This window comes from Ramlibacter sp. bp-362 (assembly GCF_054956735.1).
In genome coordinates this window covers 1-52,498 of record NZ_JBUDXE010000009.1, presented here as the reverse complement: position 1 = coordinate 52,498, position 52,498 = coordinate 1, and the positions used below count along the sequence as shown (strand labels likewise).

General features: G+C 69.2%; 64 protein-coding genes (1 of these 64 cut by a window edge). 11 read left to right on the top strand and 53 right to left on the bottom strand.

The window, feature by feature from the left end; translation table 11 throughout:
• A protein-coding gene (locus ACY0MJ_RS14345) for a class III extradiol dioxygenase family protein (protein ID WP_462639159.1) crosses the window boundary here: on the bottom strand, positions 1-465 show its 5' portion. The gene continues 372 nt to the left of window position 1, outside the view; only the first 465 of its 837 coding nucleotides appear in the window; the start codon lies at positions 463-465; its stop codon lies beyond the left edge, outside the window.
• Between the two features lie 11 nt (positions 466-476).
• Positions 477-842, bottom strand: coding sequence for a protocatechuate 4,5-dioxygenase subunit alpha (locus ACY0MJ_RS14340; RefSeq protein WP_462639158.1), 366 nt, complete (start codon positions 840-842; stop codon positions 477-479).
• Positions 843-933: 91 nt separating this feature from the next.
• Between ACY0MJ_RS14340 and ACY0MJ_RS14335 the strand changes: the two genes are divergently transcribed.
• Positions 934-1,848, top strand: a complete 915-nt coding sequence (locus ACY0MJ_RS14335) for a DMT family transporter (RefSeq protein WP_462639156.1) — start codon at positions 934-936, stop codon at positions 1,846-1,848.
• Between the two features lie 144 nt (positions 1,849-1,992).
• On the opposite strand, the gene ACY0MJ_RS14330 is transcribed toward ACY0MJ_RS14335, so the two are convergent.
• The 13 genes from ACY0MJ_RS14330 to ACY0MJ_RS14270 all read right to left on the bottom strand — a co-directional run bounded on the left by ACY0MJ_RS14330 (position 1,993) and on the right by ACY0MJ_RS14270 (position 15,088).
• Complete coding sequence (locus ACY0MJ_RS14330; RefSeq protein ID WP_462639155.1) at positions 1,993-2,787, bottom strand: enoyl-CoA hydratase; 795 nt, start codon at positions 2,785-2,787, stop codon at positions 1,993-1,995.
• Entirely contained in the window at positions 2,784-3,992 is a 1,209-nt protein-coding gene (locus tag ACY0MJ_RS14325; RefSeq protein WP_462639154.1) for a CaiB/BaiF CoA transferase family protein, read from the bottom strand. The genes ACY0MJ_RS14330 and ACY0MJ_RS14325 overlap by 4 nt, the downstream gene beginning before the upstream one ends.
• 15 nt (positions 3,993-4,007) lie before the next feature.
• Entirely contained in the window at positions 4,008-5,078 is a 1,071-nt protein-coding gene (locus tag ACY0MJ_RS14320; RefSeq protein ID WP_462639153.1) for an ABC transporter ATP-binding protein, read from the bottom strand.
• Positions 5,075-6,823: an ABC transporter permease gene (locus ACY0MJ_RS14315; protein WP_462639152.1), complete on the bottom strand. Its 1,749-nt coding sequence runs from the start codon at positions 6,821-6,823 to the stop codon at positions 5,075-5,077. The genes ACY0MJ_RS14320 and ACY0MJ_RS14315 overlap by 4 nt, the downstream gene beginning before the upstream one ends.
• A 15-nt stretch (positions 6,824-6,838) precedes the next feature.
• On the bottom strand, positions 6,839-7,885 hold the full coding sequence (locus ACY0MJ_RS14310) for an ABC transporter substrate-binding protein (protein ID WP_462639151.1): 1,047 nt from the start codon (positions 7,883-7,885) through the stop codon (positions 6,839-6,841).
• Between the two features lie 119 nt (positions 7,886-8,004).
• Positions 8,005-8,175 carry a hypothetical protein gene (locus ACY0MJ_RS14305; protein ID WP_462639150.1) on the bottom strand — a complete coding sequence of 57 codons (171 nt, stop codon included), beginning with the start codon at positions 8,173-8,175 and terminating at the stop codon, positions 8,005-8,007.
• Positions 8,176-8,185: 10 nt separating this feature from the next.
• Positions 8,186-9,259 carry a YeeE/YedE thiosulfate transporter family protein gene (locus ACY0MJ_RS14300; RefSeq protein WP_462639149.1) on the bottom strand — a complete coding sequence of 358 codons (1,074 nt, stop codon included), beginning with the start codon at positions 9,257-9,259 and terminating at the stop codon, positions 8,186-8,188.
• A 3-nt stretch (positions 9,260-9,262) separates the two neighbouring features.
• Entirely contained in the window at positions 9,263-10,198 is a 936-nt protein-coding gene (locus tag ACY0MJ_RS14295) for a sulfurtransferase (RefSeq protein ID WP_462639148.1), read from the bottom strand.
• Positions 10,199-10,304: 106 nt separating this feature from the next.
• Positions 10,305-11,309, bottom strand: coding sequence for an aldo/keto reductase (locus ACY0MJ_RS14290; RefSeq protein ID WP_462639147.1), 1,005 nt, complete (start codon positions 11,307-11,309; stop codon positions 10,305-10,307).
• 14 nt (positions 11,310-11,323) lie between these two features.
• Positions 11,324-12,739 (bottom strand): NADP-dependent phosphogluconate dehydrogenase, encoded by a 1,416-nt coding sequence (gene gndA, locus ACY0MJ_RS14285; protein WP_462639146.1) that lies wholly within the window; start codon positions 12,737-12,739, stop codon positions 11,324-11,326.
• A 35-nt stretch (positions 12,740-12,774) separates the two neighbouring features.
• Complete coding sequence (locus ACY0MJ_RS14280; protein WP_462639145.1) at positions 12,775-13,692, bottom strand: hypothetical protein; 918 nt, start codon at positions 13,690-13,692, stop codon at positions 12,775-12,777.
• Between the two features lie 131 nt (positions 13,693-13,823).
• The gene (locus tag ACY0MJ_RS14275; RefSeq protein ID WP_462639144.1) at positions 13,824-14,552 is read right to left on the bottom strand and encodes a glutathione S-transferase; all 729 of its coding nucleotides are present in this window, start codon (positions 14,550-14,552) and stop codon (positions 13,824-13,826) included.
• 56 nt (positions 14,553-14,608) lie between these two features.
• Positions 14,609-15,088 (bottom strand): VOC family protein, encoded by a 480-nt coding sequence (locus ACY0MJ_RS14270; protein ID WP_462639143.1) that lies wholly within the window; start codon positions 15,086-15,088, stop codon positions 14,609-14,611.
• 95 nt (positions 15,089-15,183) lie between these two features.
• Between ACY0MJ_RS14270 and ACY0MJ_RS14265 the strand changes: the two genes are divergently transcribed.
• Together ACY0MJ_RS14265 and ACY0MJ_RS14260 are read left to right on the top strand one after the other, a co-directional pair.
• Complete coding sequence (locus ACY0MJ_RS14265) at positions 15,184-15,948, top strand: YecA/YgfB family protein (RefSeq protein WP_462639142.1); 765 nt, start codon at positions 15,184-15,186, stop codon at positions 15,946-15,948.
• Positions 15,949-16,217: 269 nt separating this feature from the next.
• Positions 16,218-17,594 (top strand): IS110 family RNA-guided transposase, encoded by a 1,377-nt coding sequence (locus tag ACY0MJ_RS14260; RefSeq protein ID WP_462639141.1) that lies wholly within the window; start codon positions 16,218-16,220, stop codon positions 17,592-17,594.
• A gap of 7 nt (positions 17,595-17,601) precedes the next feature.
• Here ACY0MJ_RS14260 and ACY0MJ_RS14255 read toward each other — a convergent pair whose 3' ends face one another.
• From ACY0MJ_RS14255 to ACY0MJ_RS14215, 9 genes are all read right to left on the bottom strand, one after another.
• Positions 17,602-17,931: an AzlD domain-containing protein gene (locus ACY0MJ_RS14255; RefSeq protein WP_462639140.1), complete on the bottom strand. Its 330-nt coding sequence runs from the start codon at positions 17,929-17,931 to the stop codon at positions 17,602-17,604.
• Positions 17,928-18,602, bottom strand: a complete 675-nt coding sequence (locus ACY0MJ_RS14250; RefSeq protein WP_462639139.1) for an AzlC family ABC transporter permease — start codon at positions 18,600-18,602, stop codon at positions 17,928-17,930. The genes ACY0MJ_RS14255 and ACY0MJ_RS14250 overlap by 4 nt, the downstream gene beginning before the upstream one ends.
• 87 nt (positions 18,603-18,689) lie before the next feature.
• The gene (locus ACY0MJ_RS14245; protein ID WP_462639138.1) at positions 18,690-19,643 is read right to left on the bottom strand and encodes a Gfo/Idh/MocA family oxidoreductase; all 954 of its coding nucleotides are present in this window, start codon (positions 19,641-19,643) and stop codon (positions 18,690-18,692) included.
• Positions 19,644-20,495, bottom strand: coding sequence for a class III extradiol dioxygenase subunit beta (locus ACY0MJ_RS14240; RefSeq protein WP_462639137.1), 852 nt, complete (start codon positions 20,493-20,495; stop codon positions 19,644-19,646).
• Positions 20,495-20,881 (bottom strand): protocatechuate 4,5-dioxygenase subunit alpha, encoded by a 387-nt coding sequence (gene ligA / locus ACY0MJ_RS14235; RefSeq protein ID WP_462639136.1) that lies wholly within the window; start codon positions 20,879-20,881, stop codon positions 20,495-20,497. The genes ACY0MJ_RS14240 and ligA overlap by 1 nt, the downstream gene beginning before the upstream one ends.
• A gap of 1 nt (position 20,882) precedes the next feature.
• Positions 20,883-21,809: an amidohydrolase family protein gene (locus ACY0MJ_RS14230; protein WP_462639135.1), complete on the bottom strand. Its 927-nt coding sequence runs from the start codon at positions 21,807-21,809 to the stop codon at positions 20,883-20,885.
• A gap of 4 nt (positions 21,810-21,813) precedes the next feature.
• Positions 21,814-22,497, bottom strand: coding sequence for a 4-carboxy-4-hydroxy-2-oxoadipate aldolase/oxaloacetate decarboxylase (gene ligK / locus ACY0MJ_RS14225; protein ID WP_462639134.1), 684 nt, complete (start codon positions 22,495-22,497; stop codon positions 21,814-21,816).
• 2 nt (positions 22,498-22,499) lie between these two features.
• Positions 22,500-23,534, bottom strand: coding sequence for an amidohydrolase family protein (locus ACY0MJ_RS14220; RefSeq protein WP_462639133.1), 1,035 nt, complete (start codon positions 23,532-23,534; stop codon positions 22,500-22,502).
• Positions 23,535-23,553: 19 nt separating this feature from the next.
• Positions 23,554-24,246, bottom strand: a complete 693-nt coding sequence (locus ACY0MJ_RS14215) for a substrate-binding domain-containing protein (RefSeq protein WP_462639132.1) — start codon at positions 24,244-24,246, stop codon at positions 23,554-23,556.
• A gap of 98 nt (positions 24,247-24,344) precedes the next feature.
• On the opposite strand from ACY0MJ_RS14215, the gene ACY0MJ_RS14210 reads away from it, so the two are divergent.
• On the top strand, positions 24,345-25,259 hold the full coding sequence (locus tag ACY0MJ_RS14210) for a LysR substrate-binding domain-containing protein (RefSeq protein ID WP_462639131.1): 915 nt from the start codon (positions 24,345-24,347) through the stop codon (positions 25,257-25,259).
• 34 nt (positions 25,260-25,293) lie between these two features.
• Here the strand turns inward: ACY0MJ_RS14210 and ACY0MJ_RS14205 are convergent, their stop codons facing one another.
• From ACY0MJ_RS14205 to ACY0MJ_RS14170, 8 genes are all read right to left on the bottom strand, one after another.
• Positions 25,294-26,259 carry an AEC family transporter gene (locus tag ACY0MJ_RS14205; protein WP_462639130.1) on the bottom strand — a complete coding sequence of 322 codons (966 nt, stop codon included), beginning with the start codon at positions 26,257-26,259 and terminating at the stop codon, positions 25,294-25,296.
• A 7-nt stretch (positions 26,260-26,266) separates the two neighbouring features.
• The gene (locus ACY0MJ_RS14200) at positions 26,267-27,244 is read right to left on the bottom strand and encodes a Bug family tripartite tricarboxylate transporter substrate binding protein (protein WP_462639129.1); all 978 of its coding nucleotides are present in this window, start codon (positions 27,242-27,244) and stop codon (positions 26,267-26,269) included.
• 4 nt (positions 27,245-27,248) lie between these two features.
• Complete coding sequence (locus tag ACY0MJ_RS14195) at positions 27,249-27,953, bottom strand: ABC transporter ATP-binding protein (protein ID WP_462639128.1); 705 nt, start codon at positions 27,951-27,953, stop codon at positions 27,249-27,251.
• Positions 27,946-28,740, bottom strand: a complete 795-nt coding sequence (locus ACY0MJ_RS14190; RefSeq protein WP_462639127.1) for an ABC transporter ATP-binding protein — start codon at positions 28,738-28,740, stop codon at positions 27,946-27,948. Before ACY0MJ_RS14190 ends, ACY0MJ_RS14195 begins: the two co-directional genes overlap by 8 nt.
• Positions 28,737-29,699 carry a branched-chain amino acid ABC transporter permease gene (locus ACY0MJ_RS14185; RefSeq protein ID WP_462639126.1) on the bottom strand — a complete coding sequence of 321 codons (963 nt, stop codon included), beginning with the start codon at positions 29,697-29,699 and terminating at the stop codon, positions 28,737-28,739. The genes ACY0MJ_RS14190 and ACY0MJ_RS14185 overlap by 4 nt, the downstream gene beginning before the upstream one ends.
• Positions 29,696-30,559: a branched-chain amino acid ABC transporter permease gene (locus ACY0MJ_RS14180; RefSeq protein ID WP_462639125.1), complete on the bottom strand. Its 864-nt coding sequence runs from the start codon at positions 30,557-30,559 to the stop codon at positions 29,696-29,698. Before ACY0MJ_RS14180 ends, ACY0MJ_RS14185 begins: the two co-directional genes overlap by 4 nt.
• 34 nt (positions 30,560-30,593) lie before the next feature.
• Positions 30,594-31,769, bottom strand: a complete 1,176-nt coding sequence (locus tag ACY0MJ_RS14175; RefSeq protein ID WP_462639124.1) for an ABC transporter substrate-binding protein — start codon at positions 31,767-31,769, stop codon at positions 30,594-30,596.
• Between the two features lie 178 nt (positions 31,770-31,947).
• A complete protein-coding gene (locus tag ACY0MJ_RS14170) occupies positions 31,948-32,706 on the bottom strand; it encodes a GntR family transcriptional regulator (RefSeq protein ID WP_462639123.1) in 759 nt (252 codons plus the stop codon).
• A gap of 165 nt (positions 32,707-32,871) precedes the next feature.
• Here ACY0MJ_RS14170 and ACY0MJ_RS14165 point away from each other — a divergent pair, with 165 nt between their 5' ends.
• The 4 genes from ACY0MJ_RS14165 (at position 32,872) to gdhA (ending at position 37,573) form a co-directional block, all read left to right on the top strand.
• Positions 32,872-33,915: an aromatic ring-hydroxylating dioxygenase subunit alpha gene (locus ACY0MJ_RS14165; RefSeq protein WP_462639122.1), complete on the top strand. Its 1,044-nt coding sequence runs from the start codon at positions 32,872-32,874 to the stop codon at positions 33,913-33,915.
• Between the two features lie 4 nt (positions 33,916-33,919).
• Positions 33,920-34,876, top strand: coding sequence for a PDR/VanB family oxidoreductase (locus ACY0MJ_RS14160; protein WP_462639121.1), 957 nt, complete (start codon positions 33,920-33,922; stop codon positions 34,874-34,876).
• Positions 34,877-34,957: 81 nt separating this feature from the next.
• Entirely contained in the window at positions 34,958-36,070 is a 1,113-nt protein-coding gene (locus ACY0MJ_RS14155) for a 5-methyltetrahydropteroyltriglutamate--homocysteine S-methyltransferase (protein WP_462639120.1), read from the top strand.
• A 159-nt stretch (positions 36,071-36,229) separates the two neighbouring features.
• Positions 36,230-37,573 (top strand): NADP-specific glutamate dehydrogenase, encoded by a 1,344-nt coding sequence (gene gdhA / locus ACY0MJ_RS14150; RefSeq protein ID WP_462639119.1) that lies wholly within the window; start codon positions 36,230-36,232, stop codon positions 37,571-37,573.
• Positions 37,574-37,603: 30 nt separating this feature from the next.
• Here the strand turns inward: gdhA and ACY0MJ_RS14145 are convergent, their stop codons facing one another.
• Together ACY0MJ_RS14145 and ACY0MJ_RS14140 are read right to left on the bottom strand one after the other, a co-directional pair.
• Entirely contained in the window at positions 37,604-38,188 is a 585-nt protein-coding gene (locus ACY0MJ_RS14145; RefSeq protein WP_462639118.1) for a hemerythrin domain-containing protein, read from the bottom strand.
• Positions 38,185-38,664, bottom strand: coding sequence for a MarR family winged helix-turn-helix transcriptional regulator (locus ACY0MJ_RS14140; RefSeq protein WP_462639117.1), 480 nt, complete (start codon positions 38,662-38,664; stop codon positions 38,185-38,187). Before ACY0MJ_RS14140 ends, ACY0MJ_RS14145 begins: the two co-directional genes overlap by 4 nt.
• Positions 38,665-38,757: 93 nt before the next feature.
• Here ACY0MJ_RS14140 and ACY0MJ_RS14135 point away from each other — a divergent pair, with 93 nt between their 5' ends.
• A complete protein-coding gene (locus ACY0MJ_RS14135; RefSeq protein WP_462639116.1) occupies positions 38,758-39,741 on the top strand; it encodes a Vgb family protein in 984 nt (327 codons plus the stop codon).
• Positions 39,742-39,751: 10 nt separating this feature from the next.
• On the opposite strand, the gene ACY0MJ_RS14130 is transcribed toward ACY0MJ_RS14135, so the two are convergent.
• The 7 genes from ACY0MJ_RS14130 to ACY0MJ_RS14100 all read right to left on the bottom strand — a co-directional run bounded on the left by ACY0MJ_RS14130 (position 39,752) and on the right by ACY0MJ_RS14100 (position 44,628).
• On the bottom strand, positions 39,752-40,015 hold the full coding sequence (locus ACY0MJ_RS14130) for a hypothetical protein (RefSeq protein ID WP_462639115.1): 264 nt from the start codon (positions 40,013-40,015) through the stop codon (positions 39,752-39,754).
• Positions 40,016-40,046: 31 nt separating this feature from the next.
• On the bottom strand, positions 40,047-40,448 hold the full coding sequence (locus ACY0MJ_RS14125) for a DUF4345 family protein (RefSeq protein ID WP_462639114.1): 402 nt from the start codon (positions 40,446-40,448) through the stop codon (positions 40,047-40,049).
• Between the two features lie 40 nt (positions 40,449-40,488).
• Positions 40,489-40,896 (bottom strand): cupin domain-containing protein, encoded by a 408-nt coding sequence (locus ACY0MJ_RS14120; protein WP_462639113.1) that lies wholly within the window; start codon positions 40,894-40,896, stop codon positions 40,489-40,491.
• A 49-nt stretch (positions 40,897-40,945) separates the two neighbouring features.
• Positions 40,946-41,821 (bottom strand): amidohydrolase family protein, encoded by an 876-nt coding sequence (locus ACY0MJ_RS14115; protein ID WP_462639112.1) that lies wholly within the window; start codon positions 41,819-41,821, stop codon positions 40,946-40,948.
• On the bottom strand, positions 41,818-42,648 hold the full coding sequence (locus tag ACY0MJ_RS14110) for an amidohydrolase family protein (RefSeq protein WP_462639111.1): 831 nt from the start codon (positions 42,646-42,648) through the stop codon (positions 41,818-41,820). Before ACY0MJ_RS14110 ends, ACY0MJ_RS14115 begins: the two co-directional genes overlap by 4 nt.
• Positions 42,649-42,650: 2 nt before the next feature.
• Entirely contained in the window at positions 42,651-43,640 is a 990-nt protein-coding gene (locus ACY0MJ_RS14105) for a Bug family tripartite tricarboxylate transporter substrate binding protein (protein ID WP_462639110.1), read from the bottom strand.
• A gap of 85 nt (positions 43,641-43,725) precedes the next feature.
• Positions 43,726-44,628: a LysR family transcriptional regulator gene (locus ACY0MJ_RS14100; protein ID WP_462639109.1), complete on the bottom strand. Its 903-nt coding sequence runs from the start codon at positions 44,626-44,628 to the stop codon at positions 43,726-43,728.
• Between the two features lie 125 nt (positions 44,629-44,753).
• Between ACY0MJ_RS14100 and ACY0MJ_RS14095 the strand changes: the two genes are divergently transcribed.
• Together ACY0MJ_RS14095 and ACY0MJ_RS14090 are read left to right on the top strand one after the other, a co-directional pair.
• Positions 44,754-45,719, top strand: coding sequence for a tripartite tricarboxylate transporter substrate binding protein (locus ACY0MJ_RS14095; protein ID WP_462639108.1), 966 nt, complete (start codon positions 44,754-44,756; stop codon positions 45,717-45,719).
• Between the two features lie 11 nt (positions 45,720-45,730).
• A complete protein-coding gene (locus tag ACY0MJ_RS14090) occupies positions 45,731-46,615 on the top strand; it encodes an amidohydrolase family protein (RefSeq protein ID WP_462639107.1) in 885 nt (294 codons plus the stop codon).
• Here the strand turns inward: ACY0MJ_RS14090 and ACY0MJ_RS14085 are convergent, their stop codons facing one another.
• From ACY0MJ_RS14085 to ACY0MJ_RS14030, 12 genes are all read right to left on the bottom strand, one after another.
• The gene (locus tag ACY0MJ_RS14085; protein ID WP_462639106.1) at positions 46,616-46,900 is read right to left on the bottom strand and encodes a hypothetical protein; all 285 of its coding nucleotides are present in this window, start codon (positions 46,898-46,900) and stop codon (positions 46,616-46,618) included.
• Positions 46,901-46,991: 91 nt separating this feature from the next.
• Positions 46,992-47,495 carry a GNAT family N-acetyltransferase gene (locus tag ACY0MJ_RS14080; protein WP_462639311.1) on the bottom strand — a complete coding sequence of 168 codons (504 nt, stop codon included), beginning with the start codon at positions 47,493-47,495 and terminating at the stop codon, positions 46,992-46,994.
• 17 nt (positions 47,496-47,512) lie between these two features.
• Complete coding sequence (locus ACY0MJ_RS14075; RefSeq protein WP_462639105.1) at positions 47,513-47,953, bottom strand: VOC family protein; 441 nt, start codon at positions 47,951-47,953, stop codon at positions 47,513-47,515.
• Between the two features lie 18 nt (positions 47,954-47,971).
• Entirely contained in the window at positions 47,972-48,739 is a 768-nt protein-coding gene (locus tag ACY0MJ_RS14070; protein ID WP_462639104.1) for a hypothetical protein, read from the bottom strand.
• 16 nt (positions 48,740-48,755) lie between these two features.
• On the bottom strand, positions 48,756-49,508 hold the full coding sequence (locus ACY0MJ_RS14065) for an AAA family ATPase (protein WP_462639103.1): 753 nt from the start codon (positions 49,506-49,508) through the stop codon (positions 48,756-48,758).
• Positions 49,509-49,561: 53 nt separating this feature from the next.
• Positions 49,562-49,903, bottom strand: coding sequence for a YciI family protein (locus tag ACY0MJ_RS14060; protein WP_462639102.1), 342 nt, complete (start codon positions 49,901-49,903; stop codon positions 49,562-49,564).
• A 10-nt stretch (positions 49,904-49,913) separates the two neighbouring features.
• Complete coding sequence (locus ACY0MJ_RS14055) at positions 49,914-50,207, bottom strand: YciI family protein (RefSeq protein WP_462639101.1); 294 nt, start codon at positions 50,205-50,207, stop codon at positions 49,914-49,916.
• Between the two features lie 501 nt (positions 50,208-50,708).
• Positions 50,709-50,942 (bottom strand): DUF6429 family protein, encoded by a 234-nt coding sequence (locus ACY0MJ_RS14050; protein WP_462639100.1) that lies wholly within the window; start codon positions 50,940-50,942, stop codon positions 50,709-50,711.
• Between the two features lie 124 nt (positions 50,943-51,066).
• Positions 51,067-51,312, bottom strand: coding sequence for a DNA polymerase beta superfamily protein (locus ACY0MJ_RS14045; RefSeq protein WP_462639099.1), 246 nt, complete (start codon positions 51,310-51,312; stop codon positions 51,067-51,069).
• Between the two features lie 183 nt (positions 51,313-51,495).
• On the bottom strand, positions 51,496-51,717 hold the full coding sequence (locus ACY0MJ_RS14040; RefSeq protein ID WP_462639098.1) for a type II toxin-antitoxin system HicB family antitoxin: 222 nt from the start codon (positions 51,715-51,717) through the stop codon (positions 51,496-51,498).
• A gap of 42 nt (positions 51,718-51,759) precedes the next feature.
• Positions 51,760-52,023, bottom strand: a complete 264-nt coding sequence (locus tag ACY0MJ_RS14035; RefSeq protein WP_462639097.1) for a Txe/YoeB family addiction module toxin — start codon at positions 52,021-52,023, stop codon at positions 51,760-51,762.
• Positions 52,020-52,265 (bottom strand): type II toxin-antitoxin system Phd/YefM family antitoxin, encoded by a 246-nt coding sequence (locus ACY0MJ_RS14030; RefSeq protein ID WP_462639096.1) that lies wholly within the window; start codon positions 52,263-52,265, stop codon positions 52,020-52,022. Before ACY0MJ_RS14030 ends, ACY0MJ_RS14035 begins: the two co-directional genes overlap by 4 nt.
• Positions 52,266-52,498: the final 233 nt, after the last annotated feature.

Here is a 52,498-nt window from a genome sequence, read left to right as displayed (position 1 = left end):
CAGCGGGAACTGCACGGTGTTGATGCAGATCGGCACAGTCGCCACGGGCGCCCCCTGCGGCCAGAACAGCTTCAGGGGCAGCGCGAAGCCGTGGTCCACCAGCATCTCCTGGCAGGTGGTGATGTCGAACTCGCGCGCGACCAGGTGCTCGATCAGGTGCCACGAGAGGTCCTGCTCGCCCCGGAAGGGCGCCAGCGTCGGGATGCCCCAGCCCTCGTCCGCGTTGCGGTACTCGGGCGCGGCGCCGACGGCGAAGGTCGGCATCTTGTCGAGGAAGAAGTTCAGCCCGTGGTCGTTGTAGAAGACGACGGCGACGTCCGGCTTCATGTCCTCGAGCCAGCGGTGCACGGGCAGGAAGCCGTCGAAGAAGGGTTTCCAGTAGGGCTCCTGCTGCAGCCCCCGGGCGATCGCGCCGCCGATCGCGGGCACGTGGGAGGTGGTGAGTCCGCCGATGATCCGGGCCATGGTCCGCTCCTTCAGGCGCCCAGGCCGGCGGGTTGGCCGTTCTGCCGCACCAGGCGGGCCTTGAATTCCTCCTTGCTGACGCCGGTCTGCAGCGCGCCGAGGTCCTGCACGTCCAGGCCCAGGATGCCGGCGAACTTCGCGAGGTAGTAGATGTTGCCGCCGGCGGCCAGCAGGCCCGCGACGTCGCGCTTGCGGATCGCCTCGGCCTGCACGGCCGTCAGGCCGTAGCGGCGCATGTAGGCTTCCTCGTCGGCCCGGAAGGCCTCGCGGTTGGCCTGTCCGTTGAAGGAAAAGCACATGCGGTTGAGGGCGTAGCCCTTGCGCGCCTGGGTGCCGTCGAAGAGGGTCGTGCCGAAAATCGCGGGCTGGTCGTCCATGCCTGTCTCCTTGCGAGCGGCCAGTATGGGCAGGCAGGCGGCGGCCCGGACTGACGCAGGTCAAAGGCCGGCCGCTAAGATCGCGGCTCGCATGACCTCCTCCCCCTCCGACGCGATGCGCGCGGCCAACCGCCGTGGCATCCTGGCCCTCTCGGCCGGCATGGCCTGCTTCGTCAGCAACGACAGCCTCGTCAAGTACGTCAGCCAGACGCTCCCGGCGCCGCAGCTGATCTTCCTGCGCGGCGTCTTCGCCACCGTGCTGCTGCTGGCCATCTCGCACGGGCTGGGCGCCACGCGCCAACTGGGCAGCCTGCTGGATCGCAAGGTGGTCGTGCGGGCGCTGTTCGACGCGTTCGCCACCATGACCTACCTCACGGCGCTGTTCCACATGCAGATCGGCAACGCCACGGCGATCAACATGGCGACGCCGCTGTTCATCACGCTGTTCGCCATCGTCTTCTTCGGCGAGCGGGTGGGCGGCGCGCGCTGGGTGGCGATCGCCACCGGCTTCACCGGCGTGCTGCTGGTCGTGCAGCCCAGCGGCGCGGCCTTCAACGCCTGGTCGCTGCTGTGCCTGGGCGGCACGGTGCTGCATGCCAGCCGCGACCTGATGACGCGCGCCATCGACCGCGGCATTCCTTCGGTGCTGATCACCCTGAGCACGGCCGTCGCGGTCACGGTGCTGGCGGGTGTGTGGAGCCTGTTCGCGGACTGGCAGCCGGTGCGGTGGCGGGAGATCGCGCTGCTGCTGGCGGCCAGCGTGTTCCTGAGCGGCGGCTATTTCCTGCTGACGGTCAGCATGCGGGCGGGCGAGATGAGCGTGGTGGCGCCGTTCCGGTACACGGGGCTGCTTTTCGCGCTGGTGCTCGGGTACCTGGTGTGGGGGGATGTGCCGAATGCGGTGGCGTGGGCGGGGATCGCGTTGCTGCTCGCGGCCGGGCTGTACATCGTGCACGGGGAGCGGGCGAAGGCGCCGCGGGCGGAGTTGGAGGCGGTGCCGGAGTGACGGGCCGGGAGTGGAAAATCGGTGGGGTTCGCTTCGCTCACCTTCCGCGGCCGTAGCCGCGCCACCCTACGGGGCACCCGGAATTCGTAGGGTGGCGACGGCCGCAGGCCGGCGGAAGGTGAGCGGAGCGAACCCCACCGACCTTCACTTCCCCGTGAACTTCGGCTTCCGCTTCTCCATGAACGCCTGCCGGCCCTCCACGTAATCGGCGCTGGCGAAGCAGCGGTCCACCACTTCCTTGCACAGCGCCGCATCGCGCTCCGACTCGTCCTTCAGGCACTGCGCCACCAGCGTCTTGATCGACGCCACGGTCAACGGCGCGTTCCCCGCGATCGTCGCCGCGTAGTCGCGCACGTAGGATTCCAGCCCGTCCACCGGCACCAGCCGGTTCACCAGGCCCATGGTGACCGCTTCCTGCGCCGTGAACTGGCGGGCCGTGTAGAAGATCTCGCGGGCGAACGAAGGGCCGACCACGTCGACCAGCTTGCGCACGCCGTCGAATTCGTAGCCCAGGCCCAGCTTGGCCGCCGGCACCGCGAAGGTCGATCCTTCCGACGCGATGCGCATGTCGCAGGACAGCGCCACCGAGACGCCGCCGCCAACGCAGTAGCCGCGGATCATCGCGATCGTCGGCTTGTTCACGTGCTGCAGCGCCATCGTGGCGGCGTGCGAGACCTCGTTGTAGGCGGCGATGTTCTCCGCGTTGGAGCGCTTCTCCTCGAACTCGGAGATGTCGGCGCCCGAGACGAAGGCCTTCTCGCCCGCGCCCTTGAGCACGATCACGCGGATCGCCGGATCCTGGGCGTAGTCGGTGACGGCGTCGTACAGGCCCTGCCACATGGGCAGCGAGACGGCGTTGTGGCGCGCCGGGTTGTTGAACGTGATCCAGCCGATCGCGCCGTCCTTCTGCGCGATCATCCTGTCGGTCTTGAGCATCATGCCGGGGTTCCTTCCTGTGCCTTGACGACGCCTTCGGCCAGCAGGCCGCGCACCTGTGCGTCGCTGAAGCCCAGCGCGCGCAGGACCTCGGTGGTGTGCTGCCCGTGCAGGGGCGCGGGCTTGCGGATCTTCGTCAGGTCGCCGCTGGACTTCACGGGCAGGCCCAGCGTCTTCATCGGGCCGATCTTCGGGTGATCGATGTCGTACACCATGCGGCGGTGCTGCACGTGCGGGTCGGCCAGCGTCTGGTCGTAAGTGTAGACGGGGCCGCCGGGCACGCCCGCGGCGTCGAGCTTCTCCACCCAGTGGGCGGTCGTCTCCTTGACGAGGATCGCCTCGATCAGCTCCTGCAGCGCGTCCGCGTTCTTCACCCGCAGCATCGCGCGCTCGAAGCGCGGGTCCTCCAGCCACTGGGGCTGTCCGACCACCTGCGTCACGAAGGCGCGCCAGAGCTTCTCGCCGCTGGCGCCCACCGTCACGTAGCCGTCCTTCGAACGGAAGGCCTGGTAGGGCGCCGAGCGACGGTGCCGCGTGCCGGTGGCCGTGGGCAGTTCGCCGTTGCCGAAATAGGCGCCGAACTCCCAGATGCTCCAGGCCAGCCCGGCCTCGAGCAGCGAGGTCTCGAGGAACTGCCCCTCGCCGTGCCGCAGCTTGCCGATGAAGGCGCCGAGGATGCCGTACAGCGTGGTCACGCCGCAGGCGATGTCGTTCATGGCGATGCCGACCTTCGCCGGACGCCCGCCCGGCTCGCCCGTCATCATCATGATGCCGGACATGCCCTGGGCGATGATGTCGAAGCCGCCCTTGTGCCCGTAGGGGCCGGTCTGGCCGAAGCCGGACATGGACGCGTAGATGATGGACGGGTTGACCTTCTTCAGGCTCTCGTAGTCGAGCCCCAGCTTCTTCACCACGCCGGGGCGGAAGTTCTCCACCACGATGTCGCTGCGCTCCGCCAGCTTCATCACGATGTCACGGCCGCCGGGCGCCTTCAGGTCGACGGAGATGCTCTTCTTGTTGCGGTTCAGGACCGCGAAGCAGTAGGACTCGTCGTTGACCTTGGGTTCGAAGTTGCGGGTGCTGTCGCCCTCGAGGCTTTCCAGCTTGATCACCTCGGCGCCCAGGTCGCCCAGCACCATGGTGCAGTAGGGGCCGGCCATCACGTTCGTGAGGTCCAGGACGCGGACGCCCTCCAGGGGAAGCGGCATGGGGAAAGTGTCTCCTCAGTTCAGTACGGTGATCTGCGACGTGTCGATCTCGGCGTAGATGGTCTGGCCGACCTCGAACACGTCGCCCGGCCGCGCGCTCACGCGGATCGGTTCGAGCGCCGGCGCGAGCCGGATGTGGTAGTCCCAGGACTCCCCCAGGTAGGACCGGCGCTGGATGCTCGCCTCCACGCAGCAGTGCCGGTCGCGTTCGGCCGGCTTGTCGCGCAGCAGCTGGATGCATTGTGGCCGAATCGAGACCTGCACTTCCGGCGGCAGCTGGCCGTCCGCGGCGAGCGCCCGCGTGGGCAGGAAAAATCCGCCGAAATCCACGGCGTCGTCGCGCCGCGACCCCGTGAGGAAGTTGGTCCGGCCGATGAAGCCGGCCACGAAGCGGGTCTTGGGGCTGCGGTAGATCTCGAAGGGCGCGTCGAGCTGCTCGATGCGCCCCTTGTTCATCACGGCGATGCGGTCCGACGTGACCATGGCCTCGGCCTGGTCGTGCGTGACGTAGACCATCGTCATGTTGAACTCGTCGTGCAGGCGCCGGATCTCGTAGCGCATCTCCTCGCGCAGGTTGGCGTCGAGGTTGGACAGCGGCTCGTCCAGCAGCAGCACCGCGGGGTTGACCACGATGGCGCGGGCCAGCGCCACGCGCTGCTGCTGCCCGCCACTGAGCTCCGCCGGGTAGCGGTCGCGCAGCGCCTTCAGCTGCACGACGTCCAGGATGGAGTCCACCTTCTTCTTCGCGTCGGCCGCCGGCACCTTCTGCAGCTTCAGGCCGAAGGCGACGTTCTCCTCCACCGTCATGTTCGGCCAGATTGCGTAGCTCTGGAAGATCATGGACATCTTGCGCTTTTCCGGCGGCAGGCTCGATTGCGGCGAGGAGATCACCTGCCCATCGAGCTCGATGGTGCCCGCGCTCGGCGTGATGAAGCCGGCGATCATGCGCAGCGTGGTGGTCTTGCCGCAGCCGGAGGGCCCCAGCAGCGACACCAGCTCGCCGTTGCGCAGCGACAGGTTCAGACCGTCGACGGCGGTGAAGGCGCCGAAGGTGCGCGAGACATTGCGTAGTACGAGTTGGCTCACCCGACACTCCTCCTCAACATGAAGTCGCGCCCCATCAGCCGGAAGCCCAGCAGGATCAGCGCCACCGTGATCACCACCAGCACCAGGCCGATCGAGGCCAGCATCTCGAAGTTGCCCTCGTCGCTCTTGTCGAACAGCAGCACCGAGAGCACCTGCGTGTTGATCGAGTAGAGGAAGATGGCCGTGCTCAGCTCGCGCGTCGCCGGGATGAACACCAGGATGAAGGCGCCGGCCATGCTGCGTTTCAGCACCGGCAGCACCACGTGCCGGATCGCCGTCAGGCGCGAGCCGCCCAGCGTGCGCACCGCCTCTTCCAGCTCCGGGTTGATGCTGCGGATCGCCGCGTTGCTGTTGACGAAGGCGATGGGCAGGAAGCGCGTGGTGTAGGCCAGGATCAGGATCCAGGCCGTCCCGTACAGCAGCAGCGGCGGCCGCGTGTACGCCGCGTAGAAGCCGATCGCCAGCACGATGCCCGGCACCACGAAGGGGGCCATGGTGAGGAAGGACAGCACGCTCGACACGTGCCGGTTCACCAGCTGCCGGTTGACGATGTACGCGATGGAGAGCGCCAGGGTGATCGCGATCAGCGAGGCCGTGCCCGCGTACAGGAAGGTGTGCCAGGTGGCCGTGCGCGTCAGGTTGTTGTCGAACAGGATCGCGTGCACGTTGCGCAGCGTCAGGTTGTCCAGCGAGAAGCCGCGGCCCCACGCCTTGGCGAAGGCGGCCTGGCAGATCACCACCAGCGGCATGAAGAAGGACAGCGTCGTCACGAACAGGCAGTAGCCCAGCGCCACCCACTTCCACCGCCCCAGCGGCACCGGCCGGCGCTCGCCGCCCTTGCCGGTGAGGGAGACGTAGCCCTTGCGGTGCGTGATGCGCCGCTGCACCCAGAACAGCAGGATGGTGATCACCAGCAGCGGCATGGCGTAGGCCGCCGCCACGCCCACCCGCGGCGGGAACTCGAAGAACTGCCACAGCTGCGTGGTCACCACCTGGAAGCGCCCCGGCAGCGCGATCAGCGCCGGCGAGCCGAACAGCGCGATGGCTTCCAGGAACACCAGGATGAAGGCGCCCAGGATCGCCGGCAGCACCAGCGGCAGCGTGATCTTCAGCGTCGTGACCAGGTTCCCCGCGCCCAGGATGTTGGCGGCGTCCTCCATCTCCGAGGAGATCAGGTCCAGCGCCGACTTCGTGAGCACGAACACGTAGGGGAAGCTGTAGCACGCCACCACCAGGATCAGCCCCGGCATCGAGTAGACGTTGAACGGCCCGCCGTCGGCGCCGGTGAGCGCCTCGAACATCCGGTTCAGCCAGCCCGCGTTCGGCCCGGCCAGCAGGATCCAGCCGACGGCGCCGAGGTAGGGCGGGATGATGAAGGTGCCGAGGATCGCGATCCACACCAGCGTCTTGGCCGGCATGTCCGTGCGCGACAGCGCCCAGGCGAGCGGCACGCCGAACAGCAGGCACAGAACGCCGGAGCCCAGGCCCAGCGTCAGCGAGTTGCCCAGCGCCTCGATGTTGCGCGAGCGGCCGTAGGCCGCCGCGTAGTTGGCCAGCGAGAACGCGCCGCTCTCATCCTGGAAGCTCGCGACCAGCAGCCGCAGCAGCGGGTTGACCACCAGGAACACCAGGACGGCGATCGCCAGCAGCCAGAACCAGGAGCTCTTGTCCCAGTGCCGCCAGCGCCGCGCCCAGCCCTCGCCCGCCGCCGCCTCCGGCAGCGGGGTCGTTTCCACGTACGCCATGGAAGCGGGCTTGCGTCAGATGCCGAAGGTATCGCGGAACTTCTCCTTCAGTTCCGGGATGCCCTTGGTGATCTCTTCCTCCGTCGGCCGCACGACCTTGATGGTCTCCAGCGGCTTGGCGCCGGGCGCGGGCGCGACGCCCTTCATCACGGCCAGCGAGTGCGTCTTGACCTGCACCTCGCCCGCTTCCTTGGACAGCAGGAACTCCATGTAGAGCTTGCCGGCATTGGGCGAAGGCGCGTTCTTCGGGATGCCGCTGGGCGAGACCATCAGCAGCGCGCCGTCGGTGGGATACACCACCGCGAGCGGGTTGCCCTTGTCACGGCTGAGCAGCGTGGTCGCTTCCGGGCCCGCGGCCACGACGCGCTCCTTGGCGTTGAGCATCGTCACCGTGTCGTTCACCGAGCGGCCGATCTGCGGCTGGTTCTTCTCCAGCTTGGTGAAGTAGTCCCACCCGTAGAGCTTGTTCATCAGCACGACCCAGGTGCCCACGTAGCCGCTGTAGGCCGGGTGGCCGATGGAGACCTTGCCCTTCCACTTGGGATCCAGCAGGTCGGTCCAGTTCTTGGGCGCCTCGCCGGGCTTCACTTCCGATTCGTTGTAGGTCACGAGCATGAGCGCCGCGGCCGTGACCCAGTACTGCCCGTCCTTGTCGTTGTAGGCCTTGAGCGAGTCGACCATGTTGGCGACGTTGTGCGGCTTGTATTCCATCAGCAGGCCCTTGGCCTTGAGCGCCGGGAAATGGCTCACGTCGGTGCTGCTGAAGACCGAGGCCACGGGGGTGTTGGCCTGGATGTCCTGCTGCAGCCGCTGGTAGGCCACCTGCGCGGTGGTCCGCACGAAGTTGCACTTGAGTCCCGGGTACTTCGCCTCGAAGGCGGCGCACAGCTTGGCGGCCTCCTCGGTGTTGTAGTGCGCCGTGTAGACGGTGACGGGCTTTTCCTTCTTCGCCGCCTCGTAGAGCTGCTTTTCCCAGGGCTGCATGTCGGCCCGTGCGGGAGCCGAAGCGAGCGAAAGACAGGCCGCCGCGGCGGCCACGAACAGTGCAATGTTCCGGTTCATCGGGTTCTCCCGCGGCCGCGCCGCAATCAACAACGAGGGCCCACTCTAGGGGCAGCCCGCGGGAGCTCATATCCGCACTTTCCTGCATGCGCAGGGCAACAGAAAGTGTGCGCCTCGTGCTATTCGGGGGCGGCGGAGCAGTGGCCGCCGCTCACCACCTGGCCGGAGCCGGCGGCGATGAGGGGCGGTTCCTGGCGCAGGTCGATGGCGGGCGAGCGGGCGAAGTCCCAGGCGAGGAAGCCCACGAGGACGACCCAGAAGGCCCAGCGGAGGACGGTCTTGTGCTGCATGGTCCCTCCCTCAGATGCCGAAGCGGCGCCGCAGCCGCAGGCCCACCAGCGTGCCGAGGAAGGCCATGGGCATCCAGATCCAGCCGTGGATGCTGCCGGTGGAGATACCGCTGAGCATGGCGCCGACGTTGCAGCCGAAGGCCAGGCGCGAGCTGTAGCCCATCACGAAGCCGGCGACCAGCCCCACCGCCCACTGCTTGCCCGTGAGCGTGCGCTCGGTGGGCGGCTTGCGCGCCGACACCCACAATGCCCCGCCCATCAGGCCGATGTTGGTGATCGAGGTCACGTCCAGCAGCGCCGACTGCTTCAGCAGCTGCGCGTTGCCCGCCTGGCTCCAGAACACGTTGCCCGAGGGATCGAACACGCCCAGCGCCTGCGCGCCCTTGGCGGCCCAGAGGCCGAAGCCGTAGACCACGCCCCAGGGCTGGCCCGCGATCAGCAGGTTCAGCGTGGCCAAGGCGGCCAGCGCCACGGCGCCCCAGATCCAGCGGCGGTCCCACAGCGGCTTGCCGGGGCCGACCCACAGCCGCACGAGCACGGCGATGGCGGCGAGCGCCAGCAGCGTGGCGGCGAGCGCGGGGCCCACGCCCCAGGACTGCACGAGGCCGACGGGCCGCAATTCGCCCAGCGCCAGCCACTTGTCGACGTGGACGGAGCCCAGGAAGCTGCCCAGCGCGAACAGCGGCAGGATGCCCATGTTCAGCGGCACGCCCAGGCCGGCCTTGTAGAGGGTGCCGGAGCCGCAGCCGTCGGCGACCTGCATGGCCAGGCCGAACACCAGCGCGCCCACGAGCAGGCTCACGCTGGGCGGGCCGAGCGCCGCGTGCAGTTCGCCGAACTGGCCGAGCAGCGGCATCGCGAGCGCCGCGGCCAGGCCCAGCAGCAGCAGCTGGCCGAACACGCCGCGCGGGTCGCGCTGCTCGACGAGCTGCCGCCAGCCGGTGGTGAAGCCGAAGCGCGCGCCGGCGAGCGCCGCACCCATGCCGATGCCCACGAGGAACAGGACGGCCTGGCGCACGGACACGCTCCAGGCCAGCAGAATGAAAAAGGCGGCCAGAGCGGCCGCCAGGGGAAGGCGCTTCATCGCTTACTTGAAGGTTCGGTCGGCCCACAGCTTGGCGTCGATCCACAGCTGCTTGGCGCGGTTGGGCACGTTGGCCATGGGCAGGCCCTTGGGGTCCTGGCTCCAGTCGACCATCGAGCCGGGGTACATCTTCACGTTCTTCTGGCCCGCCACTTCGGACAGCGCGAACCAGTCGGTCGCCGCCCAGTGGCCGGTGTTGCAGAAGGCCACGGTGTCCTTCTTCGCATCGAGCGTGCTGGCGGCGGCGCGCACCTTCTCGGGCACGAGCACGCCGCTCTGCTCGCCGTCGAAGAAGCGGCTGTACTCCACGTTCACCGCGCCCTGCAGGGTGCCCGGCAGCTTGGCCGCCGCGTGGCGCGTCTCGCCCTGGAAGAAGGCCGCGGGACGCGCGTCGACCAGCACCGTCTTGCCGCCGGCGACGTCCTGCGCGACTTCGTCGCGGCCCGCGATCAGGCTGTGGTCGATCTGCGGCGAATAGGTGCTGGGCGCGACCTTGGCGACCACGCTGTCCTGCGGCAGCTTCGCCTGCGCCCAGGCCTTGACGCCGCCATTGAGCAGCGACAGCTCCTTCAGGCCCAGGACCTTGAGCGTCCAGTACACGCGGGCGGCGGCGCCGAAGTCGGTGGCGTTGTCGCCGCTGGAGACGACGACGGCATGGGTCGCGGGCGAAAGGCCCAGCGAGCGCACCAGCTCCGTGAGCTTGGGCAGCTCGGGCAGCTCGCCCGGGTTGGTGGCGGGGCCGCGCCACTTGCCGTAGGGCGCGTTCAGCGCGCCGGGGATGTGCTGGGCCGCGTAGGCCTTGGGGTCGCGGATGTCGATGACGCGCACGCTGGGTTCGGCCAGCTGCGCCTTCAGTTCGGCCGGCGTGAGCAGCGGCTGCGCCGCGAAGGACAGGCCGGCCGCGGCGAACGCCACGGCGAAGGTGAGGATCTTCTTCATGGGGACTTTCTCTCGGGGAATCTCCCGATTGTCCCAAGGACCCCCGCCGCCACCAACGACAATGTCCTCATATGCTCATGAGCGCCGCCCATGAGCGGGGAGTGCCTCAGGCGAACTCTTCCGAATCCACCTCGGAGCGCGCCTGCGCGCTGTAGCGGTTGCCCTGCACCGTGTGCTGGTTGATCAGGCGCTCCACGTCCGCCACCAGTTCCGGCGCCAGCCGCACGTCCGCCGCGGCCAGGTCTTCCTGCAGGTGCTCCACGCGCGTGGTGCCGGGGATCGGGATGATGTCCTGCCCCTTGTGCAGCAGCCAGGCCAGCGCGAGCTGCGCCGGCGTGCAGCCCGCGCGCTGCGCCAGCGCCTTGTAGGGCGGCAGCAGCTTGAGGTTCTGCGCGTGGTTGGCCGCCTCGAAGCGCGGCATGGTGCGGCGGATGTCCTTGGGTTCGAGCGTCGACACGTCGTGCACGGCATCGCACAGGAAGCCGCGCGCCACGGGGCTGAAGGCCACGAAGGCGATGCCCAGTTCGCGGCAGGCCGCCAGCGCGCCGATCTCCGGGTTGCGCGTCCACAGCGAATACTCGTTCTGCACCGCGGTGATCGGATGCACGGCCTGCGCCTTGCGGATCGTGGCGGCCGAGACTTCGGACAGGCCCAGCGTGCGCACCTTGCCCTCCTCCACCAGGCGGCTCATCGCGCCCACGCTCTCCTCGATGGGCACCTTCTTGTCCCAGCGGTGCAGGTAGTAGAGGTCGATCACGTCCGTCTGCAGGCGGCGCAGGCTGTCCTCGCAGTTGCGGCGCAGGGTCTCCGGGCGGCCGTCGATCACGCGCTTGAGCACGCCGTCCGCGTCCGGCACGCCGGCGAGGCCGCCCTTGCTGCACAGCGTGATTTCGCGGCGGTGCGGCTTGAGCACGCGGCCCACCAGTTCCTCGTTCTTGCCGAAGCCGTACAGCGCCGCCGTGTCGAACAGCGTCACGCCCGCGTCGAGCGCCGCGCGCAGGACGCGCTCGCCCTGCTCCGCGGAGGGCGGCACGCCGTACGCGTGGCTCAGGTTCATGCAGCCGAGGCCGATGGCCGAAACGGTGAAGGGGCCGAGTTGTCTGGTGTGCATCGCGCGATTCTCGCTCACTGCGTTTCCGTCCACTTGGTGTGGAACTTGCCCGGCCGGTCCAGCCGCTGGTAGGTGTGCGCGCCGAAGTAGTCGCGCTGCGCCTGCAGCAGGTTGGCCGGCAGCCGCCGCGCGCGGTAGCCGTCGTAGTACGACAGCGCGCTCATGAAGGCAGGAACGGCCACGCCGTGCTGCGCCGCCGCCGCGACCACCTCGCGCAGCGCCTGCTGCGAGTCCGCCAGCATGCGCGCGAAGTCCGCGTCCAGCAGCAGGTTGGCCAGTTTCGGCTCGCGCGCGTAGGCGCGGCGGATGTCGTCCAGCAGGCGCGCCCGGATGATGCACCCGGCGCGCCACAGGCCCGCGATGGTGCCGAAGGGCAGGTCCCAGCCGTACTCCTTGTCGGCCGCGGCCAGCAGCTGGAAGCCTTGCGCGTAGGCGCAGACCTTGGCGGCCAGCAGCGCCCGGCGGATCTTCTCGACGAAGGCGCCGGCGTCGCCCGCGAAGGGAACTTGCGGACCGGCCAGCACTTCGGCTGCCGCGGCGCGCTCGCCGCGCAGGGCGCTGATCGCGCGCGCGAACACCGCCTCGGCGACGGTGGGCGCGGTCACACCCAGGTCCAGCGCCGCCTGGCTGGCCCACTTGCCGGTGCCCTTCTGCTCCGCGGTGTCGACGATGGCGTCCACCAGCGGCTGGCCGGTCTCGGGGTCCACGCGGCCGAGGATGTCGGCCGTGATGCCCACGAGGTAGCTGGAGAGCTCGCCCTCGTTCCAGGCCGCGAACACCTTGGCCATCTCGGCGGGCTGCAGCCCGAGCAGCTGCTGCATCAGGAAGTAGGCCTCGCACAGCGTCTGCATGTCGGCGTACTCGATGCCGTTGTGGACCATCTTCACGTAGTGGCCCGAGGCGCCGGGGCCGAGCCACTCGCAGCAGGGCTGGCCGTCCTCGGCCCGGGCGGCGATTGCCTGCAGGATGGGCTTCACGCGCGGCCAGGCCTGCGCGTCGCCGCCGGGCATGATCGAAGGCCCGCGCAGCGCGCCCTCCTCGCCGCCGCTGACGCCCGCGCCCACGAACAGGATGCCGCTGCCGGTGAGCTCCTGGATGCGCCGCGCCGTGTCGGTGAAGCGGGTGTTGCCGCCGTCGACGACGATGTCGCCCGCGGACAGCAGCGGGCGCAGGTCGGCCAGCACCGCGTCCACGGCGGCGCCGGCGGGCACCATGAGCAGGAGGACGCGCGGGGCGCGCAGGCTGGCGACCAGCTCCTGCGGCGAGCGCGGCGCGGCCGCGCCGGTGCGCGCGGCGAAGCTGTCGCGCTTGCGCGCTTCGAGGTCGTAGCCGGTGACGGCGAAGCCGTTGCGATGCAGGTTGAGGGCGAGGTTCTCGCCCATCACGCCCAGGCCCACCAGCCCGAGATCGAATTGCTTGCTGGAGTCCATGGGCAGGATTGTCGCCGGGCGCGGCCCGGCCGGCCTCAGGCCGCCGCCTGCAGGCTCGCCCTTGCGCTCGGGCTGCCCATGCTGGCCGCGCGCTGCATCCACTGCGCCGCCTGCGCCGCGTCGCGCGCCACGGAGGCGCCGCGCTGGTAGGCGATGGACAGGAAGTAGCTCATCTCCATGCGGCCGTAGCGGATGCCCTGCTCGGTGGCCTTGCCGCTGCGCTTGATGATCATCGGGATGTCGCCCTGCCCTTCGGCGAACGCCTGCATCTGCGCCACCGTGCGGGCGAGGAAGCGGTCGCGGTCCTGCGTCGCCTTCGCCTTGTCGGGCATGGTCGCGACCAGCTGGTCGGCCAGCACCGGCAGCACCTCGAAGGGCGTCATGCCGCCCTGCACGCGCGGGGAGTACCAGGCGCGCAGCATGGCGCGGTCCAGCGGGGTGAGGTGGTCCACCGTCTTCGCGAAGTAGCTCAGCACGGTGTCGCCCTCGGGGTGGCCGCGCACGCCCATCACGTGCATGGACTCGTGGTAGGCGCAGCGCCACACCTCGCCCTCGCGCATCTGCATGGTGACGGAGTCGATGGCGGTCTCGCTGCGGAAGTTCAGCCGCGTCTCGCAGGGCTGCATGTCGCTCAGCGCCGTGTCGGGCGTGATCTCGATGCTCACGTTTGCCGTCTCGCCGGGCTGGTCGGTCACGTCGATGACCTTGCGGCCGGTTTCCGCCGCCACGTCGTTCAGCGCCTTCAGCACCTCGGGCCGGTGCCCGAGCGCGTTGACGCCGGTGAGGCGGACCTTCAGGTCCTGTTCCCAGCGGACGAGGCGCGTGGCGGTGCCGCTCTGGTGCCACAGCGCTTCCCACATCGTGTTCATGCCCTGCTCGAACGTGCCGGCATGGGCGAAGCAGGGAGCGAGAAGGGCGGAAGCGAGGAACGCCAGGACACCGGTCTTGCGCATGGGGACGGAACTCCTTGTTTGCATGAAGGAGGTCGGAGCCGTCCTACGCGCGGGAGTTCACCGCACCTACACCTGTAGGCGGCGACCTGCGGAAATTTACCGCTCGCAACGCCTACGGCAGCCCCGCGACGCTAAGCGTCGAGCTCGCGGTACTGGCGGAAGATGCCTTGCTGGTTGAACGCGATGCGGCGGTCGCTTCCGAGGTAGGCGCGCAGCCGCCGGTGCGCGGCGACGCCGTCGTGCAGCGCGCACACGAGCGGCGCCTTCTTCAGCACGCGGCCCGCCGCCTTCGGGAAGGCGTAGCGCAGGCCGGCGACCAGCTGGAACAGCGACAGGTCCGCATAGCTCAGGCGTGCACCGACCAGCCGCGGCACGGCCGCGCCCGCGTTGCGCGGATTGCGCTGCAGGATGGCCTCGAACCAACCGATGAACTTGGGGAGCCGCTCGCGGCGGAAATCGGCGGCGCGGCGCAGCGCCTCGTCGCGCTGGTCCTCGTAGTACCGGCCGCTCGCGATCGGGTGGTGGGTGTCGTGCACCTCGGTCACGCAGTCCGCGAGGGTCAGCTGGATCTGGTGCGTCCACAGCGCATCCGCCTCGCTCTTGCCCACGAGGCCCAGCCGCGGGCCGAGGTACAGCAGGATCGCCGCGGTCTGCGCGACGACGAGCTTGCCGTCCACGAGGAAGGGCGCGGCGAACGGCGGGCGGCGCACTTCGGGTGACTCGAGGTAGTGCGCCATCGCGTCCATGCCGCCCTCCTCGCGCGCCACGTCCACGTAGTCGGCGCCCGCCGCCTCCAGCGCGAGCCGCACGAACTCCCCGCGGCCGGGGATCGTGGGCCAGTAGTGCAGCTCGTAGGGCATGAGTGACTTTCTCCCTCTCCCCGCCGGGGAGAGGGCCGGGGTGAGGGGCTGCCGGCTCAGCCGCGCCGGGCCGCCTCGAGCTTCGCGATGTCGATCTTCCCCATGTCCATCATCGCCTCGAACACCCGCTTCGCGGCGGCGCGGTCCGGGTCCGAGATGGCTTCGACCAGCATGCGGGGCGTGATCTGCCACGAGACGCCCCACTTGTCCTTGCACCAGCCGCAGGCGCTCTCCTGGCCGCCGTTGCGCACGATCGCGTTCCACAGCCGGTCGGTCTCCTCCTGGCTGTCGGTCAGCACCTGGAAGGAGAAGGCCTCGTTGTGCTTGAACTCGGGACCGCCGTTCAGGCCGACGCAGGGAATGCCCATCACGGTGAACTCGACGATCAGCGGATCGCCCTCCTTGCCCGACGGGTAGTCCCCGGGCGAGCGGTGGACCGCGCCGACCGTGGTGTCGGGGAAGGTCTGCGCATAGAAGCGGGCCGCCTCGAGGGCGGCGCCGTCGTACCAGATGCAGACGGTGTTCTTGCTGGGCATGTCCGGCCTCCTTGCGCAACGCGGTGCGGGGCCGATGGTAGCGGCAAGACGGCGCAACGCATAATCGCGGCCCTGCCCCGCAACTGGATCGAACCGTGACCGCCCCCACCGCCGCCGCCAGCGGCCCCCTCGCTCCCGAAGACTTCGACGCGCTCGACGACGAGCTGGACCTGCTGCGCGAGCAGGACGAGGAGATCCCTCAGTGGGAGTTCTGCGAGGGCTTCCTCGCCGCGCTGCTGTGCATGCGCCGCGAGGTGCCGCCCGAGGAGTACTGGCCCGTGCTGCTGGGCGAGGCCTTCCGGCCCATGGAGCACATGGAGTTCGTCTGGCGCTGGCGCCGCCGCTGGCAGGAGATTGCCACGGCGCTCGACCAGCCGGTCGAAGTGCTGGAGGACGAGCGCACCTACCACCCGGAAGCGATGGACACGCGCGGCGCCATCCTGGCGCTGCCGCCGGAGGAGCGCTTCGAGGGCGACCTGGACAACCTGCCGGCCTATGCGCAGGTGTGGGCGCTGGGTTTCATGTACGCCGTGGAGACCTGGCCGGAAGAGTGGGAGCTGCCGCGCGACCGCGAGGTGGCGGAGATGATGGACAACGCGCTGCAGGACATCGTCGCGCTGACCGAGGGCGACCCCGGCGAACCGGCGGTCTCCATGTACAGCGAGGACGGCCCGCCCAGCGTCAGCAACGAACGGCTCGACGCGGTGGGCTCGGCGATCTGGGCCGTGTACGAACTGCGGCAGGTCGCGCGCTCGCTGGGCCCGCGCATCGATCCGGTCCGCAAGCCGGAGGAACCCGGCCGCAACGACCCGTGCCCCTGCGGCAGCGGCAAGAAATACAAGAAGTGCCACGGCGCCTGACCTGCTCCCTCTGTCGCTCGCGGGAGAGCCTGATGCAGGCGCACCTGCCGACTTGCGCCCCAGAACCGGTCTAGCCTAGATTGAAGGGGCTCGCGACGCGGCGAGCAGTGTGGCCGCCTTACCCTGTGGCGCTGACTGCCCGTGGGAGAGACTGGTTTCGGCGAACGGCAATCGACTTGTTTGGTGAGCTTTGCTTCCCGCTGGGTAGGTTTGACCGATCTGAGTTCGCCGAGCTCGCCGCTGCCGGGCGTCATGCCACAGGAGCGACGATGAAAGCTTTGCCCGTTCTGGACCCCAAAGCCACCGGCATCGACGTGGGCAGCGAACATCTGCACGTGTCGATCGGAGGCGACCAGCCGCGCGTGTTTGGCACCATGACACGCGATATTGGCGCACTGGTGCAGTGGCTGCGTGATGAAGGAGTTCGCTCCGTCGCGATGGAGGCCACGGGTGTCTATTGGATGTGCCTGTATGCCGCGCTGACCGACACGGGAATCGAAGTCCTGGTGGTCAATGGCCGCCATGTGCGCAACGTGCCGGGGCGCAAGACGGACATGGCCGATTGCCAGTGGATTGCGACGCTGCACGCGCATGGGCTGCTGAGCTCGGGCTTCGTGCCTTCGGCGCAGATCCGGCAACTGCAAGACTACATGCGGCTGCGGGAGGACCACACGCGCATGGCAGCCACGCACGTGCAGCACATGCAGAAAGCGCTTGAGCGCATGAACATAAAGTTCCACGACGTCATCGCTGATGTCACCGGGGCAAGTGGGATGCGGGTCATCCGAGCCATCCTGGAGGGCCAGCGAGACCCTCAGGCGCTGCTGCAGCTGTGCGATGTGCAGATCCGCAAATCCAAAGCCGAGCGGGTGGTCGAGTCCCTTCGCGGAACATGGCAGGCTGAGCACCTCTTTGCGCTCAGGCATGCGCTGGCCGGCTGGGACTTTTACCAGCAGCAGATTGCCGAGTGCGATGGCGCAATCGAGCGGGTGCTGCACGATGCAGGCGGCCCTCCCGAAGCTGGAGTCCAGGCCGGCAGCCGTAAGCCCGGTGGCACCAACACACCACGGATCAGCGGGCTGCACGGCATGCTGGTCAGCATGTGCTCAGGTGTCGATCCGACCCTCATCCCGGGGCTGGCCGACCACTCACTGCTGCGCGTCATCAGCGAAACCGGCGTGGACCTGACGCAGTGGCCCTCTGCAGCTCACTTCACCTCCTGGAGCGGCTTGGCGCCCGGTGCGGCCCAAAGCGGCAAACGTCGCAAGTCCCAGGCGCGCCCACTCAACCGGGTAGGCCACATCTTCTGCGACATGGCCCGCAGCGTCACCAAGACCAAAGACAGTGCATTCGGTGGCTTCTATCGCCGCCTCAAAGCCCGCCGCGGCGGCCTGGTGGCACTGAAGGCGCTGGCGCGCAAGCTCGCGGCCATGTTCTGGCGCGTCATGGTCCATGGCGCCGAGTACGTCGAAGAAGGCTTGCAACGCTACCAGCAGCGCGCCTCGATCAGCGAGCAGCGTGTGTTGGCAAAGCTGGCACGAAAGCACGGCATGCAGCTCACCCCCGCAACCACAGCCGCGCCCTTATGCGCAGGAACCGCCACACCCCTTATCCCTTATAGAGGTTCTTGGGTAGGGCCGGGGTGAGGGCCGGCTACCAGCCCACCCCGAACTTCAGCGCCAGCATCACCCCCGTGCCCACCACGATCGTGCCGAACAGGTCGCGCTGCCAGGTGAAGTAGGCCAGGCCCGCCGCGGCGCCGAAGATGCGCGCGTCGCGCCAGGTCTGCACCAGGTGCCCCTGCGTCATGAGGATCTCGGGCGCGACCACCGCGATCAGCGCCGCGATCGGCGCGTAGCGCAGGCCTTCGCTCAGCCAGCGCGGCATGGGCAGGTCCTCTTCCGGCAGCAGGAAGAAGGCGCGGCACAGCAGCGTCACGACGGCCATGCCCAGGATGGTGAGGAAGATCTCGAACGGGCTCATGCCGCTCCCTCCTCCTTGCCGCGCCGCGCGTGCTGGGCGACCACGCCGACGGCCACGGCCGCGGCGATCGCGACCACGATGTTCAGGCGCAGCGGCAGCCCGTACGCGGCCACGGCGGCGCAGGCGGCGACGAAGGCCGCCAGCCAGGTCGAGCGGCTGCGCAGCTGGCCGCAGGCCAGCGCCAGCAGCGCCATGCTGCCGGCGAAGGCGATGCCCCATCCGGGCGGAATCGCGTCGCCGGCCAGGATGCCGGCGAGCACGGCGAGCTGCCAGGCGCCGTAGTTCACCAGCGCGGCGCCCCAGAAGTAGTCCACCTGCCCCGGTTCGGGCCGCGGCTCCGGGTAGCGGTGCAGGAACATGGCGAAGATCGTGTCCCCCATGAAGTAGCTGAGGATCACGCGCCGGCGCCGCGGCAGGTGCGCGAAGTAGGGCCGGTACTGGTAGCTGAAGACCAGGAAGCGCAGGTTGACGCAAGCCACGGTGGCCCACACCACCCACATGGGCGCGTCGCCGGTGATCAGGGGCAGCGCCGCCACCTGCGAGGAGCCTGCCGAGACCAGCACCGACATGAGGATGGCCAGCGGGATGCCCATGCCGCTCTTGGCCATGGCGGCGCCGGCCACCACGCCCCAGGCGGAGATGCCCAGGGTGATGGGGCCGCAGTCGCGCATGCCGGCCAGGAACTGGGGTCGGCGAACGCGGGCGCGCGCCCTGCGCCACGCCCTGGTGATGGTCTCGGAGTTCGGAATGCGCCGAGCTTACCGGAGCTGCTGCTCGAGCTGGTCCAGCACCTCGTAGCAGGGCAGCACTTTCGCCACACTGGAGTTCGGCTCGCGCCCCTCGCGGATGGCGGCGATGAACTCGCGGTCCTGCAGCTCGATGCCGTTCATGGAGACGTCGACCTTCGACACGTCAATCTTCTCCTCCTTGCCGTTGAACAGGTCGTCGTAGCGCGCGATGTAGGTCGCGGTGTCGCCGATGTAGCGGAAGAAGGTGCCCAGCGGGCCGTCGTTGTTGAAGGACAGCGAGAGCGTGCAGATCGCGCCGCTTTCCGTCTTCAGCTGGATGCTCATGTCCATGGCGATGCCCAGCGTCGGGTGGATCGGGCCCTGGACGGCGTTGGCCTTCACCACGCGGCTGCCGGTCTGGTACTGGAACAGGTCCACGGTGTGCGCGGCGTGGTGCCACAGCAGGTGGTCGGTCCAGCTGCGCGGCTGGCCCAGCGCGTTCATGTTGGTGCGGCGGAAGAAGTAGGTCTGCACGTCCATCTGCTGGATGTGGAACTCGCCGGCCTGGATCTTCTTGTGCACGTACTGGTGGCTGGGGTTGAAGCGGCGCGTGTGGCCGCACATGGCCACCAGCCCGGTCTTCTTCTGCGTCTCGACGACGGCGCGGCCCTCTTCCAGCCGGTCGCACAGGGGGATCTCCACCTGCACGTGCTTGCCGGCCTTCATGGCGGCGATGGACTGCTGCGCGTGCATCTGCGTCGGCGTGCACAGGATCACGGCGTCCACGTCCGGTCGGGCCAGCGCCTCGTCCAGCGAGGTCGTCACGTGCTTCGCGCCGTACTTCTGCGCCACGTCCTGCGCCTTGCCCAGTTCCCGGCCGATGATCGAGGTGATTTCCACGCCCTCGATGTTCTTCAGGCCGTCGAGGTGCTTGATGCCGAAGGCGCCCGGGCCCGCCAGGGCGATGCGGATGGTCTTGCTCATTCAGTTCTCCAGGATCATGTGGCCGACGGCGGTGTTGGACGCCGGCACGTGATAGAAGCGGTGCTTCAGCTTGGGCTCGGGGCCGCCGGCGGCGTCGGCCATCGCGCCGCGCGCGATCAGCCACATCACCAGCTCGATGCCCTCGCTGCCCGCCTCCTTGACGTAGTCGATGTGCGGCAGGCGGGCCAGGTCCTCGGGATCCTCGACCAGGCGGTCCAGGAAGCGGTTGTCCCACTCCTTGTTGATCAGGCCGGCGCGCGGGCCCTGGAGCTGGTGGCTCATGCCGCCCGTGCCCCAGATCTGCACGTTCAAGTCCTCGTCGAAGCTCTCCACCGCCTTGCGGATCGCCTGCCCCAGGCGGAAGCAGCGCATGCCGCTCGGCACGGGATACTGCACCACATTGACGGCGAAGGGGATGACCTTGAAGGGCCACTCCTTGGGCTGGCCGCACATCAGCGACAGCGGCACCGTCAGGCCGTGGTCCACGTCCATCTTGTTGACGATGGTGAGGTCGAAATCCTGCTGGATGACCGAGTGCGCGATGTGCGAGGCGAGGTCCGGCGCGCCGATGACCTTGGGCACCGGCCGCGGGCCCCAGCCCTCGTCGGCCACGGCGAATTCCGCCGCGGTGCCGATGGCGAAGGTCGGGATGAAGTCCAGGCTGAAGGCCGTGGCGTGGTCGTTGAAGACCAGGAACACGACGTCAGGCTTGTTCTCCTTCAGCCATTGCCGGGAGAACTCGTAGCCGGAGAAGACCTTCTGCCAGTACGGCTCCTGGGTCTTGCCCAGGTCCATCGCCGCGCCGATGGCCGGCACGTGCGAGGTGTAGACGGATGCGGTGATGCGCGCCATTACTTCTTGTCCTTCTCGGGAGTCCAGGTGGCGGGCCGGCCGCCGGACACCATCATTTCGCGGTAGGCGTCCTCGGTCATGCCGGTCATGGAGCCCGCCATCTGCTGGAAGCTCTTGCCATCGGTGGCGCCGATCTTCGCGAGGAAGTAGATGTTGCCCCCCAGCGCGATGCAGCGGTTCAGGTCGCGGGCCAGCACGGCCTGCTTCTGCTCCTCGGTCATCGCCCATTCGTCCAGGTAGGCGCGTTCGTCCTTCTTGAAGCGCTCGCGGTTCTCGGGCTTCATCAGCGACATGCAGAACTGGTTGAGCCAGTAGCCCTTGCGGCTCTGGTCCGCATCGAAGATCGTGGTGCCGGGAATGCCGGCATAGGGTTTCTCGAGCGACATGTCAGCCTCCTTTGGCCTCTTCCGGCCAGTAGAGCCGGTTGGGGTTGTCGACCAGCAGCTTCCTCTGGAGTTCCGGCGTGGTGGCGATGTGCGGGATGTAGTCCACCAGCAGGCCGTCGTCGGGCATGTGGTTCTTCAGGTTCGGGTGCGGCCAGTCGGTGCCCCACAGCACGCGGTCCGGGAAGGACTCCACCACCTTGCGCGCGAAGGGCACGACGTCGCGGTAGGCGTTGCGCTCGCCGTTGAGCGCCGGCGGGCCCGAGACCGACAGGCGCTCGGGGCAGCTCACCTTGCTCCAGACGTTCGGGTGCTCGCGCATGAACTTCAGGAACAGCTCGAACTCGGGGCCGTCGATCGGCTTGGTCACGTCAGGGCGGCCCATGTGGTCCACCACCACCGTGGTCGGCAGCGCGGTGAAGAAGTCCCACAGCTCGGGCAGGTCCACCGCCTCGAAGTAGATCACCACGTGCCAGCCGAGCGGCGCGATGCGCGCGGCGATCTCCATCAGTTCGTCCTTGGGCGTGAAGTCCACCAGGCGCTTGACGAAGTTGAAGCGCACGCCGCGCACGCCGGCGGCGTTCATGGCCTGCAGCTCGGCGTCACTGATGCTGCGCTTGACGGTGGCCACGCCGCGGGCGCGGTTGTCCGAGTGCTGCAGCGCGTCGATGAGCGCGCGGTTGTCGGCGCCGTGGCAGGTGGCCTGCACGATCACGTTCTTCGCGAAGCCCAGGTGGTCGCGCAGCGCGAACAGCTGCTCCTTGCTGGCGTCGCAGGGCGTGTACTTGCGCTCGGGCGCATAGGGGAACTGCTCGCCCGGGCCGAACACGTGGCAGTGCGCATCGACGGCGTTGGGGGGCAGCTTGAACTGCGGCTTGCTGGGACCCTGGTACCAGTCCAGCCAGCCGGGGGTCTTGGTGAATTCGCTCATGGGTTCAGTCGATGTAACGCAGGCCGGCCTTCGCGAGCGGCTCGCGCATCTTGTACATGTCCAGCCCCAGCACGCCGGAAGCCAGCTTCGCGCGCTTCTCGCCTTCGTTGGCTTCGCGGGCGGCGGCGGCGTCCAGCACCTTCTTCGCCATCGCGGCGGGCACGCAGACGACGCCGTCGTCGTCGGCCACGATCACGTCACCCGGGTGCACCAGCGAGCCGGCGCAGACCACGGGGATGTTCACCGAGCCCAGCGTCGCCTTGACCGTGCCCTTGGAGCTGATCGCGCGGCTCCACACGGGGAAGCCCATCTCGGTCAGCGTCTTCACGTCACGGCAGCCGGCGTCGATCACCAGGGCGCGGGCGCCGCGCGACTGGAAGGAGGTGGCCAGCAGGTCGCCGAAGAAACCGTCGGTGTTGTCGGTCGTGCAGGCGGCCACGACGATGTCGCCGGGCTGGATCTGCTCGGCCACGACGTGCAGCATCCAGTTGTCGCCGGGCTGCAGCAGCACGGTGACGGCGGTGCCGGACACCTGGGCGCCCGGGTAGATCGGGCGCATGTAGGGCTTCATCAGGCCCACGCGGCCCATGGCCTCGTGCACCGTGGAAGCGCCGAACTTCGCCAGCGCGTCGGCGGTCTGCGCGTCGGCGCGCTGGATGTTGCGGTAGACGACTCCGAGTTCGTACATGGTCAGCGTCCTTCTTTCTTGAGTCGCGCGTCGAGGCTGGGGAAGACGCGGCGGGTGTTGGCTTCGAAGATCTGGTGCTTGTCTTCGGGCGAGAGGATGGTCGACGCGTCGATGTACTTCTTCGTGTCGTCGTAGTAGTGGCCCGTGGTCGGGTCGATGCCGCGCACGGCGCCGATCATCTCGGAGGCGAACAGCACGTTCTTCACCGGGATCACCGTGTTCAGCAGGTCGATGCCCGGCTGGTGGTACACGCAGGTGTCGAAGAAGACGTTGTCGAGCAGGTGCTCGTCCAGCAGCGGCTTCTTCATCTCCTGCGCCAGCCCGCGGAAGCGGCCCCAGTGGTAGGGCACGGCGCCGCCGCCGTGCGGGATCAGGAAGCGCAGGGTCGGGAAGTCCTTGAACAGGTCGCCCTGCAGCACCTGCATGAAGGCCGTTGTGTCCGCGTTCAGGTAGTGCGCGCCGGTCGTGTGGAAGGCCGGGTTGCAGCTGGTGGACACGTGGATCATCGCCGGGATGTCGTACTCCACCATCTTCTCGTAGATGGGGTACCACCACTTGTCCGTCAGCGGCGGCTCCTTCCAGTGGCCGCCCGAGGGGTCGGGGTTCAGGTTGATGCCCACGCAGCCGTACTGCTCCACGCACTTCACCAGCTCCGGCAGGCAGGTGCGCGGGTCCACGCCGGGCGACTGCGGCAGCATCGCCACCGGCACGAAGTGCTCGGGGAACAGCTGCGAGACGCGGAAGCACAGCTCGTTGCAGATCGCCGCCCAGGTGCTCGAGACATTGAAGTCGCCGATGTGGTGCGCCATGAAGCTCGCGCGCGGCGAGAACAGCGTCATGTCGTTGCCGCGCTCCTTCATCAGGCGCAGCTGGTTGTTGGCGATCGACTCGCGGATGTCGTCGTCGGGGATCTTCAGGTCCTCGACCTTCGGCATCAGCGACGCATCCTGGATGCCGGCGATCTGCTTATTGCGCCACTCCTCCAGCTGCTTGGGGGCCGTGGTGTAGTGGCCGTGGCAATCGATGATCAGGCTCATGGGTTCTGGTTTCCTCGGTTCAGGCGGCGGGTTCCATGCCGTTGCGGCGCTTGGCCGCGTCGGCCTCCGGCGAGGCCATGAAGGCCAGCAGCTCGCGCACGGCCTCGGCCTGCCGCGAGGCCTGGCACAGCGCGCCGGAGAAGGTGGTGGTGATCTGGACGGCGGCCGGCATGGGGCCCAGCACGGTGATGCCTTCCAGGTGGATCAGTTCGCTCAGTTGCTGGAAGCCCAGGGCGACCTCGCCGCGCGCGACCAGCGCGCCGACGGGGATGCCGGGCGGCGCCTGCACGAGCCGCCCCTGCAGCTCCTGCGCGATGCCCCAGCGTTCGAACAGCTTGACCAGCGCGACGCCGCTCGGGCCGGTGGAATAGCCCACGGTCGAAGCGGCGAGCACGGCCTTCTTCAGCGCCGCCTCGCTGCCCACGTCCGGGCGCGGGGCGCCGGCGCGCACGGCGATCGCCACGGGCGAGTCGACCAGGTCCACGCGGCTGCCCGCGACGACGCTGCCGCCGGCCACGAGCTTCTCGATCGCGTCCTTCGCCAGGACGACGAAGTCGAAGGGCTCGCCGGCCGCGACGCGCTTGGCGGCGTCGACGCCGCCGATGGATTCGACGGCCACCTGGCGCCCGGAGCGCTCGCCGAAGGCTTGGGCGAGTTCGCCCAGCACCTGGCGCGTGGCCATCGAGGAGATTCCCTGCAGGGTGGCGTTCATGGCGCGCATTGTGGGCGCCCGCGCCGGCGGGGTACAGGGAAGCCCGTGACTAGCAGGTATAGCGGTTCGGCATAATTCCGGACCAGCTATTCCGCTTCATGGACCTCAAGCAGCTCGAATACTTCGTCCGCGTCGCCGAACTGGGCAGCTTCACGCGGGCCGCGATCGAACTCGACGTGGCGCAGCCGGCGCTCAGCCGCCAGGTGCGCCTGCTCGAGGTGGAGCTGCGCCAGACCCTGCTGGTGCGCAATGGCCGCGGCGCCGTGCCCACCGAGGCCGGCAAGCTGCTGCTGGAGCACAGCCGGGGCATCCTGCACCAGGTGGAGCGCGCCCGCGACGACCTGGGGCGCCTGCGCGGCGGCCTGGCGGGGCGCGTGGCCGTGGGCCTGCCGAACAGCGTCGCCCGCGTGCTGACCGTGCCCCTCACCCGCGCGTTCCGCGAGGCCTTGCCGGAGGCGCGGCTGTCGATCAGCGAAGGACTCTCGGGCAGCCTGCAGGAAGGGCTGGTCAGCGGCCGGCTGGACATCGTCGTCCTCTACAACGCCCAGCCGGCGCGCGAACTGGACCTCACGCCCCTGATGGAAGAGGACCTGCTGCTGGTGCGCGCCCGCCCGCCGGGCCTGCACGAGGATCCGCCGCCGGGGCCGGTGTTGCTGGAGGAAGTGGCGCGGATGCCGCTGGTGATCCCGACCCGGCCGAACGCGATCCGCATGCACGTGGAAGCCGAGATGGCGGACATCGGCTGCCGGCCCAACGTGGCGCTGGAAATCGACGGCGTCTCGGCGATCCTGGACCTGGTGCTCGATGGCGCCGGCTGCGCCATCCTCTCGCGCAACGCCTTGCTGAACAGCCCCCGCCCCTCGGCCTACACCGCGCAGCAGATCGGCACGCCGCCGCTGCGCATCCGGCTGTCGCTGGCGACCAGCCTGCAGCGGCCGGCGACGCCGGTGCAGAAGGCGACGCTGGATCTCATCCGGGCGAAGGCGCCGGGGGTGGTCGCGCGGGTGTTCTGATGTTCGGCTGGGGTTCGCTGCGCTCACCACCAGCCTACGCGATCGCGTGCTGCACGAACCACACCACCGCCGTCAACGTGAAGAACCCCGCCACCGTCGTCCCCAGCTGCGCCGCCGCGGCCATCGTGTCGTGCCCGTGCTCCTGCGCCAGGATCGGGTAGATCCCCAGCATCGGCACCGCGCTCATCACCACCACCGCCACCTGCAGCTCGCGCGCCATCGGCGGCAGCAGCAGCACCGCCACCAGCACGCACAGCGGATGCAGCAGCAGCTTGCCGGCGGCGATCGCCGCGACGTCGCGGGCCAGCCCGCGGGCCGGGATGCCCACCAGCGAGCCGCCGATCACGAACAGCGCCACCGAGCCGCAGGCCAGCGCGAACAGGTCCACCGTGCGCGCGACCGGCGCCGGCAGGTGCCAGCCCGCCAGCGAGAACAGGAAGCCGATGGCGATGCCCCAGATCATCGGGTTGCGCGCCACGCTGCGCAGCGACTGCGCCAGCGCCACGCGCAGCCGCTCGCCGCGCCCCTGCCCCGCCACCGCCTCGCCCGGGTCGCTGCCCGCCAGCGCCAGCGAGAAGGGCAGCAGCAGGAAGTTCTCGACCACCATCGCGAGCGCCAGCGCGACGCCGGCGTTCACCGGGCCGAACAGCTGCGTGACCAGCGGGAAACCGATGAAGCCGCTGTTGGGGCAGGACATGCCCATGCCCACGATCGCCGCCTGCGACAGCGGCTTGCCCGCCACGCGGCGCGCCCACAGCACGCCCAGCAGGTTGGCGGCCAGCGAGCCGCCGGCATAGGCGGCCACGAACACCGGGTTGAGCACCTCCGCCACGCTGCGCTGCGACAGCGCGTTGAACAGCAGCGCCGGCAGCGCGATGTTCACCACGAACTTGCCGAACACGCGCATGTCGGCGCGGGCGAACAGCCCGGCGCGCGTGCACAGGAATCCGATGCCGGCCGCGAGGTAGATCGGGCCGGTGATCGCCAGAACCGAAGGCACGGGGCGGCTACTGGCGCGGGATCTTCGCCCGCGTGATCACGTCGCTCCAGCGCTGGATCTCGCTCGCGAGCAGCGAGCCGAGCTGCTCGGGCGTGCTCCAGCGCGCATCCACCGCGAGGTCGGCCAGGCGCTTCTTCAGCGCGGGGCTTTCCAGCACGACCTTCAGTTCGCGGTTGAGGCGGTCGATCACCGGGCGCGGCGTCTTCGCCGGCGCCGCCAGCGCGTTCCACGAAGCGATGTGCAGGCCCTTCAGAGCACCGCCGCTCTCGGACGCGGTCGGAACGTCGGGCAGCCCCGTCGGCCGCTTCTCGCCGAAAGTCGCCAGCGCGCGCAGCGCCTTCGCGGTGATCTGGGTCTTCACCGGCGCCAGGATCTCCACGCCGGCATCGACCTCGCCGGAACGCAGCGCGGTGATCACCGCCGGCGTGCCGTTGAAGGGGATCACCTGCACGTCGATGCCGGCGGTGGTCTTGAACAGTTCCGCCGCCAGGTTCTGCGTGCTGCCGACGGCCACCGTGGCGACGTTCAGCTTGCCGGGGTTCGCCTTCGCGTACGCCAGCAGGTCGGCGAGCGTCTTGAAGCGCGAGTTCTGCGCCACCACGACGGCGATGTCGAAGGTGCCCAGCAGCGAGATCGGCGCGAAGTCCTTGCGCGCGTCGAAAGGCAGCTTAGAGAACATGCCTTCGCTCACGGCCGTGCCGTTGCTCATGAGGAGCAGCGTGTAGCCGTCAGGCTCGGCCTGCGCGACGAGCGAACCGGCCGTGACGCCGCCGGCGCCCGGCCGGTTGTCGATGATCACGCTCTGCCCGAGGCGCTCGCCGAGCTCCTGCCCGACCGCGCGCGCCGTCAGGTCGGCGACGCCGCCGGGGCCGAAGGGGACGACGATGCGGATGGTCTTGGTGGGCCAGGTGCCCTGGGCGGCGAGCCAGGGCGTGAAGAGGGCGGCGGCCGCGCCGGCCAGCGCCAAACGGCGGTGTTGGTTCATCCGGCTATCGTGCCACACCCAGCAGGCGGTCCAGCAGCTGCGGCGCCGCGCGCAGGGCGGCGGCCGTGTCCGCGTGCACGATGGTGCCGTGGTCCAGCACGATCGCCTGGTCGGCGATCGCCAGGATGGCCTGCGGATGCTGCTCCACGATGATGGCCGAGAGGCCCTCCTCGCGCGTGATGCGCGCGATGGCGCGCAGCAGCTCCTGCACGATGATGGGCGCGAGGCCTTCCAGCGGCTCGTCCAGCAGCAGCAGCCTGGGGTTGACGACCAGCGCGCGGCCCATGGCGAGCATCTGCTGTTCGCCGCCGGACAGCTGCGTGCCCAGGTTGCCCTTGCGCTCCGCCAGGCGCGGGAACAGCTCGTAGACGCGCTGCGGCGTCCAGCGGCCCGGCCGCGCCACGGCCGTGAGGTTCTCGTGCACCGTGAGCGACTTGAAGATGTTGCGCTCCTGCGGCACCCACCCGATGCCCGCGCCGGCGCGCTGGTGCGGCGCCAGCTTGTGCAACGCGGCGCCCGCGAGCGTGATCGTGCCGCCGTGCTGCCGGGTCGCGCCGGCCAGCGTGTTGATCAGGGTCGTCTTGCCGGTGCCGTTGCGACCGAGCAGCGCGAGCGTCTGCCCTTCGCCGAGCGCGAAGGAGATGTCGTTCAGCACCACGGCCTCGCCGTAGCCCGCGCTCAGGTGCTCGACCTTCAGGAGTTCAGCCATGCGTGGCCTCCGTCGCGGTGGGCAGCTGCTCGTTGATCTCGTCGCCGTGGCCCAGGTACACCGCCTTCACCTCCGGGTTGGCCGCGATCTCGTCGGGCGTGCCTTCGGTCAGCACGCCGCCGTTGACCAGCACGGTCATGCGGTCGGCGAAGCTGAAGACGAGGTCCATGTCGTGCTCGATCAGCAGCACGGACACGTCGGCCGGCAGTTCGGCCACCGTCTGCAGCAGTTCCTCGCGTTCGCCGGCAGGAACGCCGGCCACCGGTTCGTCCAGCAGCAGCACGCGCGGCTCGCAGGCCAGCGCGATGGCGATCTCGAGCAGGCGCCGCTTGCCGTAGGGCAGGTGCTCCGTCTTCTGGTTCGCGACCTCGGCCAGCCGGAACTGCTCCAGCAGTTGCTGCGCGCGCTCGGCCACCGCGGCGTCCTTGCCGAGGGAGCGCCACCAGCGCGCGCCCAGGCCGCGCTGCTGCGACACCACCAGCGCCAGCGTCTGTAGCGGCGTCATGGACGCGAACAGCTGGTTGATCTGGAAGGTGCGCACCATGCCGCGGCGCACGCGCTGGTGCGGCGCGAGCCGGCTGATGTCGCGGCCTTCCAGCGTGATGCGGCCGGCGGTGGGCGGCAGCACGCCCGTCAGCAGGTTGATGAGCGTCGTCTTGCCGGCGCCGTTCGGCCCGATCAGCGCGTGGCGGGCGCCGCGCCGCAGGTCCAGCGAGACGTCGTTGGTGGCGGTGATGCCGCCGAACTTCTTCACCAGGCCCTGGCAGGACAGCACGATGTCGCTCATGCGCGCTTCCTCCACCAGGTCCAGGGCTTGAACAGCCGGTCGCGGCCGATCAGCACCAGCAGCACCAGGAACAGGCCGATCCAGAAGGTCCAGTACTGCGGCGTCAGCTGCGACAGCAGGTCCTGCATCAGCTTGAACACGATCGCGCCGATGAAGCCGCCATAGAGCCAGCCCACCCCGCCGATCACCAGCATCAGCAGCACGTCGGCCGAGCGGTGGAACTCCAGGATGTCGATGGAGGCGAAGCCGGTGGTCTGCACCAGCAGCGCGCCGGCGGCGCCGGCCATCGCGGCGGCGATCGTGTACACGGTGATGAGGCGCGCGTGCACCGGGATGCCGATGGCCATCGCGCGCAGGCGGTTGTCGCGGATCGCCTTCAGCGTCGCGCCGAAGGGCGAGTGCACGATGCGCCGCGCCACCAGGAACAGCAGCAGCAGCACCGACACCGAGTAGTACGCGGCGGTGCGGCCGTACAGGTCGAACTCGAAGCGGCCCAGCACCGGCTTGAACATCAGGCCCTGGATGCCGTCGGTGCCGCCGGTGAGCCAGTCCAGCTTGTTCGCCAGCTCCAGCAGCAGCAGCGCCACGCCCAGGGTCACCATCAGGCGCGTGAGGTCGGTGCCGCGCAGCACCGTGAGGCTCGCCACCAGGCCCAGCAGGGCCGCCGCGCCCATGGACACCAGCAGGCCCAGGTGCGGGTCGGGGTTCACGTGCTGGCAGAACAGCGCGGCGATGTAGCCGCCGAAGCCGAAGAAGGCGACGTGGCCGAGCGACACGATGCCGCCGTAACCCAGCACGAGGTCCAGCGACACGGCGAACAGGCCGACGATGGCGACCTCGTTGATGATCAGCGCGTAGCTGGGGAGCAGCACCGGCGCCGCGAAGGCCAGGAGCCACAGCACGGGCTCCCACATCTTCATGCGGCTGTCGCGCAGCAGCGAAGCCTGGGCTGCGTTCATGCCTTGCCCCCTTGCCGCACGAACAGGCCGTGCGGCTTCCACAGCAGGATGACGATCATCAGGCTGTAGACGATGAAGCCGCCCATCTTGGGGATGTAGTACTTGCCCGCCACGTCGGCGATGCCCAGCAGCAGCGCCGCCAGCAGCGGGCCGGTGATCGAGGAGGTGCCGCCGACGGCCACCACGATCAGGAAATAGATCATGAACTTGAGCGGGAAGGTCGGGTCCAGCCCCAGCACCTCGGCGCCCAGCGCGCCGCCCAGGCCCGCGAGGCCCGAGCCGAAGGCGAAGGTGGAGAGGAACACCACGTTGACGTTGATGCCCATGCCGGCGGCGACGCGCTGGTCGTCTACCGAGGCGCGCAGGCGGCTGCCGAAGCGCGTCTTTGCCAGGATGTACTGCAGGACGACCGTGAGCGCCGCGCACACCGCGATGATGAACAGGCGGTAGTGGCCCATGCCCAGCGAACCGATCTCGGTGCGGCCCTTGAGCCAATCCGGCAGCTGCATGATCTGCTGCGTGGAGCCGACGTAGAAGTCCACCGCCGCCACCGACATGAACGCGAGGCCGATGGAGAACAGCACCTGGTCCAGGTGCGGCTTGTGGTACAGCGGCCGGTACAGCGTGCGCTCCAGCACGGCGCCCACCAGGGCCGGCACAAGGAAGGCCAGCGGCAGGCAGACCAGGAAGGGCACGTCGTAGCGCTGCATCAGCAGCACGGTGACGTACCCGCCCACCATGGCGAAGGCGCCATGGGCCAGGTTGATGAAGTTCATCAAGCCCATGGTGACGGCCAGTCCGACCGCCAGCACGAACAGCAGCATGCCGTAGGCGATGCCGTCGAAGAGGATGGTGAGCATGTGAGAGGGGCGCCCGCGGCGCCCTGCGCTGCGATTACTTCCGCGCCTTCCCCGGATCCTTCACGTCCTTGATGACGTCGAATTCCACGTTGTACAGCGAGCCGTTCTTCTTCTCGACCTTGCGCAGGTAGATGTTCTGCACGATGTCGCGGGTCTGCGCGTCGATGTACACCGGGCCGCGCGGGCTTTCGAAGACCATGCCCTTCATCGCGGCCACGAGCGCGTCGCCGCCGCCCTTGCCGCCGGTCTTCTTCAGCGCTTCGTAGATCACGCGCATGCCGTCGTAGCCGCCCACGGCCATGAAGTTCGGCCGCAGGTTGTTGTTGGCCTTCTCGAAGGCGGCCACGAACTTCTTGTTGGCCGGCGAGTTGTGGTCGGCCGAGTAGTGGTGCGAGGTGACCACGCCCAGCGCGACCTCGCCCATGTCGGCCAGCTGGTCGTCGTCGGTCACGTCGCCGGTGCCGATCAGCTTGATGCCCGCCTTGTCCATGCCGCGCTCGGCGAACTGCTTCATCAGCGCCGCGCCGGCGCCCGAGGGCACGAACACGAACAGCGCGTCCGGCTTGAGGTCGCGCACCTTCTGCAGGAAGGGCGCGAAGTCCGGGTTCATCAGCGGCACGCGCAGCTTCTCGACGATCTTGCCGCCGTTGAACTGGAAGCGCTCGTTGAAGAACTTCTCGGCGTCGATGCCGGGGCCGTAGTCGGACACCAGCGTCACCACGCTCTTGATGCCGTTCTTGGGCGCCCAGTCGGCCAGCGCCACGGCGGCCTGCGGCAGCGTGAAGCTGGTGCGGACGATGTAGGGCGAGGCTTCGGTGATGCTCGACGTGGCGGCGGCCATCACCACCAGCGGCGTCTTGGATTGCGTGGCGATCGGCGCGACGGCCAGGGCGGAGGGCGTGATGCCCATGCCGGCCAGGACGTTGACGTGGTCGTTGACCACCAGTTCCTGCGCCAGGCGGCGGGTGTTGGCCGGCACGCTGCCGTCGTCCTTCACGATCAGCTCGATCTTCTTGCCCGCGACGGTGTTGCCGTTCTGCGCCATCCACAGCTTGGCGGCGGCCTCGATCTGGCGGCCCGTGGTGGCCTGCTGGCCCGTCATCGGCAGGATCAGGCCGATCTTGAAGACGTTGTCCTGGGCGAAGGCGAGGCCGGTGGCGCCGGACAGGCCGAGGACGATCGCGGCATGGAGGAAGCTTCTCTTGTGCATGGCTTTCGGGCTCCTGAGGTTGGTGCAGGCGTGCGTGCACGTTGCCGCCCGCGTGACGTCGCTGCGCATTCTGGTCGCACGGCGTCCGCGCGCAAGCTGGGACCGGACTCTAGCAGTTATCGACAAATGCAATAGCGATGCGGCCGTTATGGCGATGAGCAGGGGCTCGGCGCGCGCATCAGCGCTGCCGGATCAGGCGGACGCCCGGCATGCGGGCCGGGTCGGGGCTCTGCACCGCCTCGCGCAGGTTGCGCTGGGCCAGGCGGGAGTGCTCGCGCATGATCCCCTCGGCGCGGGCGCCCTCGCGCCGCTCGATGGCGTCGAGCACCTGCCGGTGCTGGTCCTGCGCCACGATCAGCATGTCGCGCGCCTTCGGCGAGTTGGCCTGCACCACCACGAAGCCCGAGGGCGAGGCGAAGGGCAGGTTCACCACCCGCTCCAGCTCGCGCGCCAGCACCGTGCTGCCGGCCATCTCGGCGAGCAGGTTGTGGAAGCGCTGGTTCAGGGCGACGTAGCGGGTGAAGGCCTCGTCGTCCAGCGCGTGCTGCTGCAGCACGGCATCGATCTCCGCGAGACAGGCGCGTGCCTCGGCCAGGACGACCGAGGCCACGCCCCGTTCCGCCGCGAGCCGGGCCACCAGGCCTTCGATGGTGCCGCGCAGTTCGATGGCGTCGGCGACGTCGCGCTCGGAGAAGGTGCGCACCGCGTAGCCGCCGTTGGGAAGCGCCTGCAGCAGGCCCTCCTGCTCCAGCCGCATGAGGGCCGCGCGGATGGGCGTGCGGGAGACGCCCAGGCGCTCCACCAGCGTGAGCTCCGCGATGCGGGCGCCGCCGGCCAGCTCGCCGGCCAGGATCATCTCGCGCAGGCGCAGCTGGGCCTTGACGGCCTGGGAGGCGCTGGCGTCGTCGCCGGCCGGCAGGGGCAGCCGGGCGCTCATGCAGGACTTTCTGTATACATGAAGCGAGATTACCGGCGGCGAGTCTTGGCGTCAATGCCAGAGCTGCAGAGGAAAACGAGCGCTACCACCCGGCCCTCGATGTATACAGGCGGTATTCCTTGGGCCATAATTCCCCATCCCTTCCCCACTTCCGCCTGCCCTGCCATGTTTCCCAAGAACGCCTGGTACGTCGCCTGCATGCCCGACGAGATCGATGACAAGCCGCTCGGCCGCACCATCTGCAACGAGAAGATCGTGTTCTACCGGGGCGTCGACAGCCGGGTCGCCGCGCTGGAGGACTTCTGCCCGCACCGCGGCGCCCAGCTGTCGCTCGGCACCGTCTGCGAGGGCAACCTGGTCTGCGGCTACCACGGCCTGGTGATGGGCTGCGAGGGCAAGACCGTCTCCATGCCCGGCCAGCGCGTGCAGGGCTTCCCCAGGATCCGCGCCTACCCCGTCGTCGAGAAATACGGCTTCATCTGGGTGTGGCCCGGCGACGCCGCCCTGGCCGACCCCGCCAAGATCCACCACCTGGCCTGGGCGGAGAGCCCCGACTGGGCCTACGGCGGCGGCCTGTACCACATCGCGTGCGACTACCGGCTCATGGTCGACAACCTGATGGACCTGACGCACGAGACCTACGTGCACACCACCAGCATCGGCCAGAAGGAGATCGACGAGGCGCCGGTGACGACGAAGACCGACGGCGACCACGTGATCACCAGCCGCTTCATGGACAACGTGATGGCACCGCCCTTCTGGCGCGCCAACCTGCGCGGCAACCAGCTGGCCGACGACGTGCCGGTGGACCGCTGGCAGGTCTGCCACTTCTACCCGCCGAGCCACGTGATGATCGAGGTCGGCGTGGCCCACGCGGGCCACGGCGGCTACGAGGCGGACCCCAAGCACAAGGTGTCCAGCATCGTGGTGGACTTCCTGACGCCGGAAACCGAGACCAGCATGTGGTACTTCTGGGGCATGGCGCGCAACTTCAACGTGAAGGACACCAACCTCACGGCGCAGATCCGCGAGAACCAGGGCCGCGTGTTCGCCGAGGACAAGATGGTGCTGGAGGCGCAGCAGCAGAACCTGGCCAAGTACCCGGATCGCCGGCTGCTGATGCTCAACATCGACGCCGGCGGCGTGCAGTCGCGGCGCATCATCGATCGCATGATCGCGGCCGAACAGCCGCAGAAGCTGGCGGCCTGACCCGATGACGCAGCTCACCCTGAAGGTCGTCCGCCGCAGGCAGGAAGCGCAGGACATCGCCAGCTTCGAGCTGGCCCGCCCGGACGGCGCCCCCCTGCCCGCGTTCAGCGCCGGCTCGCACATCGACGTGCAGGTGCCCGGCGGGCCGGTGCGGCAGTATTCGCTGTGCAACGACGCGGCGGAGCAGCACCGCTACCGCATCGCCGTGCTGCGCAACGCGGCCTCGCGCGGCGGCTCGGCCGGCATGCACGACGCCGTGCGGGAAGGCGACACGCTGCAGGTCAGCGAGCCGCGCAACCACTTCCCGCTGGTCCAGGCGCAGCGGACGCTGCTGTTCGCGGGCGGCATCGGCGTGACGCCGCTGCTGTGCATGGCGCAGCGGCTGGCCGCGATCGGCGCCGAGTTCGCGCTGCACTACTGCACCCGCTCGCAGGAGCGCACCGCCTTCCGCGAGGAGATCGCCGCCTCCGCCTGGGCCGCCCGCGCGCGCTTCCACTTCGACGACGGCCCGCCCTCGCAGAAGCTGCACCTGGAGCGGGCGCTCGGGGCGCCGCAGCCGGGGACGCACGTGTACGTCTGCGGGCCCACGGGTTTCATCTCCTTCGTGCTCAAGACGGCCGAGGGCCTGGGCTGGAGCAAGGAGCAGCTGCACGTCGAGTACTTCGGCGCCGAGACGCAGGACAAAGCCCGCGATGGCGCCTTCCAGGTGAAGATCGCCAGCACCGGCGCGACCTACGAGGTGCCGGCGGACCAGACGGTGGTGCAGGCGCTGCAGGCTCACGGCATCGAGATCCTCACCTCCTGCGAACAGGGGGTGTGCGGCACCTGCATCACGCGCGTGCTGCAGGGCGAGTGCGACCACCGCGACCTGTACTTCACCGACGAGGAGAAGGCGAAGAACGACCAGTTCACGCCCTGCTGCTCGCGGGCGAAGAGCGCCCTGCTGGTGCTGGATCTCTAGGAGCTGGGGTTCGCTGCGCTCACCACCAGCCTACGGGCGCCGACCGTTTAATATCCGCTCTTCCCCGAGAGAGACACGACCATGATGAAACTCCCCGCCCGCTACGACCACGTCGGCAGCTTCCTGCGCCCGAAGTACCTGCTGGAGGCCCGCGCCCAGAAGGCGCGCGGCGACATCACGCCCGAGCAGCTGCGCAAGGTCGAAGACCAGGCGATCGCCGAGATCGTGAAGTTCCAGGAGGACGTGGGCCTCAAGAGCATCACCGACGGCGAGTTCCGCCGCACCTATTTCCACATCGACTTCCTGGAGCAGCTGGGCGGCGTCAAGACCGACATCCCGGTCACGGTCGAGAAGCCCGACGGCACCGAGGAACTGGCCCCGCCGGTGATCCGCGTGATCGACAAGGTGCGCCACGCCAAGGACATCCAGAAGCCCGACTTCGAATACCTCAAGTCCCAGGTGTCCGCCGGCCGCACGCCCAAGGTGACCATTCCGTCGCCGACCATGCTGCACTTCCGCGGCGGCCGCGCCGGCATCAGCAAAGAGGCCTACCCCGAGCTGGACCCGGTGTTCTACGACGACGTGGCCAAGGCCTACGGCGACGAGCTGCGCTCCCTGTACGCGGCGGGCTGCCGCTACGTGCAGATGGACGACACCAACCTCGCCTACCTGTGCGACGAGAAGATGCGCGAGGCCGCCCGCCAGCGCGGCGACGACCCCAACGAGCTGCCGCACCGCTACGCGAAGTTCATCAACAAGGTCGTGGCGCAGAAGCCCGAAGGCATGCTGCTCGCCATGCACCTGTGCCGCGGCAACTTCAAGAGCACGCACGCGGCGGCCGGCAACTACGAGCCGGTGGCGGAGGCCCTGCTGAAGGAAATGGACATCGACGCGTACTTCATGGAGTACGACGACGAGCGTTCCGGCGACTTCCGCCCGCTGCGCTACCTGCCCAAGGGCAAGACCGTGGTGCTGGGCCTGGTGACCACCAAGTTCGGCCAGCTGGAAAGCAAGGACGCCCTGAAGCGCCGCATCGAGGAAGCCGCGAAGTACGCGCCGATGGAGCAGCTGGCCCTGTCGCCCCAGTGCGGCTTCTCCAGCACGGTCCACGGCAACAACATCGCCGTGGAAGACCAGCGCAACAAGCTGCGCCTGGTGATCGAGACCGCGCGGGAGATGTGGGGCGAGGATTGATCGTCATCCCCGCGAAGGCGGGGACCCAGGGCTCCCCCAAAAGCGCCGCCATCGCGGCGCTTTTTCTTTGCGCGCGCTCAACTTTCCGGGTCATGCAAAACCCGCATGACTTCATTCAGGCAGAATCGTCCTCTCTCCCTCACCTTTCCTCCCGAACAAGTGAAGTACCAGAACACCAGTGCGTTCCTCGCCCAGGTTGCCGCCCGCAACCCGGGCCAGCCCGAATACCTCCAGGCCGTGACCGAAGTGATGGAGAGCCTGTGGCCCTTCATCGAGCGCAACCCGCGCTACACCGAGCACGGCCTGCTCGACCGCCTCGTCGAGCCCGAGCGCATGATCCAGTTCCGCGTGAGCTGGATCGACGACAAGGGCGAGGTCAACGTCAACCGCGGCTACCGCATCCAGCACAGCTCCGCGATCGGCCCGTACAAGGGCGGCCTGCGCTTCCACCCCTCGGTCAACGCCTCGATCCTGAAGTTCCTGGCCTTCGAGCAGACCTTCAAGAACGCGCTGACCACGCTGCCCATGGGCGGCGCCAAGGGCGGCAGCGACTTCGACCCCAAGGGCAAGAGCCCCGGTGAGGTGATGCGCTTCTGCCAGGCCTTCGTCACCGAGCTGTACCGCCACATCGGCGGCGACACGGACGTGCCGGCCGGCGACATCGGCGTGGGCGGCCGCGAGGTCGGCTTCATGAACGGCATGATGAAGAAGATCACCAACCGTTCCGACTGCGTCTTCACCGGCAAGGGCATGGCCTACGGCGGCTCGCTGATCCGCCCCGAGGCCACCGGCTACGGCACGGTGTACTTCGCGCAGGAGATGCTGCACCGCTCGGGCCGCGACCTGCAGGGCATGCGCGTCAGCGTCTCGGGTTCCGGCAACGTGGCGCAGTACGCGGTGGAGAAGGCCATGGCGCTGGGCGCCAAGGTCGTCACCGTGTCCGACTCCAGCGGCACCGTGATCGACGAGGACGGCTTCACGCCGGCCAAGCTCGCCGAGCTGATGGAGGTGAAGAACCACCTGTACGGACGCGTGAGCGAGTACGCCGAGCGCACCAAGAGCCGCTTCCACGCCGGCATGAAGCCCTGGGGCGTGAAGGTCGACGTCGCCCTGCCCTGCGCGACGCAGAACGAGCTGGACGAGGAAGACGCCCGCACGCTGGTGAAGAACGGAGTGATCTGCGTGGCCGAGGGAGCCAACATGCCCTCGACGCTGGGCGCCGTGGAAGTGTTCGAGCAGGCCAAGGTGCTCTACGCGCCGGGCAAGGCCAGCAACGCCGGCGGCGTGGCCACCTCCGGCCTGGAGATGAGCCAGAACGCCATGCGCCTGTCGTGGCCGCGCGAGGAAGTCGACGCGCGCCTGCTGGTCATCATGAAGGGCATCCACGCGGCGTGCGTCCAGCACGGCCAGCGCGAGGACGGTTCGGTGAGCTACGTCGCCGGCGCCAACGTGGCCGGCTTCGTCAAGGTCGCCGAGGCCATGCTGGCCCAGGGCGTGGTCTGAGGGGCCTGCCCGGGCCTCCCTCGCGCCGCGTCAGCGGCGCGGCGCGAGCGCCGCGCTCAGGCCGGCGATCATCTCGCCTTGTTCGGGGGCGCTGAGCGCCGGCATCATCCAGCCCATGTCGGCCAGCGTCTCCGCCACGGTGCGGCTCGCGCCGAAGCTGGCCATGACGCCGGCCAGCTCCGCGTCCGTGCAGCACTCCCACAGCACGGGCATCGTCCGCTCCTCGGCATCGAGGTGCTGCAGGTACCGGGCGATGAAGGCGTTCAGCGCCCGGTAGAAGGCGAGTCCGCCGGCGCGGCGCTGCGCCGCGGGCGCCGCGTCCACATCGCGCAGCATCTGCAACAGCTCCTCCTGCGCCCGTTCCAGCGCCTCGTGCTCGCCGTCGAGCGCGGTGCGGCTCGCCTTGCGGGCGAGCAGCGGGTGGATGAACCGCTCCTCGTGCACGGCGTGCGCGGACAGTTGCGCCAGCACGGCCGCCAGCTCCCTGGAGAGTTCGCGCACCGCCTCCTGCTGCTGGCAGTCCGCCGTGGCTGCGTGCTGCGAGAGCCGGAAAAGCCGGGCGCGCAGTCCCTTGTGCACCTTGGTGTAGAAGTCGATCCTGCCTGCGTTCGTCATTTGCGCCTCCTGGTGGCTGCGGGCGGGTGCTGCCGGACCAGCTGCACCAGCGCCCGAATGAATGCCCTCGCCTGCTCCACGTCGGCGCGCACCAGCTGCGCCGCCAGCGGCGCCTCCCATTCCGCGGCGGCCGCGGAGAGGCGCGCTAGGGTGCTGCTGCCCTGGGGGGTGAGCCCCGCCCGCGGCGCGCGCTGGTGATCGGGATTGGGCTCGTAGCGCAGCAGGCCTTCCTGCTCCAGCGCGTCCGCGACCCGCTGCACGCTCTGGCGCGCCAATCCCAGGCGGCGCGCGAGTTGCGCCACCGTCTGTCCCCCGGCCGAAGCCGCGGAGAGCACCTTCCAGCGCGCCCCGGTCTGGCCGACGGCCGCCGCGATGGCGTCTCCGCTGCGACCGAGCTCGCCGGCGAGTTCATAGACATCCGCCACGAGCAGGGCGAAGCCCTCGGCATCCAGGGTCGGCCTGGTTCGGCTGGTCATGACAGCATACTGTCATTTTGAACGCATGCTGTCAATATCGTTTCCCGCCGCCGGACCGCGCACAATGGCGCGAGGCTCGTGCAGGAGGACGTCATGCTGCCCTCGCCCATGCTCACCCGGCGCCCCGTGCTGGCCGCCCTCGCCGCCGCCGGCCTGGCCCTGCCTTCGGCGCGCGCGGCCACGATGCAGTCGTGGAAGCTCGCCACCTCGCGCCGCACCGGCATCCACGACGTCGCCCCGGCGCCCGACGGCGGCGTCTGGTTCAGCGCCCAGGCCAGCGGCCACCTCGGCTGGTTCGAGCCCGCCACCGGCCGCACCGAACTCGTCCCGCTCGGCTCCGGCTCGTCCCCGCACGGCGTGATCCAGGGGCCCGACCGCGCGGCCTGGCTCACCGACGGCGGCCAGAACGCCATCGTGCGCGTGGGCTGGCCCGACCGGAAGATCACGAAATTTCCGCTGCCCACCGGCACGCCCTGGGCCAACCTGAACACGGCCACCTTCGACGGCGACGGCGACCTGTGGTTCACCGGCCAGGCCGGCTACGTCGGCCGCGTCGCCGTGCGCAGCGGCCAGGTGAGCGTGAAGGAAGCGCCGCGCGGCCGCGGCCCCTACGGCATCTGCACCACGCCCTCCGGCGACGTGTGGTGGTGTTCGCTGGCCGGCTCCTTCATCGCGCAGGTCGACCGCCGCAGCGGCGACTCGCGCATCGTTGAGCCGCCTACGCGCGGCCAGGGCGCGCGCCGCGTGTGGAGCGACAGCCGCGGGCGCATCTGGGTGAGCGAGTGGAACAGCGGCCAGCTCTCGGTGCACGACCCCGCCGCCAACACCTGGCGGGCGTGGAAGGTTCCGGGCGAGCGGCCGATGATCTACGCCGTCTACGTGGACGAGCGCGACCAGGTGTGGGCCAGCGACTTCGGAGGCAATGCCGTGTGGTCGTTCGACCCGCGCAGCGAGAAGTTCGAGAAGCACGCGCTCCCGCGCGAGAGCGGCAACGTGCGGCAGATCCTGGGCCGCAAGGGCGAGGTGTGGCTGCCGGAAAGCGGCACCGAGCACATCGCCGTGATCCGCACCGGCTGAGGCCCGGAGCTCAGTCCAGCACGAACACCATGCCCAGCGCGCCGAACGACAGCGTGCGCTCGCCGGCCGTGGTGTACGAGGCCAGCCCCAGCGAGTGGTAATTGGACGCGAACGCCTTGAGCGCGCCCACGCCCAGCGCCCGCGCGATCGGGCTGCGCTGCCCCGTGGCGTCGCGGATCTTGTCGCGGTGGCGTTCGGGCGAGGGATTGAGCAGGAAGGCGAGCAGCAGCACCGCGGCGGCGATCGCCAGGGGGATGAGGGTGGTCTTTCGCATCGCTGCTCATCCTAACGCCGGATCCCGGCGCTCAGCCCTGCATTCGACGGGCGCTGAAGCCATGCGCCACGGCCATGATGACCGGCAGCAACAGTTCGGGGATCAGGTAGGCGAGCCAGAGCGCCGCCGGCTCCGGCAGGCCGACCTGGCTGATGGAGACGAGCCGCCCCGTGCCGGCCAGGAAGACGCCGAGCGCGAGCAGGTACACCAGCACGCCCTGCTCGCGGATCGTGACGGCGGCCCAGGCGGCGATGAAGCCCGTGGCCAGGTACACCCCCGCCATGAAGCGGTGCACGTTGTCGAGGCGCGGCGAGGTGTCCGGCTGCCCGAGCACCATCTGCAGCGATCCGCCCAGCACGGCGATCACCGAGACGATGAACAGGCAGACCTGGACGACCCGTTGGCTGGGCGAGAGGGGAAGCGCGGAAGCCATGGCGGTCTCCTGGTGGCGCGGCGAGGGACCGCCGCGCGGGTCAAGCCCCGCCGCCGGGAACGCGGTAGGGCTCGACGCGATCTTGTTCCGCCGGATGGCTCCTGGCAACCACCGCCCGCGCCGGCTCGGTGGCGCTGAGGTTGGTCGCGTCGTGCGGCACGCCGGGCGGCACGAACAGGAATTCGCCGGCGCGGCTCACGACTTCGTTCTCCAGGCGCTGCCCCCAGCGCGTGCGGACCGTGCCTTCCAGCACGTAGATGCCGGTCTCGTAGCCCACGTGCACGTGCGGCTCGGCCTGCGCGCCGGGCGGGATCACGACCAGGTGCATCGACAGCCCGGAGGCGCCGACGGTCTGGCCGGAGATGCCGATGAAGTACGGCAGGCGCTGGCGGGTGAGGACTTCGGTGTCCGGGTGGATGGCCTGGACGGCGGAAGGGGAGGCTTCCATGGCGGCGGCTCCTGGGAGGGCGCGGGGTGGCGCACACCTTACCAGAGCCTCAGGCCGCCGCCGGCTCCTTCCACCCCAGCAACTGCGACAGCGCCCGCCCCATCACCCACGGCAGTTCGTCCCCCGGGATGAAGTCCAGCTCGCGCAGGAAATGGTCGACGGCCTCGCGATACGAACACGGCAGGCGCGACACGTCCGAGCCCCAGAACATCCGCTTCGGCCCGAAGTGCTCGTACACGCGCTTCAGGTGCGGCTTCAGGTTGGCGAAGGGATAGTCCTGCGTGCTGTAGCAGGGCGCGGCCGATGCCTTGACCGACACGTTGTCCAGCGCGCCGAGGCGCAGCATCGCGTCGAGATCCGCGAAGCAGGCGTCGTCGCGCAGGTCGCTGCGGCGCCCCAGGTGGTCGATGATCAATTGGAGCTTCGGGTGGCTGCGCGCGATGCGCTCCACCGCATCCATCCGGCCGGGGATCAGCAGCATCAGCGGGATGCCCAGGCGCTCGCAATCGTCCCAGAACCAGTCGATGGAGCCGTCGTCCAGCCAGCCGCTCCACTGCGGCTTGTGGAAGGTCATGCGGATGCCGGCCATGTGCGGCTGCGCGCGCCAGGACTGCAGCGCCGTGCGCGCATCGGGCGCGCGCGGGTCGAAGCGGCCCATCACGGCGAAGCGTTCGGGGTAGCGCGCCGCCGCCTCCAGCGCCGTCTCGTTGCAGTCGCCCACCGGCGACGGCGGCACGATGACCGCGCGGTGCACGCCCGCGGCATCCATCATCGCCACCATTTCGTCGGCACCGATCGGCTCGGCGCGATGCGGCCGCGCGCCGGGCACCGCCACGAAGGACGGGCTGGCGCGGTTCTCCTCGGGCCAGGGCCGGTCCGGCCGGTGCGCCTCCCACACGTGGACCTGGGCGTCGGTGATGATCATGCGAGGCTGCGCGGGTTGCGGAAATAGAGATCGATCGCGTTGAGTCCCAGCACGCGGCGCATCGCCGGATCGGGCACGGCTTCGTCCAGCCATGCGATGGTGCTGGCGTAGGTGGTGGACTCCACGCCCACGAAGGGGCAGTCGCTCGCCCACAGCATGCGCTCGTAGCCCACGCGCCGGCACAGCTCGCGGGCCAGTTCGGCCGCGTGGTCGCCCAGCCGGTAGCCCGCCGACAGCTTGACCCAGGTACGCCCCTTCTCCACCGAGCGCGTCACCGCCTCGAAGCCGGCGCACTTCTCGCGCAGGACGGGGTCGGGCCGGCCGATGTGGTCGATCACGATCTTCACGCCCGAGCGCTCCAGGTGCGGGAGCACCTGCGGGATGCGCGGGCCGTCCAGGTGCAGGTGCACGTGCCAGTCGAGGTCGGCCAGGCGGTACAGGAACTTGCGGTAGTCGAAGCTGGTGAGGTCGGGCAGCTCCTGCATGCTGATGAAGGGCAGCCGCACCCCGACGAAGCCCTGCCGCGCCAGTTGTTCCAGCTCGTGCCGGCTGGTGGAGGGATCGAGGATGGCCGTGCCGCGCCACAGCGGGCGCGTGCGCAGCGACTGCGCGACGTAGTCGTTGCAGTCGCCCCAGGGGCTCGCCGCGGCGATCACGCAGCACTTCACGCCGTGCTCGTCGAGCGTGGCTTCCAGCTGCTCCGCGGTGAATTCGTAGCCGGGGCTGTGCCGCGGGTTCGGCAGCAGCGGCATGCCTTTGCGGAAGACGTGCACGTGCGCGTCCACCAGCGGCGCATCCGGACGCGCCGTGTTGCGAATGGGGAGCATGCTCAGATCTTGATGTTCGCCTGCTGGATCACCTGCGCCCACTTGCGCCGTTCGCGCTCGAACACGGCGGCCATCTCGGCGCGGGTGCTCGCCCGCGGCTCCACGCCCAGTCCGAGCAGGCGCTGGCGCAGGTCGGGGAGCGCCATCACGTCGCGCATCGCGGCGTTGAGCGTCTCCAGCACCGGCTCCGGCGTGCCCTTGGAGGCATAGAGCGCGTTCCAGCCGGTGACCTCGTAGCCGTCCAGGCCGGCTTCCTTCACCGTTGGCACCTGCGGCAGCCAGGGCGTGCGCTTCGGTCCCGTCGTCGCGATGGCGCGCAGCACGCCGGCATCGATGCCGCCGCGCAGGGCGGCATAGGACTCGAAGCCCACGTCGACGTCGCCGCGGCGCAGCGCGGTCTGCACCTCGCCCGAGGTCTTGAAGGGCACCAGGGTGGCGTCGACCTTGGCGACCGACTTGAACAGCTCGCCGGAGAGGTGCTGCGTGCTGCCCGGATTGATGGTGCCGATGGTCAGCTGGCGCTTGCGCCCTGCGGCCAGCAGCGCCTTCAGGTCGGTGAACGGGCTCTCCTTGGCCACCAGCAGGTTCAGGTCGAAGCCGGCCAGCGAAGAAACCGGCAGGAAGTCCGTCTGCGGGTCGTAGGGCAGCTTCAGCAGCGTGGTGGCGATCGTCGTGCCGTTGCTCAGCAGGATCAGCGTGTAGCCGTCGTGCGCGGCGCCGAGCACCGACTGCGCCGCCACGATGCCGCCGGCGCCGGGCCGGTTCTCGATGATGACCTGCTGCCCCAGCTTCTCCGAGAGCTTCTGCGAGGTCAGGCGCGTGGAGATGTCCGCCAGGCCGCCGGGGCCGAAGGGCACGACGACGCGGATCGGCTGCGAGGGGTACTTCTCCTCGGCGCGCACGGCGCCGGCGGCGGCGATGCTGGCCGCGCCGGCCAGGGCGCCGAGCACGACGCGGCGGCGCGCCGCATCAGGTGAATCGGGATGGTGCATGGGGTCTCCGAAAACGATGCGGGCAGTCTACGGAGCGCCCTCCCCCGGGCACAAATGAATTGTTTGGCGGGCGGATGCACGCCGTTCATGGCGCGGCCGCGATGTGCTCGCGCACGAGCGCCATGGCCGTCTCGGCCAGGAAGCCCTCTTCCGGGCGCAGCGCGACGCCGGGGCGCGTGACCACGCCCAGCACGCGGCTGATCTCCGGATCGGCCACGGGCACGACGGCCACGCCCTCGCCGGCGCGCACCGACAGGCGCGGGACGATCGTGAGGCCGAGGCCCCCGCGCACCATCTCCACCGCCATCGCCGTGCGCTGCGCCTCGTAGCGCCAGTGCAGCTGCTCGCGCAGCGGCCCCAGCGCGTCCTCGATGGTCATGCTGTTGCCCGCGGGCAGGCTGATGCGCACCAGCGGCTCGCCCACGAGCTCCGGCCAGGCGATGCTGCTGCGCCCCGCGAAAGGATGGCCGGCCGGACACGCCAGCACGAAGGGCTCGCGGGCGAGTGCCTGCACCGCCAACTGGTCCGGCACGCCCTGCGCGATGGTGATGCCGAAGGCGGCGGTGCCCGCCTGCACCAGTTCCGCGATCTCCGCCGGTGGGCTGTCGAACAGCCGCACCTGCACGTGCGGCAGGCGCTCGGCCGCGCGCCGCAGCAGAGGCGCGAGGATGCGTACCGACACCGTGGGCAGGCAGCCGAAGGCCACCCAGCGCGTCACCTCGCGGCCATGCCGCCGCACGTCGTCGAAGGACAGCTCCAGCTGCTGCACGGCGGCGCGGGCGCGCGGCAGCAGCGCGTTGCCGGCCTCGCTGAGCGTGACGCCGCGCGACGTGCGCACGAGCAGTTCCACGCCCAGGCTCTCCTCCAGCTTGCGCATGCGGTGGCTGATGGCCGTCTGCGACAGGTGCAGGCGCGCCGCCGCCATGGCGAAGCTGCCGCTCTCCGCGACGGCGAGGAAGGCCTGGATGCCGAGGAAATCGATCTGCACGAAGCGCGCTCCACTGGATGTGCTGCCAGCCCGCGAGTATGAAAGAGGTTCATCCCCCGCGCGAACAATTCATTTGCCGGCGCTCGCGCCGCCATGCTGTACTCGCCGCCACCCGAGGAACCTCCATGCTGCCATCCCTTCGCTCCCTGCTCCTGGCCTGCGGCATCCTGGCCGCCGCCCTGCCCGCCGCCGCCGCGTGGCCCGACAAGCCGATCCGGCTGGTGGTGCCGTTTTCTCCCGGCGGCACGGTGGACGTGGTGGCGCGCGCGGTCGCGACGCAACTGGGCAAGCAGCTCGGCACGCCCGTGGTCGTCGAGAACGTGCCCGGCGCCGGCGGATCCATCGCCACGCAGAAGGTGGCCAGCGCGCCAGCCGACGGCAACACGCTGCTCTTCACGACGCCGAACCACACGATCAACCCCGCGCTGATGGCCAAGCTGCCGTTCGACGCCGACAAGGACTTCGCGCCCGTGTCGGTGGTGGGGCAGATCCCCGAGCTGCTGGTCGCGAGCGCCGGCCAGCCTTTCAGCGACATGGCCGGCTTCGTGCGCTACGCGCGCACGCACCCCGGCGAGCTGACCTACGCGTCGGCGGGCAACGGCACCCTGCCGCACGTGACGATGGAGTTGCTGCTGCAGCGCCTGGGCCTGCGCGTGACGCACGTGCCGTACAAGGGCGCCGCACCCGCGCTGAACGACCTGCTGGGCGGGCAGGTCGCCGTGAAGCTGGACACGATCGCCACGTCCGCGCAGCACATCAAGTCGGGCCGGCTCAAGCCGCTGGCCATCGCGGGCCTGCAGCGGTCGAAGCTGATGCCGGACGTGCCCACCATCGCGGAGTCGGGCGCGCCGGGCTACCAGGGCATCCTGTGGATGGGGATCCTCGCGCCCGCGGGCACGCCCGGCGAACGCGTGGACGCGCTGCACCAGGCGATCGTGCGCTTCTCGCACCTGCCCGCGTACGAGCAGCAACTGTCCGCCAACGGCGTGGACATCGTCGCGAGCGACCCGGCCGGCTTCCGCCAGCAGATCCGCGCGGAACTGAAGCAGTGGGCCGAGGTGGTGAAGGCCGCGGCCATCCACATCGACTGAGGCCGCGGACGATGACGAGCACGCCCCCGCTCACGCAGCCGCCCGACCCGCACCCGCGCAAGCCGCGCACGCCCTGCCCGCCCGGTGCGATCGACTGCCACATCCACCTCTTCGGGCCGGCGCGGCGCTGGCCCTTCCACCCGGACAGCAAGTACAGCGCGCAGGACGCCCTGCCCGCGATGCACATCGCCCTGCAGGAAACGCTGGGACTGGCCGGTGCCGTGATCGTGAGCGGGGGCGGCTACGGCATGAACACCGCCCACCTCGAGGAGATGCTGCAGGCGGTCCCCGGGCGCTTCAAGGGCGTGGCCCTGCTGCCCCCGGACGTGACGCGCGCGGACCTGCGGCGGCTGGACGCGCTAGGCGTGCGCGGCGCGCGGTTCGTGAGCCCCGGCCACCGCGGCGCCCTGCCCCGGCTGGATGCGCGCATCGCGGGACTCGTGCACGAGCTGGGCTGGCACGTGCAGTTCTATCCGGCCGGCGACGACCTGCTGCAGAACGCCGAGGCCCTGCAGGCGCTGCCCAACGACGTGGTGCTGGATCATTTCGCGGCCATCCCGGCCGCGGGCGGCACGGATCAACCGGCGTTCCACTGCCTGCTGCGCCTGCTCGACACCGGCCGGTTCTGGGTCAAGCTCTCGGGGCCCATGCGCTGCACGCCCGGCGACTATCCCTATGCGCCCGTCACACCCATCGCCCGCGCGCTGGCGGCGCATGCGCCCGAGCGGCTGGTGTGGGGCACGGACTGGCCGCACGTCAACATGAACGGGCGCGGCATGCCGAACGACGGCGACCTGTTCGACCTGTTGGCCGAGTGGGTGCCCGACGAGGCGACGCGGCGCCGCATCCTCGTGGACAACCCGAGGCAGTTGTACGGCCCCTTCGGCGGCGCCTGATCAGCCGAAGTGCCGGCGCAGGCCGAGCCAGAGCAACTGCAAGGCCACCAGCGCCAGCGGAACGCCGACGGCGGCAGCGACTGCGCGCACGGGCGTGAGCCGCTCGCTGCGGAACACCTCCCAGCACGAGAACGCGGCGAGCACGACCGCCGCATCGAGCGCCACGGATCGCAGAGGCCCGCCGCCGTGCCAGGCGCTGGCCCAGTCGGTGAAGAAGAGCAGCCCGTAGGCCGAGAGCGTCAGGGCGGCGCAGAGCGGGAGGAGGAACTTCCGGGGGATTTGCATGCACCTCGATCGGCGGACTACGCCGCCCAGCAGCCCGCAGGCCTTGCCCATCCGCCGGTCATGTGGGACGCCTCACGGACAAGCCAGCCTGTCAGGCCGTCGCGTCGAACGCTTCATGGTAGCTGACCTCGCCGTGTGGCACGGCGCCTCCGAGGGACAGGGCCTGGAAGTACTCCGCAGGAACCCCCGGCAGGACGAGCGCCGGCTCGGCGGCGAAGCCGAAGCGGGCGTAGTAGGCTGGCTCTCCGAGCACCACGCATCCGGAAGCGCCCAGGGCATCCAGCTCCGCCAGTGCATGCCTCACGAGGAGAGTTCCGATGCCCCTTCCTTGTCCTTCGGGAGCCACGGAGACGGGACCGAGTCCGTACCAGCCGCGCGTCCCGTCGGAGATCGTCACGGGCGAGACGGCGACATGCCCGATGACCTCCCCTCCGTCCTCGGCGACGAGCGAAACGGCAAGGCGCCCGGCGCTGCGGAGCGCGCGGACGATGAAGTGCTCTGTGTGGCTCGTGTGAGCGGCCTCACGGAAAGCCGCGACGGTCACGGCGTCGATCGCCGCTGCGTCCGATGCGGATTCCTTTCGCACGAGGACCATGCGCGGTCGCGAGGTGCTCAACTCCCGAGCTCCTGCGCCAGCCCGATGAGGATGCCTTCCGGCCCGCGGATGTAGCAGAGGCGATACGCGTCGCCGTACCGGACCACCTCGCCGACGACCTCCGCGCCGAGCCGGCCGAGGCGGGCGAGCGTGGCGTCGATGTCCTCCACGGCGAACATGACACGCAGGTAGCCGAGGGCGTTCACCGGGGCCTTGCGATGATCGGAGGCCACCGGCGGCGCGAGGAAGCGCGAGAGCTCGAGCCGGCTGTGACCGTCCGGCGTCCGCATCATGGCGATCTCGACGCGCATGTGGCGCAATCCGGTGACGCCATCGGCCCAGTCGCCTTCGATGGGCGCGCGCCCCTCCAGCTGCAGGCCCAGTTCGGTGAAGAACGCGACGGCCGCATCGAGGTCTTCCACCACGATGCCGACGTTGTCCATGCGCTTGACGGTCATGCTGTCTCCGCGCCCGCTTCAGGCGTGGCCGTATTTTGCATAAGCCTCCGATCGCGCAAGCCGCGGCGCACGGATGGTCCCGCCGCCCGCCGGTTCGCCCCCGAGCGGATCGACGTAGTCGCGCTCACCGGAGGACCCGGGGCGCAGCTGGTACACGCCGATGTTGAACATGAACACGCGGTCGGACAGCGCGTTGAACCAGTGGACGTTCTGGTGTTCGTCGGAAACGGTCGACACCGCTCCCGGGCCGGCCTGCACGTCGTCGAGCGGCCGGATCAGCATGTGCGTCGCGGTCGCCTCGAGCTTGTCGAAGTGCCGCACGCGCGCCTGGCCGGCGAGCACCATGTGCATCGTGGCCAGGTTGTGATGCCCGTGCGGCACGACGGCCGTGCCCCGCGCCAGCGTGAAAAGGAAGGGCCGGAACGTCAAGGGCTGCAGCTTGCCGGCATCGTCGAGGAGGTAGAGCCTCTCCATTCCCTCGCCTTCCGCGGGGAAGCGGGCGCCGGCCGCCAGCGCTTCGAAATCGAGCGAACGCAGCAGGTCCGCCAGGTCGAGAGCGCCCAGGGACTCCTCCACCTCGCGCTGCCAGGCCAGGCCCCCGGTCTTTCCCGAGGCCAGCGACGCCGATGCGTCCTCCAGCCGGCGCAGCCAGGGGCGCGCACCCGATTTCAAGCTCCCGCGCAATGCGCCGGCCCGCGCGGAGTGCTGCAGCAGGCTGGCCGCCAGCAGGGCCTGGAGCGTCCGGGCCGAGAAGGAACGGCGGGTGAGCTGTTCGAGAGGCTGCATGTGCGTGTCGAAGCGGTCAGGGATCCGGGGCCTCGGCGTCTCCCCCGAGAAGCTGCTCCAGCCGCCGGGGGTAATTGTTCAGGAAGTCCCGGGTGACTGCAAAGTGCTCGGTCTCGTCGTACGTGGTCTCGGTGGCCCCCGACCGGTCGAACTGGATGATCCTGGCGTGCGGATAGGAAAGCAGGATCGGAGAGTGCGTGGCGATGATGAACTGCGACGAATCTTCCACCAGCTGGTGGATGGCGCTCAAGGCCGCGAGCTGGCGGTTCGGGGAAAGGGCGGCTTCCGGTTCGTCCAGCAGGTAGATTCCATCGCCGCGCAGCTTGTTCAGGAGCACTGCCATGAAGGACTCGCCGTGCGACTGGCGGTGCAGCGAGCGGCCGCCGTAGCCCTCCAGGTAGCCCGTCTCGTCCATGTACGTCGCCACGTTGAAGAAACTCTCGGCCCGCAGGAAGTAGCCGTCCCTCGGCTTCGGCACGCCGCGCGCAAGCCGCAGGACGTCGTGCAGGGGCGAGACCGACTCCGCGGTCTTGAACTGCACGTTCCTCGTTCCGCCCTCGCTGCCGAAGCCGAGCGCAAGCGCCAGCGCCTCCAGGACGGTCGACTTGCCCGCGCCGTTTTCCCCGACCAGGAAGGTCACGTTGGGATGGAAATCGAAGTTGCCGAGTTCTCGGACCGCCGGGATGGAGAACGGGTAAGCGTCGTAGTCGATCTCCGCATCCGGGCGGAAGGAGGCGCGGATCAGGTACGGCTTGGTGCGCTTGGGCATGGGTTCCTTGTAGCGGCCGACCAGGCTCGCGGCCTTCGTGGCGCTCGCTCCGGTCAGCTCTCGGGGTCGTACCCGAACTCGCGGAGTTCCTGCGAGCAGCGGCAGGCCTTGGCGATCTTCGCCGCCCACCGGACGGCGGCTTCGCGCGACGGGAGTTCCAGGACACAGAAGCCGCCGTCGAACTCCCGGGTCTGCGGGTAGGTCCCGCTCGTGACGGTGCCGTCCGCCGCGACCATCACCGGCGCCACCTCGGCGTTGATGCCGCCGCCGAACACATAGACGCCGGCATCCTTGGCCTCGCGGATCACCGCATGCGACGCTTCGCTGACGGCAGCCATGTCGCCGCCGGCGACGTCCATCGCCGACGCGGGGAAGGAGATCAGGTACTTCGTCATTGCCGGTCCCTCACACCAACACCTTTCTCTCGAGCGCCTTGCTCCAGTAGAGGACCTCGACACCCTGGCGCAAGCCGCATGCGTGGAACGGATCCGACTTCATGAGTTCGAGCACGGCCTCCTTCGACGCGGATTCGACCACCCACAAGCCGCCCTTGGGGACGGCCCCCGGATCCGGGCGGAGGGAGCCGGCCACGAGCACAGTGTCCTGGTGCTCCGCCAGCCAGTCGATATGGGCCTGCAGGTACTCGGCACGGAGCGCGCCGTGGCCGGGTTTGTCGGTGAAGAGGACAGCGAAAAGCATGGGCGGCGCGAGGTGAGCTCTAGAGGAATGTGCTGGAGCGCTCGGGTCCTGGCTGGAAGGCTGCCCAGCGTGATCGGCAGTTCGTTCCGTCTCCTCTGGCGAGGGGACGGCAGTGTCCACTGACCCGTCAGGCATCGAGCGCCTGCGCCTCGAACTCTATGCCCCCGATGTGCTTGAAGAGCAGGTTGTACACCGCACAGGCGATTGCGACGGAGACATACCCCATCACCAGGTACATGACCGGCATTGCGCGGAGAAAACCGTGCGATCTGCTGCTTCATGGAAATGGCGCCTCCCCGCGCCGGTGAGTGCAATCCGCCTTCCCGCCTGGCCACCTTGCCGCAACGTTTCCGAAGTCGACCGGCCTGTCAGCCCTCGTTCCCGCGCCTTGCCAACGCATACCTTAGCGCGACCAACACCAGCGCACCGCAGAAGAGTGCCCCAATGCCGAAGGCCACTGGCTCGTTGCGGCAAGGGGCCGCACGGGGCAAACGGGTTGACTCATGCTTCGTTCTTGCCGAAGAGTTCTTTGAACAGCCGCTCCGACTCGGCCAGTCCTGCATCGGTGAAAACCACTGACTTGGTCTTGTTCACCGGGTCGCAGATGAAGCCCTTCTCATAGAGCCGGTTCATCACGTCCCAATCGAAGGATTTCCAGGAACGGTACTTGTCATGGAGCGTCAGGTACAGCAGCGCAAGCACGGCGCGGTCGATCTTTTCCTCGTCAACGTCCATGGAAATTCCTTCTCGAACGCGCCGATTATCCTCCGCCGTCCCCGGAGCCGCCATCAGGTCACTTTCCAACGGCACTGTGCGGCCCCTTGCAGAAACGTGCCTGTGTCGACCGAGAAGTCAGGTCTCATGCGCATACTCCAGGTGGGGCCCACGTGCCTCTTAGTACTGTACGGAATACCTCTGAGATTACAGAGACGTTACCTGTACGCTCGCTCCTGGAAGGGGTGAGTTGCTCGAGCCGGTCGAGCTCTACTTCGATGAATTTCTGGATCGCTGGGATGTGCGGTGACAAGCCCATTTCCGGCGAGCGCCGCTTCACCTCCAGGAGGTCTTGAACGGCGGCCAGGAACTCTTTGTCCCTTTCTGCCACTCCCAGGAGACGATACCGGCCTGTTATCCCTAATGCCTACGCGATCTCCAGTAGCCCGGCTTGCGCCGGAACGGAGCGACAGCGAGAGCAACGATTTCGTTGCGGCGCCGTACATACACCTCAGAGAAAGGGAAGCGCCTGGGAAAGACGCGCCTCGTCTTGAACAGGTACGGCGAGCGGATTTCAGGGAACTCCGCCGCAAGGGCTACGGCGCGCTGCCGTGCTCACACCAGGAGGGACAGGGAGACCGTCTTCGCGGAAACCCGCGAGATGGAACACGATGGCCTCGCGAATCTCCGATTCGACTTCCGCGATGGTTGTGCCCGTGGCGATGCAGCCCGGAAGATCCGGGACGTATGCGGAGTAGTTGCCCTTCGCCTTTTCGATCACGATCGCGTAGCGCATAGCCGCTCGGCTTCCCCGGCACGGTAACCCGCCCAGGTTTGGTCACTCATAGTGAGTCCACATTCGAAGGACACGAACCGTGCGTTCCTTCTTGAAAACCTCGTATACCAGCCAGTGCTGGATGTTGATGCGTCGAGAGTACGCACCCTCCAAGTCGCCAACAAGCTTTTCGTAGGGAGGTGGATTCTGGAATGGATCCTGCGCCAGCACGTCCAGCATTTCCTGCGCCTTCTCCCTCAGACCCACCGCCGACAGCTTCTTTGCGTCCTTCAAGGCGTGCCTGGCGAAGACGACCTGCCACTTCACCACTTGACTTCTCTGACACTCTTCTCGAGAGGCTCAGCCATGCCCTTCTTGATCGATTCACGCATGCCAGGCACAGACAGCAGATACAGCGTCTCCTGGATTGCGTCCCAATCCTCGGCCGAAACCAGAACGGCGCTACTGCGCTTCCCCGCAATGACCACCGGCCGATGAGACTCGTTTGTCTCGTCAATCAGACGGTACAGGTTGGCGCGGGCTTCACTTGCGGTGACGGGGTTTGCCATGGGTGCTCTCCGATGAGCACAAATCGTACGCTTATTCGTACGTCAAGTCAAGAACGGCGCTTGGCGAGCTCTAACGTAAAGGTGACCGGCACGTTGGGGGGGGGGGGGGGGGGGGGGGGGGGGGGGGGGGGGGGGGGGGGGGGGGGGGGGGGAGGGGGGGGGGAGGGAGGGGGGGGGGGGGAGGGAGGGGGTGGAGCCGGGCGTACGCAATCCTCCGGTACACCAGCCCGTCC

Bases quoted from the DNA above. Each gene is read 5' to 3' on its own strand.
- ACY0MJ_RS14085 (WP_462639106.1), bottom strand. From the start codon at position 46,900: ATGCAAATCCCCCGGAAGTTCCTCCTCCCGCTCTGCGCCGCCCTGACG.
- ACY0MJ_RS14160 (WP_462639121.1), top strand. From the start codon at position 33,920: ATGACGCAGCTCACCCTGAAGGTCGTCCGCCGCAGGCAGGAAGCGCAG.
- ACY0MJ_RS14130 (WP_462639115.1), bottom strand. From the start codon at position 40,015: ATGCGAAAGACCACCCTCATCCCCCTGGCGATCGCCGCCGCGGTGCTG.
- ACY0MJ_RS14290 (WP_462639147.1), bottom strand. From the start codon at position 11,309: ATGCACACCAGACAACTCGGCCCCTTCACCGTTTCGGCCATCGGCCTC.
- ACY0MJ_RS14030 (WP_462639096.1), bottom strand. From the start codon at position 52,265: ATGGCAAACCCCGTCACCGCAAGTGAAGCCCGCGCCAACCTGTACCGT.
- ACY0MJ_RS14330 (WP_462639155.1), bottom strand. From the start codon at position 2,787: ATGATGCTCAAGACCGACAGGATGATCGCGCAGAAGGACGGCGCGATC.
- gndA (WP_462639146.1), bottom strand. From the start codon at position 12,739: ATGGACTCCAGCAAGCAATTCGATCTCGGGCTGGTGGGCCTGGGCGTG.
- ACY0MJ_RS14190 (WP_462639127.1), bottom strand. From the start codon at position 28,740: ATGAGCGACATCGTGCTGTCCTGCCAGGGCCTGGTGAAGAAGTTCGGC.
- ACY0MJ_RS14305 (WP_462639150.1), bottom strand. From the start codon at position 8,175: ATGCAGCACAAGACCGTCCTCCGCTGGGCCTTCTGGGTCGTCCTCGTG.
- ACY0MJ_RS14185 (WP_462639126.1), bottom strand. From the start codon at position 29,699: ATGAACGCAGCCCAGGCTTCGCTGCTGCGCGACAGCCGCATGAAGATG.
- ACY0MJ_RS14335 (WP_462639156.1), top strand. From the start codon at position 934: ATGACCTCCTCCCCCTCCGACGCGATGCGCGCGGCCAACCGCCGTGGC.
- ACY0MJ_RS14210 (WP_462639131.1), top strand. From the start codon at position 24,345: ATGGACCTCAAGCAGCTCGAATACTTCGTCCGCGTCGCCGAACTGGGC.
- ACY0MJ_RS14310 (WP_462639151.1), bottom strand. From the start codon at position 7,885: ATGAACCGGAACATTGCACTGTTCGTGGCCGCCGCGGCGGCCTGTCTT.
- ACY0MJ_RS14110 (WP_462639111.1), bottom strand. From the start codon at position 42,648: ATGCTCCCCATTCGCAACACGGCGCGTCCGGATGCGCCGCTGGTGGAC.
- ACY0MJ_RS14240 (WP_462639137.1), bottom strand. From the start codon at position 20,495: ATGGCGCGCATCACCGCATCCGTCTACACCTCGCACGTGCCGGCCATC.
- ACY0MJ_RS14295 (WP_462639148.1), bottom strand. From the start codon at position 10,198: ATGAAGAAGATCCTCACCTTCGCCGTGGCGTTCGCCGCGGCCGGCCTG.
- ACY0MJ_RS14180 (WP_462639125.1), bottom strand. From the start codon at position 30,559: ATGCTCACCATCCTCTTCGACGGCATCGCCTACGGCATGCTGCTGTTC.
- ACY0MJ_RS14270 (WP_462639143.1), bottom strand. From the start codon at position 15,088: ATGCCCAGCAAGAACACCGTCTGCATCTGGTACGACGGCGCCGCCCTC.
- ACY0MJ_RS14200 (WP_462639129.1), bottom strand. From the start codon at position 27,244: ATGAACCAACACCGCCGTTTGGCGCTGGCCGGCGCGGCCGCCGCCCTC.
- ACY0MJ_RS14075 (WP_462639105.1), bottom strand. From the start codon at position 47,953: ATGACCGTCAAGCGCATGGACAACGTCGGCATCGTGGTGGAAGACCTC.
- ACY0MJ_RS14070 (WP_462639104.1), bottom strand. From the start codon at position 48,739: ATGCAGCCTCTCGAACAGCTCACCCGCCGTTCCTTCTCGGCCCGGACG.
- ACY0MJ_RS14155 (WP_462639120.1), top strand. From the start codon at position 34,958: ATGATGAAACTCCCCGCCCGCTACGACCACGTCGGCAGCTTCCTGCGC.
- ACY0MJ_RS14095 (WP_462639108.1), top strand. From the start codon at position 44,754: ATGCTGCCATCCCTTCGCTCCCTGCTCCTGGCCTGCGGCATCCTGGCC.
- ligA (WP_462639136.1), bottom strand. From the start codon at position 20,881: ATGTCGCTCGAGAAACCCTATGCCGGCATTCCCGGCACCACGATCTTC.
- ACY0MJ_RS14275 (WP_462639144.1), bottom strand. From the start codon at position 14,552: ATGCCCTACGAGCTGCACTACTGGCCCACGATCCCCGGCCGCGGGGAG.
- ACY0MJ_RS14300 (WP_462639149.1), bottom strand. From the start codon at position 9,259: ATGAAGCGCCTTCCCCTGGCGGCCGCTCTGGCCGCCTTTTTCATTCTG.
- ACY0MJ_RS14215 (WP_462639132.1), bottom strand. From the start codon at position 24,246: ATGAACGCCACCCTGCAGGGAATCTCCTCGATGGCCACGCGCCAGGTG.
- ACY0MJ_RS14105 (WP_462639110.1), bottom strand. From the start codon at position 43,640: ATGCACCATCCCGATTCACCTGATGCGGCGCGCCGCCGCGTCGTGCTC.
- ACY0MJ_RS14315 (WP_462639152.1), bottom strand. From the start codon at position 6,823: ATGGCGTACGTGGAAACGACCCCGCTGCCGGAGGCGGCGGCGGGCGAG.
- ACY0MJ_RS14245 (WP_462639138.1), bottom strand. From the start codon at position 19,643: ATGAGCAAGACCATCCGCATCGCCCTGGCGGGCCCGGGCGCCTTCGGC.
- ACY0MJ_RS14175 (WP_462639124.1), bottom strand. From the start codon at position 31,769: ATGCACAAGAGAAGCTTCCTCCATGCCGCGATCGTCCTCGGCCTGTCC.
- ACY0MJ_RS14170 (WP_462639123.1), bottom strand. From the start codon at position 32,706: ATGAGCGCCCGGCTGCCCCTGCCGGCCGGCGACGACGCCAGCGCCTCC.
- ACY0MJ_RS14255 (WP_462639140.1), bottom strand. From the start codon at position 17,931: ATGAGCCCGTTCGAGATCTTCCTCACCATCCTGGGCATGGCCGTCGTG.
- ACY0MJ_RS14080 (WP_462639311.1), bottom strand. From the start codon at position 47,495: ATGGTCCTCGTGCGAAAGGAATCCGCATCGGACGCAGCGGCGATCGAC.
- ACY0MJ_RS14120 (WP_462639113.1), bottom strand. From the start codon at position 40,896: ATGGAAGCCTCCCCTTCCGCCGTCCAGGCCATCCACCCGGACACCGAA.
- ACY0MJ_RS14050 (WP_462639100.1), bottom strand. From the start codon at position 50,942: ATGGACGTTGACGAGGAAAAGATCGACCGCGCCGTGCTTGCGCTGCTG.
- ACY0MJ_RS14125 (WP_462639114.1), bottom strand. From the start codon at position 40,448: ATGGCTTCCGCGCTTCCCCTCTCGCCCAGCCAACGGGTCGTCCAGGTC.
- ACY0MJ_RS14230 (WP_462639135.1), bottom strand. From the start codon at position 21,809: ATGAGCGAATTCACCAAGACCCCCGGCTGGCTGGACTGGTACCAGGGT.
- ACY0MJ_RS14220 (WP_462639133.1), bottom strand. From the start codon at position 23,534: ATGAGCCTGATCATCGATTGCCACGGCCACTACACCACGGCCCCCAAG.
- ACY0MJ_RS14065 (WP_462639103.1), bottom strand. From the start codon at position 49,508: ATGCCCAAGCGCACCAAGCCGTACCTGATCCGCGCCTCCTTCCGCCCG.
- ACY0MJ_RS14040 (WP_462639098.1), bottom strand. From the start codon at position 51,717: ATGCGCTACGCGATCGTGATCGAAAAGGCGAAGGGCAACTACTCCGCA.
- ACY0MJ_RS14165 (WP_462639122.1), top strand. From the start codon at position 32,872: ATGTTTCCCAAGAACGCCTGGTACGTCGCCTGCATGCCCGACGAGATC.
- ACY0MJ_RS14115 (WP_462639112.1), bottom strand. From the start codon at position 41,821: ATGATCATCACCGACGCCCAGGTCCACGTGTGGGAGGCGCACCGGCCG.
- ACY0MJ_RS14280 (WP_462639145.1), bottom strand. From the start codon at position 13,692: ATGCGCAAGACCGGTGTCCTGGCGTTCCTCGCTTCCGCCCTTCTCGCT.
- ACY0MJ_RS14325 (WP_462639154.1), bottom strand. From the start codon at position 3,992: ATGCCGCTTCCCCTGGAGGGCGTCCGCGTCCTGGACCTCACGAACGTG.
- ACY0MJ_RS14145 (WP_462639118.1), bottom strand. From the start codon at position 38,188: ATGACGAACGCAGGCAGGATCGACTTCTACACCAAGGTGCACAAGGGA.
- ACY0MJ_RS14135 (WP_462639116.1), top strand. From the start codon at position 38,758: ATGCTGCCCTCGCCCATGCTCACCCGGCGCCCCGTGCTGGCCGCCCTC.
- ACY0MJ_RS14060 (WP_462639102.1), bottom strand. From the start codon at position 49,903: ATGACGAAGTACCTGATCTCCTTCCCCGCGTCGGCGATGGACGTCGCC.
- ACY0MJ_RS14260 (WP_462639141.1), top strand. From the start codon at position 16,218: ATGAAAGCTTTGCCCGTTCTGGACCCCAAAGCCACCGGCATCGACGTG.
- ACY0MJ_RS14055 (WP_462639101.1), bottom strand. From the start codon at position 50,207: ATGCTTTTCGCTGTCCTCTTCACCGACAAACCCGGCCACGGCGCGCTC.
- ACY0MJ_RS14250 (WP_462639139.1), bottom strand. From the start codon at position 18,602: ATGCGCGACTGCGGCCCCATCACCCTGGGCATCTCCGCCTGGGGCGTG.
- ligK (WP_462639134.1), bottom strand. From the start codon at position 22,497: ATGTACGAACTCGGAGTCGTCTACCGCAACATCCAGCGCGCCGACGCG.
- ACY0MJ_RS14140 (WP_462639117.1), bottom strand. From the start codon at position 38,664: ATGACCAGCCGAACCAGGCCGACCCTGGATGCCGAGGGCTTCGCCCTG.
- ACY0MJ_RS14090 (WP_462639107.1), top strand. From the start codon at position 45,731: ATGACGAGCACGCCCCCGCTCACGCAGCCGCCCGACCCGCACCCGCGC.
- ACY0MJ_RS14340 (WP_462639158.1), bottom strand. From the start codon at position 842: ATGGACGACCAGCCCGCGATTTTCGGCACGACCCTCTTCGACGGCACC.
- ACY0MJ_RS14195 (WP_462639128.1), bottom strand. From the start codon at position 27,953: ATGGCTGAACTCCTGAAGGTCGAGCACCTGAGCGCGGGCTACGGCGAG.